At 54.2% G+C, this 57103-nt stretch carries 55 protein-coding genes (2 of these 55 cut by a window edge); 20 read left to right on the top strand and 35 right to left on the bottom strand.

What is annotated here, in order from left to right; translation table 11 throughout:
* Positions 1 to 372, top strand: the 3' portion of a protein-coding gene (rph, locus tag DK872_RS13845) for a ribonuclease PH (RefSeq protein WP_007369487.1). The gene continues 345 nt to the left of window position 1, outside the view; the window shows 372 of its 717 coding nt (coding positions 346–717); its start codon lies off the left edge, out of view; the stop codon is at positions 370 to 372.
* Between the two features lie 150 nt (positions 373 to 522).
* Positions 523 to 1164 carry an orotate phosphoribosyltransferase gene (gene pyrE / locus DK872_RS13840; protein ID WP_007369488.1) on the top strand — a complete coding sequence of 214 codons (642 nt, stop codon included), beginning with the start codon at positions 523 to 525 and terminating at the stop codon, positions 1162 to 1164.
* 181 nt (positions 1165 to 1345) lie between these two features.
* On the opposite strand, the gene slmA is transcribed toward pyrE, so the two are convergent.
* From slmA to coaBC, 3 genes are all read right to left on the bottom strand, one after another.
* Complete coding sequence (slmA, locus tag DK872_RS13835; protein ID WP_074776281.1) at positions 1346 to 1942, bottom strand: nucleoid occlusion factor SlmA; 597 nt, start codon at positions 1940 to 1942, stop codon at positions 1346 to 1348.
* 124 nt (positions 1943 to 2066) lie between these two features.
* A complete protein-coding gene (dut, locus tag DK872_RS13830; protein WP_035886792.1) occupies positions 2067 to 2525 on the bottom strand; it encodes a dUTP diphosphatase in 459 nt (152 codons plus the stop codon).
* Entirely contained in the window at positions 2503 to 3717 is a 1215-nt protein-coding gene (gene coaBC / locus DK872_RS13825) for a bifunctional phosphopantothenoylcysteine decarboxylase/phosphopantothenate--cysteine ligase CoaBC (protein ID WP_161518455.1), read from the bottom strand. Before coaBC ends, dut begins: the two co-directional genes overlap by 23 nt.
* A gap of 171 nt (positions 3718 to 3888) precedes the next feature.
* Here coaBC and radC point away from each other — a divergent pair, with 171 nt between their 5' ends.
* From radC to mutM, 4 genes are all read left to right on the top strand, one after another.
* Positions 3889 to 4557, top strand: coding sequence for a DNA repair protein RadC (gene radC, locus DK872_RS13820; RefSeq protein ID WP_071921701.1), 669 nt, complete (start codon positions 3889 to 3891; stop codon positions 4555 to 4557).
* A 337-nt stretch (positions 4558 to 4894) separates the two neighbouring features.
* The gene (gene rpmB, locus DK872_RS13815) at positions 4895 to 5131 is read left to right on the top strand and encodes a 50S ribosomal protein L28 (protein ID WP_071921700.1); all 237 of its coding nucleotides are present in this window, start codon (positions 4895 to 4897) and stop codon (positions 5129 to 5131) included.
* A 20-nt stretch (positions 5132 to 5151) separates the two neighbouring features.
* Complete coding sequence (gene rpmG / locus DK872_RS13810; protein WP_003024094.1) at positions 5152 to 5319, top strand: 50S ribosomal protein L33; 168 nt, start codon at positions 5152 to 5154, stop codon at positions 5317 to 5319.
* A gap of 75 nt (positions 5320 to 5394) precedes the next feature.
* Positions 5395 to 6204 (top strand): bifunctional DNA-formamidopyrimidine glycosylase/DNA-(apurinic or apyrimidinic site) lyase, encoded by an 810-nt coding sequence (mutM, locus tag DK872_RS13805; protein WP_007369493.1) that lies wholly within the window; start codon positions 5395 to 5397, stop codon positions 6202 to 6204.
* A 97-nt stretch (positions 6205 to 6301) separates the two neighbouring features.
* Here the strand turns inward: mutM and coaD are convergent, their stop codons facing one another.
* The 7 genes from coaD to rfaQ all read right to left on the bottom strand — a co-directional run bounded on the left by coaD (position 6302) and on the right by rfaQ (position 13197).
* A complete protein-coding gene (gene coaD / locus DK872_RS13800; protein ID WP_007369494.1) occupies positions 6302 to 6784 on the bottom strand; it encodes a pantetheine-phosphate adenylyltransferase in 483 nt (160 codons plus the stop codon).
* A 3-nt stretch (positions 6785 to 6787) separates the two neighbouring features.
* The gene (locus DK872_RS13795) at positions 6788 to 7558 is read right to left on the bottom strand and encodes a glycosyltransferase family 2 protein (protein WP_071921699.1); all 771 of its coding nucleotides are present in this window, start codon (positions 7556 to 7558) and stop codon (positions 6788 to 6790) included.
* Positions 7558 to 8832: a lipid IV(A) 3-deoxy-D-manno-octulosonic acid transferase gene (gene waaA, locus DK872_RS13790; protein WP_007369496.1), complete on the bottom strand. Its 1275-nt coding sequence runs from the start codon at positions 8830 to 8832 to the stop codon at positions 7558 to 7560. Before waaA ends, DK872_RS13795 begins: the two co-directional genes overlap by 1 nt.
* Positions 8833 to 8899: 67 nt before the next feature.
* Positions 8900 to 9889, bottom strand: a complete 990-nt coding sequence (locus DK872_RS13785) for a glycosyltransferase (RefSeq protein ID WP_035886791.1) — start codon at positions 9887 to 9889, stop codon at positions 8900 to 8902.
* Between the two features lie 11 nt (positions 9890 to 9900).
* Positions 9901 to 11004 (bottom strand): glycosyltransferase, encoded by a 1104-nt coding sequence (locus DK872_RS13780; RefSeq protein WP_035886790.1) that lies wholly within the window; start codon positions 11002 to 11004, stop codon positions 9901 to 9903.
* A 1-nt stretch (position 11005) separates the two neighbouring features.
* Entirely contained in the window at positions 11006 to 12133 is a 1128-nt protein-coding gene (locus DK872_RS13775) for a glycosyltransferase family 4 protein (RefSeq protein WP_007369499.1), read from the bottom strand.
* Positions 12130 to 13197, bottom strand: coding sequence for a putative lipopolysaccharide heptosyltransferase III (gene rfaQ, locus DK872_RS13770; RefSeq protein WP_035886789.1), 1068 nt, complete (start codon positions 13195 to 13197; stop codon positions 12130 to 12132). The genes DK872_RS13775 and rfaQ overlap by 4 nt, the downstream gene beginning before the upstream one ends.
* A gap of 153 nt (positions 13198 to 13350) precedes the next feature.
* Between rfaQ and DK872_RS13765 the strand changes: the two genes are divergently transcribed.
* Positions 13351 to 14304 (top strand): polysaccharide deacetylase family protein, encoded by a 954-nt coding sequence (locus tag DK872_RS13765; protein ID WP_035886859.1) that lies wholly within the window; start codon positions 13351 to 13353, stop codon positions 14302 to 14304.
* 33 nt (positions 14305 to 14337) lie between these two features.
* Here the strand turns inward: DK872_RS13765 and DK872_RS13760 are convergent, their stop codons facing one another.
* From DK872_RS13760 to rfaD, 6 genes are read right to left on the bottom strand one after another with little or no spacing between them, the layout of a single operon-like run.
* Positions 14338 to 15546 carry an O-antigen ligase gene (locus tag DK872_RS13760; protein WP_035886787.1) on the bottom strand — a complete coding sequence of 403 codons (1209 nt, stop codon included), beginning with the start codon at positions 15544 to 15546 and terminating at the stop codon, positions 14338 to 14340.
* Positions 15534 to 16442, bottom strand: coding sequence for a glycosyltransferase family 2 protein (locus DK872_RS13755; protein WP_035886786.1), 909 nt, complete (start codon positions 16440 to 16442; stop codon positions 15534 to 15536). Before DK872_RS13755 ends, DK872_RS13760 begins: the two co-directional genes overlap by 13 nt.
* Before the next feature lie 4 nt (positions 16443 to 16446).
* A complete protein-coding gene (locus DK872_RS13750; protein ID WP_007369504.1) occupies positions 16447 to 17556 on the bottom strand; it encodes a glycosyltransferase family 9 protein in 1110 nt (369 codons plus the stop codon).
* A gap of 3 nt (positions 17557 to 17559) precedes the next feature.
* Positions 17560 to 18540 (bottom strand): lipopolysaccharide heptosyltransferase RfaC, encoded by a 981-nt coding sequence (gene rfaC / locus DK872_RS13745; RefSeq protein ID WP_161518454.1) that lies wholly within the window; start codon positions 18538 to 18540, stop codon positions 17560 to 17562.
* Positions 18541 to 18543: 3 nt separating this feature from the next.
* A complete protein-coding gene (gene rfaF / locus DK872_RS13740) occupies positions 18544 to 19590 on the bottom strand; it encodes an ADP-heptose--LPS heptosyltransferase RfaF (protein WP_161518453.1) in 1047 nt (348 codons plus the stop codon).
* A 2-nt stretch (positions 19591 to 19592) separates the two neighbouring features.
* On the bottom strand, positions 19593 to 20525 hold the full coding sequence (gene rfaD, locus DK872_RS13735; protein ID WP_007369507.1) for an ADP-glyceromanno-heptose 6-epimerase: 933 nt from the start codon (positions 20523 to 20525) through the stop codon (positions 19593 to 19595).
* Positions 20526 to 20741: 216 nt separating this feature from the next.
* On the opposite strand from rfaD, the gene kbl reads away from it, so the two are divergent.
* From kbl to DK872_RS13720, 3 genes are all read left to right on the top strand, one after another.
* Positions 20742 to 21938: a glycine C-acetyltransferase gene (gene kbl, locus DK872_RS13730; protein WP_035886783.1), complete on the top strand. Its 1197-nt coding sequence runs from the start codon at positions 20742 to 20744 to the stop codon at positions 21936 to 21938.
* A gap of 9 nt (positions 21939 to 21947) precedes the next feature.
* A complete protein-coding gene (gene tdh, locus DK872_RS13725; protein ID WP_007369509.1) occupies positions 21948 to 22973 on the top strand; it encodes an L-threonine 3-dehydrogenase in 1026 nt (341 codons plus the stop codon).
* A gap of 150 nt (positions 22974 to 23123) precedes the next feature.
* Positions 23124 to 23921, top strand: coding sequence for a glycosyltransferase family 2 protein (locus DK872_RS13720; RefSeq protein WP_007369510.1), 798 nt, complete (start codon positions 23124 to 23126; stop codon positions 23919 to 23921).
* Between the two features lie 64 nt (positions 23922 to 23985).
* Here DK872_RS13720 and DK872_RS13715 read toward each other — a convergent pair whose 3' ends face one another.
* From DK872_RS13715 to gpmM, 5 genes are all read right to left on the bottom strand, one after another.
* Complete coding sequence (locus DK872_RS13715; RefSeq protein ID WP_090397974.1) at positions 23986 to 24900, bottom strand: hypothetical protein; 915 nt, start codon at positions 24898 to 24900, stop codon at positions 23986 to 23988.
* On the bottom strand, positions 24893 to 26122 hold the full coding sequence (locus tag DK872_RS13710) for a glycosyltransferase (RefSeq protein ID WP_072440407.1): 1230 nt from the start codon (positions 26120 to 26122) through the stop codon (positions 24893 to 24895). The genes DK872_RS13715 and DK872_RS13710 overlap by 8 nt, the downstream gene beginning before the upstream one ends.
* 80 nt (positions 26123 to 26202) lie before the next feature.
* Positions 26203 to 27141, bottom strand: a complete 939-nt coding sequence (locus DK872_RS13705; protein ID WP_161518452.1) for a divergent polysaccharide deacetylase family protein — start codon at positions 27139 to 27141, stop codon at positions 26203 to 26205.
* Between the two features lie 3 nt (positions 27142 to 27144).
* Positions 27145 to 28410, bottom strand: coding sequence for a murein hydrolase activator EnvC (gene envC, locus DK872_RS13700; RefSeq protein ID WP_007369514.1), 1266 nt, complete (start codon positions 28408 to 28410; stop codon positions 27145 to 27147).
* A gap of 9 nt (positions 28411 to 28419) precedes the next feature.
* Entirely contained in the window at positions 28420 to 29964 is a 1545-nt protein-coding gene (gene gpmM, locus DK872_RS13695; RefSeq protein WP_161518451.1) for a 2,3-bisphosphoglycerate-independent phosphoglycerate mutase, read from the bottom strand.
* A gap of 249 nt (positions 29965 to 30213) precedes the next feature.
* Here gpmM and DK872_RS13690 point away from each other — a divergent pair, with 249 nt between their 5' ends.
* From DK872_RS13690 to cysE, 5 genes are all read left to right on the top strand, one after another.
* The gene (locus DK872_RS13690; protein ID WP_007369516.1) at positions 30214 to 30645 is read left to right on the top strand and encodes a rhodanese-like domain-containing protein; all 432 of its coding nucleotides are present in this window, start codon (positions 30214 to 30216) and stop codon (positions 30643 to 30645) included.
* A gap of 48 nt (positions 30646 to 30693) precedes the next feature.
* The gene (gene grxC / locus DK872_RS13685) at positions 30694 to 30945 is read left to right on the top strand and encodes a glutaredoxin 3 (RefSeq protein ID WP_007369517.1); all 252 of its coding nucleotides are present in this window, start codon (positions 30694 to 30696) and stop codon (positions 30943 to 30945) included.
* 39 nt (positions 30946 to 30984) lie between these two features.
* The gene (gene secB / locus DK872_RS13680; RefSeq protein ID WP_007369518.1) at positions 30985 to 31452 is read left to right on the top strand and encodes a protein-export chaperone SecB; all 468 of its coding nucleotides are present in this window, start codon (positions 30985 to 30987) and stop codon (positions 31450 to 31452) included.
* Positions 31452 to 32471: an NAD(P)H-dependent glycerol-3-phosphate dehydrogenase gene (gene gpsA, locus DK872_RS13675; RefSeq protein ID WP_007369519.1), complete on the top strand. Its 1020-nt coding sequence runs from the start codon at positions 31452 to 31454 to the stop codon at positions 32469 to 32471. Before secB ends, gpsA begins: the two co-directional genes overlap by 1 nt.
* Before the next feature lie 142 nt (positions 32472 to 32613).
* Positions 32614 to 33435, top strand: a complete 822-nt coding sequence (gene cysE, locus DK872_RS13670) for a serine O-acetyltransferase (protein WP_007369520.1) — start codon at positions 32614 to 32616, stop codon at positions 33433 to 33435.
* Positions 33436 to 33621: 186 nt separating this feature from the next.
* Here the strand turns inward: cysE and trmL are convergent, their stop codons facing one another.
* The 8 genes from trmL to DK872_RS13630 all read right to left on the bottom strand — a co-directional run bounded on the left by trmL (position 33622) and on the right by DK872_RS13630 (position 42203).
* A complete protein-coding gene (trmL, locus tag DK872_RS13665; protein ID WP_035886777.1) occupies positions 33622 to 34095 on the bottom strand; it encodes a tRNA (uridine(34)/cytosine(34)/5-carboxymethylaminomethyluridine(34)-2'-O)-methyltransferase TrmL in 474 nt (157 codons plus the stop codon).
* Between the two features lie 36 nt (positions 34096 to 34131).
* Positions 34132 to 35319 carry an FMN-dependent L-lactate dehydrogenase LldD gene (lldD, locus tag DK872_RS13660; RefSeq protein WP_007369522.1) on the bottom strand — a complete coding sequence of 396 codons (1188 nt, stop codon included), beginning with the start codon at positions 35317 to 35319 and terminating at the stop codon, positions 34132 to 34134.
* Positions 35316 to 36092: a transcriptional regulator LldR gene (lldR, locus tag DK872_RS13655; RefSeq protein ID WP_035886775.1), complete on the bottom strand. Its 777-nt coding sequence runs from the start codon at positions 36090 to 36092 to the stop codon at positions 35316 to 35318. Before lldR ends, lldD begins: the two co-directional genes overlap by 4 nt.
* Entirely contained in the window at positions 36089 to 37744 is a 1656-nt protein-coding gene (lldP, locus tag DK872_RS13650; protein ID WP_149288165.1) for an L-lactate permease, read from the bottom strand. Before lldP ends, lldR begins: the two co-directional genes overlap by 4 nt.
* Before the next feature lie 262 nt (positions 37745 to 38006).
* Positions 38007 to 38369, bottom strand: a complete 363-nt coding sequence (locus DK872_RS13645) for a YibL family ribosome-associated protein (protein ID WP_007369525.1) — start codon at positions 38367 to 38369, stop codon at positions 38007 to 38009.
* A gap of 53 nt (positions 38370 to 38422) precedes the next feature.
* Positions 38423 to 39010, bottom strand: coding sequence for a mannitol operon repressor MtlR (gene mtlR / locus DK872_RS13640; protein ID WP_090397976.1), 588 nt, complete (start codon positions 39008 to 39010; stop codon positions 38423 to 38425).
* Entirely contained in the window at positions 39010 to 40173 is a 1164-nt protein-coding gene (gene mtlD, locus DK872_RS13635; protein ID WP_035886773.1) for a mannitol-1-phosphate 5-dehydrogenase, read from the bottom strand. Before mtlD ends, mtlR begins: the two co-directional genes overlap by 1 nt.
* 119 nt (positions 40174 to 40292) lie before the next feature.
* A complete protein-coding gene (locus DK872_RS13630) occupies positions 40293 to 42203 on the bottom strand; it encodes a PTS mannitol transporter subunit IICBA (RefSeq protein WP_079517232.1) in 1911 nt (636 codons plus the stop codon).
* A gap of 515 nt (positions 42204 to 42718) precedes the next feature.
* Here DK872_RS13630 and DK872_RS13625 point away from each other — a divergent pair.
* The 4 genes from DK872_RS13625 (at position 42719) to DK872_RS13610 (ending at position 47237) form a co-directional block, all read left to right on the top strand.
* The gene (locus DK872_RS13625) at positions 42719 to 43327 is read left to right on the top strand and encodes a glutathione S-transferase (protein ID WP_035886772.1); all 609 of its coding nucleotides are present in this window, start codon (positions 42719 to 42721) and stop codon (positions 43325 to 43327) included.
* 92 nt (positions 43328 to 43419) lie between these two features.
* Complete coding sequence (gene selA, locus DK872_RS13620) at positions 43420 to 44796, top strand: L-seryl-tRNA(Sec) selenium transferase (RefSeq protein ID WP_079517233.1); 1377 nt, start codon at positions 43420 to 43422, stop codon at positions 44794 to 44796.
* Positions 44793 to 46637 (top strand): selenocysteine-specific translation elongation factor, encoded by a 1845-nt coding sequence (gene selB / locus DK872_RS13615; RefSeq protein WP_161518450.1) that lies wholly within the window; start codon positions 44793 to 44795, stop codon positions 46635 to 46637. The genes selA and selB overlap by 4 nt, the downstream gene beginning before the upstream one ends.
* Before the next feature lie 126 nt (positions 46638 to 46763).
* Positions 46764 to 47237 carry a 4Fe-4S dicluster domain-containing protein gene (locus tag DK872_RS13610; protein ID WP_144134574.1) on the top strand — a complete coding sequence of 158 codons (474 nt, stop codon included), beginning with the start codon at positions 46764 to 46766 and terminating at the stop codon, positions 47235 to 47237.
* A gap of 777 nt (positions 47238 to 48014) precedes the next feature.
* On the opposite strand, the gene avtA is transcribed toward DK872_RS13610, so the two are convergent.
* Both avtA and DK872_RS13600 read right to left on the bottom strand, forming a co-directional pair.
* Positions 48015 to 49271, bottom strand: coding sequence for a valine--pyruvate transaminase (gene avtA, locus DK872_RS13605; protein ID WP_007369534.1), 1257 nt, complete (start codon positions 49269 to 49271; stop codon positions 48015 to 48017).
* A gap of 149 nt (positions 49272 to 49420) precedes the next feature.
* On the bottom strand, positions 49421 to 51457 hold the full coding sequence (locus DK872_RS13600) for an alpha-amylase (RefSeq protein ID WP_161518449.1): 2037 nt from the start codon (positions 51455 to 51457) through the stop codon (positions 49421 to 49423).
* A gap of 315 nt (positions 51458 to 51772) precedes the next feature.
* Between DK872_RS13600 and DK872_RS13595 the strand changes: the two genes are divergently transcribed.
* On the top strand, positions 51773 to 52600 hold the full coding sequence (locus DK872_RS13595; RefSeq protein ID WP_035886767.1) for a protein bax: 828 nt from the start codon (positions 51773 to 51775) through the stop codon (positions 52598 to 52600).
* 52 nt (positions 52601 to 52652) lie between these two features.
* Here the strand turns inward: DK872_RS13595 and xylR are convergent, their stop codons facing one another.
* From xylR to xylF, 4 genes are all read right to left on the bottom strand, one after another.
* Entirely contained in the window at positions 52653 to 53831 is a 1179-nt protein-coding gene (xylR, locus tag DK872_RS13590; protein ID WP_161518448.1) for a D-xylose utilization transcriptional activator XylR, read from the bottom strand.
* 102 nt (positions 53832 to 53933) lie between these two features.
* Positions 53934 to 55115: a xylose ABC transporter permease XylH gene (xylH, locus tag DK872_RS13585; protein ID WP_035886766.1), complete on the bottom strand. Its 1182-nt coding sequence runs from the start codon at positions 55113 to 55115 to the stop codon at positions 53934 to 53936.
* Positions 55093 to 56634, bottom strand: a complete 1542-nt coding sequence (locus tag DK872_RS13580; protein ID WP_007369539.1) for a xylose ABC transporter ATP-binding protein — start codon at positions 56632 to 56634, stop codon at positions 55093 to 55095. Before DK872_RS13580 ends, xylH begins: the two co-directional genes overlap by 23 nt.
* 86 nt (positions 56635 to 56720) lie before the next feature.
* Positions 56721 to 57103, bottom strand: partial view of a D-xylose ABC transporter substrate-binding protein gene (xylF, locus tag DK872_RS13575; protein ID WP_007369540.1) — the final stretch only. It continues 610 nt past the right edge of the window; the window shows 383 of its 993 coding nt (coding positions 611–993); its start codon lies beyond the right edge, outside the window; the stop codon is at positions 56721 to 56723.

The following is a 57103-nucleotide window of genomic DNA, read 5'->3' as shown; positions in this document are numbered from 1 at the left end:
TGCGACGTGCTCCAGGCCGATGGCGGCACCCGTACCGCGTCTATTACCGGTGCTTGTGTAGCGCTGGCGGATGCGCTGAACAAACTGGTTGCGGCCGGAAAACTGAAAACCAATCCGATGAAAGGCATGGTTGCCGCCGTATCCGTGGGTATCGTTAACGGCGAGGCCGTGTGCGATCTGGAGTATGTGGAAGACTCCGCCGCCGGGACCGATATGAACGTGGTGATGACCGAAGATGGCCGCATGATTGAAGTTCAGGGCACGGCGGAAGGCGAGCCGTTCTCCCATGAAGAGTTATTGACTCTGCTGGCGCTGGCCAGAGGGGGAATCGAATCGATTATCGCGACGCAGAAAGCGGCGCTGGCGAATTAATTATTAAGGGCGACTGAGAGTCGCCCTTTTTTTTGCGCGTCATACTTCACGCAGCCTCTTTGCTAGCGGCAGGCTCTGGTTGCCTTCGCGATGCTGCGCGAACTATTTTGCATAATCTGTAAATTGAAAAGTGAGATGAGGAGCGAATCCATGAAAGCGTATCAGCGTCAGTTTATTGAATTTGCGCTTAATAAGCAGGTACTGAAGTTTGGCGAATTCACGCTGAAATCCGGGCGTAAAAGCCCCTATTTCTTCAACGCCGGGCTGTTTAATACCGGGCGCGATCTGGCTCTGTTAGGCCGTTTTTACGCCGAAGCGTTGGTGGATTCCGGGATTGATTTCGACCTGCTGTTTGGCCCTGCTTATAAAGGTATTCCGATTGCGACTACCACTGCGGTGGCGCTGGCGGAACATCATGAGCGCGATGTGCCGTACTGTTTTAATCGTAAAGAAGCGAAAGATCACGGTGAAGGCGGCAATCTGGTCGGTAGCGCGTTGCAGGGCCGGGTGATGCTGGTGGATGACGTCATTACCGCGGGCACCGCTATCCGCGAGTCGATGGAAATTATCCAGGCCAATGGCGCGACGCTGGCTGGCGTGCTGATTTCGCTGGATCGTCAGGAGCGCGGCCGCGCTGACATCTCTGCGATTCAGGAAGTGGAGCGTGATTACGGCTGCAAAGTGATCTCAATTATCACGCTGAAAGATTTGATTGCGTATCTGGAAGAGAAGCCGGAGATGGCCGATCACCTGGCTGCGGTTCGTGCGTATCGCGAACAGTACGGCGTATAACCGTAGTGCCCGGCAGGCGTTGCCTGCCGGGCGTGTGTCATAACAGTTTTGTGCCCTGCGTGTTCACATAGAGTGAATAAACGGAGGTGCTGGAGGCCATCAACAGTTAACGAATTGCGTTGGTTTTTTCACAGATTGCCGGAAAGTGAGAATGCAGCCACAAAGGCTGCATAAAGAGAGATTATTGTAGTTGCGCGGCGAGCAGCGGCCAGCGGGCGTCAAAGTCGTCGGTTGGGCTGTATTTAAATTCACTGCGCACATAGCGCGACAGCATCCCTTCACAAAACGCCAGCAACTGGCTTGCCAGCAACGTTTCGTCAGTGGCATAGGCCTCGCCTTCACGCATTTTGCGCTCGCGCAGGACCTGGCGCAGCTGCGCCTCAATGCGTTCGAAAAGCTGGTTAATGCGCCCTTGCAAGCGATCCTGCTCAAACATCAGCGCGTGGCCGGTCATGATGCGCGTTAAACCAGGGTTACGTTCACCGAAGCCGAGGATTAGCTGCATAATCAGGCGCAGTCGAGTGGTCGTGTCTTTCTCATCCTTTAAAATCAGGTTGATGCGGGTGATCAGGCTATCCTCGATAAACTCAATCAGGCTATCGAACATGCGCGTTTTACTGGGGAAATGACGGTACAGAGCGGCTTCGGATACGCCAACGGAAGCGGCCAGTTTCGCGGTAGTAATACGCTGGCTTCCATCGCTGGATTCCAGCATCAGCGCCAGAGACTGAAGTATTTCCTCGCGGCGATTCCTTTTCGCAGTTTGTTTTTCTGCCATGTTCTAAAATACCCCTGAAAATAAACACTTGTCAGGCGAGCGACCACACGGCGACCGCAAACAATGTGCGTTTGCGGTGATGTTATCGCGTTATTTCGCCGTGTGATGCGTTAAATAGAGCGGTTTACTGACGCCCGGAATGGCCAAAGCCGCCTTCGCCGCGTTCAGTCGCGTCGAACTCTTCCACCAGATTAAATTCTGCCTGCACAACTGGTACAAACACCATTTGCGCGATGCGTTCGCCCGGAACGATAGTGAAGCTGTCCTGGCCGCGGTTCCAGACGGAAACCATCAGTTGCCCCTGATAATCCGAGTCAATCAGACCAACCAGATTACCCAGCACCACGCCATGCTTATGGCCCAGCCCTGAACGCGGCAGAATAACCGCAGCGAGCGACGGATCGGCAATATGGATTGCCAGACCGGTTGGCAGCAACGTTGTTGCGCCTGGCGCCAGCTCTACGGCGTCGTCGAGACAGGCGCGCAGGTCAAGTCCGGCGGAACCGGAGGTGGCATAAGTCGGTAGCGGAAATTGCTTGCCGACACGCGGGTCCAGAATCTTAACGTCGATTTTTTTCATCATAACGGGTAACTATCTCGTCCAGTAATTGGTGTCCCAGAAGTTCTTTGCGTTCCAGCGGCAGACGTTTGTCGCCCTCCTGCCAGAAAAGATGTAATGCGTTGTTGTCGCTATTAAAGCCTTGATCTGATTGTGAAACATCGTTAGCGCAAATCAGGTCAAGGTTTTTGCGGGCGCGTTTCTGCCGGGCATATTCTTCCACATTATTTGTTTCGGCGGCAAACCCCACGACAAAGGGGCGATGGGCAGAAAGTGCGGCTACACCAGCGACGATATCCGGGTTTTTTACCATTTTTATCGTGATTTCATCGCCTTGTTTTTTAATTTTCTCTTCCGCCACACTGGCCGCGCGGTAATCCGCGACGGCGGCACAGCCGATAAAAATGTGCTGCTGCTGCGCACTACGCTGCACGGCTGCTTCCATCTCCAGCGCGGTGGTGACATCTATGCGTTGCACCAGCGCAGGTGTCGGTAGCGTGACCGGGCCTGCAACCAGCGTGACGTTCGCTCCGCGGCTGACGGCGGCGGCGGCAATGGCGAAGCCCATCTTACCGGAACTGAGATTAGTAATGTAACGCACAGGATCTAACGGCTCACGGGTCGGGCCGGCGGTAATCATGATGTTCAGATGTTGCAGATCTTTGACAGGCGAAAAATACGCGGCTGCCATATCGACGATCGTCAGCGGATCCAGCATGCGGCCAGGGCCGACATCGCCACAGGCCTGACTACCGCTGTCCGGCCCCCACAGCAGCAGACCGCGTGAGGCCAGCACCTGCAAATTATGCTGGGTTGCTGCGGCACGATACATTTGCTGGTTCATCGCTGGTACTACCGCGACAGGCGAAGGGGTGGCGAGGCAAATCGTGGAAACCAGGTCGTTGGCCATTCCGGCGGCGACGCGGGCAATCAAATCGGCGGTGGCGGGCGCCAGAATCACCAGGTCGGCCCATTTACCCAGCTCGATATGGCCCATTGCCGCTTCGGCAGCGGGATCGAGCAGGCTGTCGGAAACCGGATTCCCGGAAACGGCTTGCAGGCTCAGCGGAGTAATGAAGGCTTTGGCGCCTTCGGTCATTACCACGCGAACTTCCGCGCCGCGATCGCGCAGACGGCGCACCAGCTCAGGCGTTTTGTAAGCCGCAATACCGCCGCTTACGCCGAGGACAATTTTTTTACCCGCCAGACTGATCATGATTCTTTCCTGTTGGATTTCACCAGAAGCTGGGCATTTTATCACAATCCTGATGTTGTCGTGCTTTTGCCCGCAGAGCACTTTGCGAGGCGCTACGCAGGCTTTGAAATTGGTTGTCGAAAGAGGGGGGCGTGAAATGGCAACATAAATGTGGGATCGGGAGGAGGTAATATGGACATTGTTTTGACACCCCAGAAGCCGCGCGAAAAGATGCTGCAGTACGGCATTGAGGCACTATCGGATGTGGAATTATTAGCGCTTTTTCTGCGCACCGGAACGCGAGGAAAGTGTGTATTAACCGTTGCCCGCGAACTGCTGAAGCAATTTGGTTCGCTTTATACATTGCTCTCTTCCGAGCTGGAAGATTTTCAGGATGTACACGGAATCGGCGTGGCGAAATATGCGCAGTTAAGAGGCATCGGCGAGCTGGCGCGTCGTTACTATAATGCGCGCCTGCTGGAAGAGAACTCGCTGCTAAGTCCTGATATGACGCGTGAATTCCTGCAGAGTCAGCTAGCGGGAGAAGAGCGCGAGATCTTTATGGTGATCCTGATGGATAACCAGAACCGGATACTGAAGCACTGCCGGTTGTTTAGCGGCACCATTAACCATGTCGAAGTGCATCCGCGGGAAATTCTGCGTGAAGCGTTAAAAGTGAATGCAGCCGCTGTGATCCTCGCGCATAATCACCCTTCAGGTAACGCTGAGCCAAGCAAGGCGGATAAGCAAATCACTGAGCGAGTGATAAAATGCTGCCAGTTCATGGGCATCCGTGTGCTTGATCACTTGGTTGTTGGTCGCGGAGAGTGCGTTTCGTTTGCAGAACGCGGCTGGATTTAAGCCATTTTAGGCGATCCATCGGGATCTTTGTCTGTTCGGGACTTGAGCACACCGCCGACTCAGCGTATACTACGCCACCTTTGAGAATCTCGGGTTTGGCATTTGGGCCTGGCAATCGAGAGTTCACTTAGACACTAAATCATTCAAGTTGCATCAGGGCGGCAAGAGAGTGAATCCCCGTGAGCGTATAAGTACGTGACCTGGATAAGCGAGCGCAGCCAACACAGAGGCAGCCGGAAAGATGACGTGTAGAACTGCGATGACCGGGCTGTAAAGCCTGACGAGGCGCCGATACCCCATACGAAGCTCGAGCTAATTTGATTTTTGGAGAATAGACATGTCCCGAGTCTGCCAAGTTACTGGCAAGCGTCCGGTGACCGGTAACAACCGTTCCCACGCACTGAACGCGACTAAACGCCGTTTCCTGCCGAACCTGCACTCTCACCGTTTCTGGGTTGAGAGCGAGAAGCGTTTTGTCACCCTGCGTGTATCTGCTAAAGGTATGCGTGTAATTGATAAGAAAGGCATCGATACAGTTCTGTTTGAACTGCGTGCCCGTGGCGAAAAGTACTAAGTACTTAGAGGATATAAATCATGGCTAAAGGTATTCGTGAGAAAATCAAGCTGGTTTCTTCCGCTGGTACTGGTCACTTCTACACCACCACGAAGAACAAACGTACTAAGCCGGAAAAACTGGAACTGAAAAAATTCGATCCAGTTGTCCGTCAGCACGTGCTGTACAAAGAAGCTAAAATCAAATAATTTTAGTTTTCTTGCACAAAAACCCCGCACTGTCGGGGTTTTTGCATTTCTGATAACCCGCAAGCCGGAGATGAGATGCCTGAATTACCCGAAGTAGAAACCAGCCGCCGGGGTATCGAACCGCACCTGGTTGGCGAAACCATTCTTCATGCGGTGGTACGCAACGGGCGATTACGCTGGCCGGTTTCCGATGAGATCCACGCCCTGAGCGATAAACCGGTGCTGAGTGTTCAGCGCCGCGCGAAATATCTGCTGCTGGAGCTGCCGGATGGCTGGATCATCATCCATCTGGGTATGTCCGGCAGCTTACGCATCCTTCCCCATGAGCTTCCGGCTGAAAAGCATGACCATGTTGATCTGGTGATGAGCAACGGCAAAGTGCTGCGCTACACCGATCCTCGCCGCTTTGGCGCATGGCTGTGGACCAAAGAGCTGGAAGGCCACAATGTGCTGGCACACCTTGGCCCTGAACCGTTAAGCGAAGCCTTTAATACCGATTATTTGCAGCAGAAGTGCGCGAAGAAAAAGACGGCCATCAAACCCTGGCTGATGGATAACAAGCTGGTGGTCGGCGTAGGAAACATCTACGCCAGCGAATCGCTGTTCGCCGCCGGGATCCATCCCGATCGCCTGGCCTCTTCGCTGTCGCGCCAGGAGTGTGAAATCCTGGTGAGGGTGATCAAAGCCGTGCTGTTGCGATCCATTGAACAGGGCGGAACCACGCTGAAAGATTTCCTGCAAAGCGACGGGAAACCCGGCTATTTTGCGCAGGAGTTACAGGTGTACGGGCGGGAAGGGGAACCTTGTCGCGTCTGCGGTACGCCGATTATGGCCGCGAAGCACGCACAGCGCTCAACGTTTTACTGTCGCCGCTGCCAGAAATAAGCGCATTTTTGCTGGATGGCGGCTGCGGGATGCTGTTGTGCTTTGCTAAATAGCGGTCAGGCACAGCGGTGTTGCAGGTCTGATAAGCGAAGCGCCATCAGGCACTAAGCTTCTCCAGCAACGCTTGATGCACGTTCGGCGGCAGGAAGTGAGCGACATCGCCCTGATGGCGCGCCACTTCTTTCACCAGCGATGAAGAGATAAACGACCACTCTTTCGACGGCATCAGAAACACGCTTTCCAGTTCCGGCATCAGATGGCGGTTCATATGCGCCAGTTGCATTTCGTACTCGAAATCTGCGACGGCACGCAGACCGCGGATCAGAATATTTGCCTGCTGCGCGCGGGCAAAGTTCGCCATCAAATCACTGAATCCCACCACTGTCACATTTGATAAATGTGCTGTTGCCGATTGCGCCAGCGCTACGCGTTCTTCAAGGTTGAACATCGGCTTCTTACTTGGGCTGGCGGCAATGGCCAGTACAACCTCAGTAAACATGGTCGCAGCGCGGGTCACGATATCGATGTGGCCATTGGTGATCGGATCGAAAGTACCGGGATAAATCGCTTTTGTACTCATCGCTTATTCTTTCTCTGAATAACCGTGGTTCAGCGCCCACAGCTCGGTGTATTTATTAAACGTATACTGCGCGTTAACCACCGCCAGTAGCCAGCCCTGTTTGCCATCGAGCACGCCGCCGCGCAGCAGCAACGTTTTTGCGAATGCGCCCAAAGTATGAGCGAAAATCCCCGGCAGCGAGGTTTTTTTCCCATGCTGATGACGTTCCTGCGCCCACGCCGTGGCGTAATTGAGCTGCTTGCGCTGGAAACTGGCGAAATCACGGCAGGTCAGATGCAGTAAATCACCGCTCAGGGCGATAGTCTGCGCCTGTGGCGCATCGAGTGACTCATGAACGCGGTTATTGTTGTACTGGTAACGTTCGCGTTCGTACAGGCGCGTGACGCGATCCGGATACCAGCCGCTGTGGCGCATAAAACGCCCGAGAAAATAATTGCGACGAGCAATGCTATAAACCGCGCCGGGCTGCGGCGCAGCCAGCGCCTGACGCAGTTGTTCTGCCAGCTCAGGGGTTACGCGCTCGTCGGTATCAATCATCAGAATATAGTCGCCGCTGGCATAACGCTGGGCAATTTGACGCTGAATACCATAACCCTGCCAGTCGGTATGGCTGAAGACTTTAGCACCGGCGCGGCTGGCAATGCCGGGGGTATCATCGCTGCTGCCGGAATCCAGCAGCACGATTTCATCCGCCCAGGCTATGGACGCAAGGCAATCGGGCAGCAGATCCGCCGCATCTTTGGCGATCATCACCACCGACAAACGTCTGGACATTAATGGCTCCGCTGAGGCAAATACGGTTGCAGGAGTTGCAGCAGACGCGCCAGCGCGCCCTGGTTCTGGTGCAGAACCTCAACGGCATGGCGACCGTACCATAAACGGTAGTCTTCATCCGTCAGCAGTGTGGAAACTTCTTTCACCAGCGAATCGGCATCGGTCACAGTGATCAGCCCTTCCGCTTCCTGCAAACGTGCGCAAATGTCTTTGAAGTTAAAGGTATACGGCCCCATCAGCACAGGAATGGCATGGGCAGCGGGTTCCAGAGGATTATGACCGCCGCGTTCAACCAGGCTGCCGCCGACGAAAGCAAGGTCGGCAATGCCGTACAGCAGCATCAGTTCGCCCATGGTATCGCCAATGACCACCTGGGTGCTGCCGGACGGGATCTCGCCCGAGCTGCGCAGGATGTAGCTGAACCCGGCTTTTTGCGTCATGTTGCGCGCATCCGGAAAACGCTCAGGATGGCGAGGAACCAGGATCAGCAGCAAATCGGGGAAGGTTTCCAGCAGCTTGCGGTGCGCCTGTAAAATGATGGTTTCTTCACCTTCATGCGTACTGGTGGCAATCCATACTTTACGGCGCGGCGCCCACTGGCGGCGCAGCGTCACGGCGCGCGCGGCAAGTTCCGGCGTCACAGAAATATCGAACTTCAGGCTACCGGTGACGGTAAGCTGATTACGTTTCAGGCCCAGTTGCAGGAAACGGTCGCCATCTTCCTGGTTTTGCGCGGCAATTAAGGTGATTTTGCTGAGCAAACGACGCATCGCTTTACCCAACCGGGAATAGCCTTTCGCCGAGCGCTCGGAAAGGCGCGCGTTAGCAATTACCAGCGGAATTTTCCGGGCACGAAGGGCGGAAATCATATTCGGCCATAGCTCGGTCTCCATTACGATCACCAGCTTCGGGCGCACGGTATTCAGGAAACGGTTCATGGCGCACGGCAGATCGTAGGGCAAATAAACGTGATGAACGTCTTTACCAAACGCGGACATCACGCGTTCCGAGCCGGTTGGTGTCATGGTGGTGACGGTGATCGGTAATGCAGGGTAGCGATGGCGCAGCGCACGTACCAGCGGGATCGCCGCCAGGGTTTCGCCTACGGAGACGGAATGCAGCAAAATACCGTCCGGCTTCACTTTGTTACGACAAAATCCATAGCGTTCAGCCCAGCGCTTACGGTAAGCAGGGGCTTTGCGGCTGCGAAGTAATAATCGCAACCACACCAGAGGCTGTATTAAGTAAAGCAGGGTGGTATACAACAATTCCAAGCGACTATCCGTTTTTTTAAGATTCGGCGGGCAAATTCTAAGCATTTAGGGCAGCTAAAGCTATACCTTATGCCAGATACCTTTTGAGACGGAAGTAGCGGCGGCCAAGGCGCCAGCGCAAACGTGGACTTTTTGCACTTTTCCAGATGAGCTTCCAGATGCCTTTTTCGAAAAACTCGCGAATGATCATCGCCTTCTTGCTTTCATCCTTCATGTTATCAAAGGTATGGATGATGCCGAGCCCTTCTTTGGCTATCTGCCAGTAACATGCCGGTATATTTTTCACTTTATCCGCATAGCGCTGGTTAATTGCGTCCAGCATTTGCAGGATTTTCATGTAGTGGCGCGCCGAGCGAATCAGCGTGTCGTCAGTGTCCGGCATGTGCGAAACAGACGCTGAGTGGATGTAGTAATCGTAAAATTGCTCGCTGGTATATTGCACGCGCTCGGCAGCGAGCAGAACTTCCGTTGTCCAGGGAATATCCTGGTGGCGAAGACCCGGTTCGAAATGAAAGTTATTCTGAAGAATGAAATCGTGGCGATAGATATTCAGCCAGGTGACATGCAGGAATTTACGCGAATCCAGGGCCTGTTTAAGCCATGCCGGGCCGGTCATGACGCCCGTTGACTGTAACTTTTCAGGCGGAAAAATCGGACGGGTGGGTTTTTTGTCGTTTTCCCAGACATAGTTACCGTTACAGGTCGCAACATCCAGATTCCCTGTGTTGGCCATGTCAAGCAGGCGCTGATACATACCGGGTTTGAAAACGTCATCAATGTCCGGAAAAGAGATGTATTTTCCCTTTGCGCAGGCAAGCCCGGAATTGCGGGCAACCGATACACCCTGGTTTTCTTGCTCAATAACCTGTAACTGCGGTAGTCGATCGCGCCATTGTTCCACGATCTGCATCGATCCATCCGTAGAACCATCATTGACAATGATCACTTCCATGCTGTCGATTTTTTGTGCGACGAGGCAAGTGAAAAACTGGTCGAGGAACGCTTCGCCGTTATAGACGGCAACCACCACGCTTAACATAGGCGCTGAAATTTGCATAAGAAACCTGATTACTTATTATTTTCCGCCAGAGCAAGATACTGCTGGCAAATCGCGTTGATACCGTAAGATGAAATTTTCTCGCCATCTATTCCCTGGGAATTATTGGCATACATATCGGATAACGTTTTTGCCAGCGACTCGTCGCTCAGGCCGCTAAGGCCGCGAGCAAGTGGCCCTGTCAAAATCTCCGCCGGCCCACCCGGGCAGTTAGTGCTCACCGGTGGCGTCTGGCAGATAATCGCCTCGACCAGAACATTACCAAATCCTTCGCAGTCCGAGCTTAACACTAAGAGGCGAGCACCCTTGATCCAGGGATAGGGGTTAGGTACAAATGAACGAAACACAACCCTGTCAGCGATTCCAAGACTGCCTGCAAGCGCCTTTAACTGGGCGATTTTTGCATCTGAGCCGTTACCCATCATCACTAAAGGCGCCTCGATTTTGCTAAGCGCATAAGCGCGCAGCAAGCGGTCGTGCCTTTTGTGTTCGTGGAAACGCCCAACGTGAATCAGGTAATCCTGCCCCTGCATTTCAAACGGCTGTTCGGCCAGTTGCTGGATAGCTTCAATATCGAAGGGGTTATGGATAACTGCGCTGCGACGCAGAGGGATTGCCAGCGTGTCGGAAAGATCGTGCAGCACGGCTGACGAGACGGCCACCACATTGCGGTTTTCGTAGGTGTGCCGAATCTTCAGATGCTTAAACCAGCGGGAAAATCCACGGCGGTGGCAAAGATAAGAAAATGAGAACATGCCGTGAATACAAAACCAGACTTTGTCGCGATCAAGCGCGCGGCTGTGGGCAACAATACGGTCGGTTTTATGCAGATGGGAAAAAACAATATCAAACTTTCCGCTACGTTCTGCCGTAGTAATCGCTTCATCTAACAGCTTTGCCCGACGCGGGATCTCTGTCAGCTTGCGCCAGGGTTTTTTGCATTTATCCTGAATTACCTGGAAATCCACACCTTCGGGAATGGGGTAATCGCACACTTTACGCAGTGAGAAAAGCGAGACCTGGTGTCCCATTTCCACTAAGCCGCTGGAGAGCGTGAGGACGGTTTTTTCTGCGCCTCCACCGGGTAAGCCATCAATAATCATCAGGATGCGCATATTAATCCAGAATATTTTGATAAAGCGAAATTAGCTGGCTTGACAGCTTTCCTGGGGTTGAGTCCTTAACCTTATCGCGGGCTTTCCTGCCCATGTCATTACTCTTTTCCAGTGATGGAATGGCCATCACAGCCTCTCTTAACTTGCCGATATCAAGGGCATCACAGAAGAAACCATTACTTCCTTGCTCTATAAATTCCGCTCCACCGCAGCTATCCGAAGTGATGACGGGTAAACCGCATGCCATCGCTTCCAGAATGACGTTTGGGAAAGGATCATACAACGTTGGTAGCAACAGGCCATCGGAAAGTTGATAAAAAGGCAGCGTCTCTTTTTGCATACCCATAAACCGGATCTGTTCTTTACAGCCCAGTGACTGGGCAAGCGCCTGATAACGCTTTTCTGCTTTATCCTGGCCTATGACAATCAGATAAGCCGTAGTTCCTGCTATCGCCTCAATCGCCGCAGCGAGGCCTTTTCGTTCAAAACCCGAGCCAACAAAGCAAAAAACAGTTGCAGCAGCAGGAAGCCCATACTGCTGGCGCAACGCTGCACGCTGCGCGCTCTCAGCCGGAATGAAACGGCTGGAATCTATTGAATTATAAATGACGTGAATCTTTTTTGCGTCAACGGAAAAGTCTTCGATGATTTCTCGCTTAATCATCTCCGCATTGCAGATGACTGCTTTCAGCTCTGGCGACTGATACATTTCGCGTTCGGCGCGCATAACATAGCGGTGATAGCGGTCATGCATCAGCATTTTTGCACGCCAACCGGGAAGAATACGCGAACGCTGCCGGAGCCAACGTTGATGCACGCCGTCGCCGGCGCGATAGATATCGCAACCCGCAATACGCTCGTGACTCTGAACGATATCAAATTGCTGCTCCTGCCATAGCGCGCGCGCAGCGTTAGCAAAGCCCCGTTCCCGGCTAATACGTCCCCATTTGGCGGGATTGCAAATATGAATGTGCCAGTCGTCCTGGCGCTCCCCTTGCCATTCGCGGGTGATGACGTTTAATTCCAGATCCTGATTACCAAGCGCCATGAGCGCACGGGAAACAAAGCGCTCCGCACCGCCATCAGGACGATATTTTTGACGAACAATAGCCAGCCGATGACGTTTCATGCCAGATACCTCTTCGCTGCATCGACAACCGCATCAACGGGGATAGCGTCGAGATAACGTTCACTGGTTTTAGTATCAACGGCGTCAGGGTCGGGGAGTGGCCCAAAATTACCCGCCCAGATAACTTCGCCATTAACTTGCCAGGGCGACCAGAAAGTGAGTTTTGACGGGCCGAAAAGCGCAACGCAGGGTGTTTGCAACGCTGCGGCCATGTGCATGGGTACAGAATCAACACCAATAAACAGATCGGCATGGTCGATAAGCGACGCAAGCTGGCGCAGCGAGAGCTGGCCTGCCAGCGAGATAACGCCGTCCTGCGGCGATGCGCTGAGGATCCTGTCGACCATCGACAGCTCTTTTTTATCCGGTCCGGCCGTCAACACAATGGTATGGCCTTCCTGTCGCAGCGCCGTGATAGTTTGCGCCATTTTGTTTTCATCCCAGCACTTGAAGAACCAGCGTGATGTTGGCTGAATAACGATATAGCGATCGCTGACGCCTTGTGCTGTCAGCTGTTGCCGGGCGAAATTCCAGTCATCCGCGCTGTAACTCATCGTCACCGTTGAGACGGGAGGAACCGATAAAGGAGAAAGAATAGATAAATTCTGCTCAACGGTGTGCAGCGCATTGTGGTTTGCAACGGAAACCAGTTCGGTATGACAAAAGCGCCAAAAGGCGTTTTTACGTTTATTGAAGCCGAAGCCGAGACGAACCGGTGCGCCGGTAAAGCGAGTAACGATAGCGCTGCGCCATTGATCGGCAAGGTTTATCACCAGATGATATTGGCGGGCCCTGAGTGCGCACAGTAACTGCCACTCTTTTTGCAAATGTTTGAGCGTACCAAGTTGCTTCCATTTGCGATCGATACCGTAAATCGTATTAATCGCCGGGTGCGCTGCCAGCATATCGCGTGTTTCTTCGTACAGCAGGACATCAATCTGTGCATCCGGCAAGCCCCGGCGAAGCGAGTTTATCACCGGAGTGGTCAGCAACATGTCGCCATGATGACGAAGTTTAATCAATAAAATGCGTAAATCAGGCGTATTCAGTATGTTATTCATCATCGTCTTATCGGCAACAACCTGCCTGCAATTCTAATAGACCTGCTGTTGTCTTGCACTCTTTCTCCATGCCGTCAGGATTTTATCTCTAAGGGTTTACTCATTGTGATGAGAGTGCGTAACATAGCGCTGACCTTTATTTTACCTGGGCTAAATATGGATAAACCGGCGTTTATCATCACGATTGATACAGAGGGTGATAACCTCTGGCAAAATCGCCGCGAGATCAAAACGGAGAACGCGCGGTATCTGGCACGTTTTCAATCATTGTGTGAGCGTTTCGGGTTTAAACCTGTCTGGCTAACCAATTATGAAATGGCAACCGATCCAGCGTTTGTTGAGTTCGCGAAAGACGTCATCGCCCGGGGGGAAGGGGAGGTTGGGATGCACCTGCATGCATGGAATAGCCCCCCGGATCATGATTTAACGGGCGATGACTGGCGCTGGCAGCCCTATCTGATTGAGTATCCCTCGGCAGTATTGCGTGAAAAAGTCTGTTTTATGACGCAGTTACTTGAGGATACATTCAGCACCAAAATGTTGAGCCATCGCGCCGGACGCTGGGCGTTCGACAGCCGCTACGCGAAATTGCTTATCGAACTGGGCTACCAGGTAGACTGTTCGGTTACACCTCGTGTTAACTGGCGTAATGCGAAAGGCGCGCCGCAGGGTTCTGGCGGTACGGATTACCAGCATTTCCCGCAGCATGCCTATTTCATTGATGTTGATGATATTTCTAAGCCCGGAACCAGTTCACTGCTTGAGGTTCCGATGAGTATTCAATATAAGCATCCCGCGTGGCTCAACGTGATTAAGCAGAGCTACGATCGGTTGCGCGGTAAATACCGTTCGCCTTCGGTGAACTGGTTACGCCCTTCCGGCGGAAATACAGCACAGATGATTGATGTTGCGCAAAAATGTCTGGCGCAAGGGAATGGATACGTCGAGTTTATGCTGCATTCATCGGAATTTATGCCGGGTGGCAGCCCAACCTTTAAGGATGAGGCCGCGATTGAGGGGCTGTACCGGGATCTTGAAGAGCTGTTTGAGTGGCTGGCTACCAGAACACAGGGTATGACGCTGGCCGGGTTTTATCAGCAGCAGAAATAAAAAATGCCCGATTTATCGGGCATTTTTTTATCGTCACGCTTCCCTTCGCGAAAAGGATGTGGCCAGCGCAAAGATGGCCATAAAGAATAGCACCGCCTCGGAACTCAGAAGTATGACGTCAGTCATTCCGTACAGTAGTAAAAGCAGCACTGTCACCAGCAGCAGTCCGTTATTATTGCGGATGGCGTAAGAAATCACCGAAATAAAGAAGAATAAGAGCAGCAGCAGCCCCGGGATACCCTGAAGCGAATACTTCTCGATAAATTCATTGTGCAAATGAATCCTGATGTATTCAAGTGAGGCCGCAAGATGCGGATGCCCATCGTTGACATAATTTTGCGACCAGATTTCACGGCTCTCGATGGACTGCCCTAATGGGTGTGCAAGGCCGTTTTGTACGCCAATAATCCACATGGAGAAGCGAGCGCCGAGTGAAGTACTATCCTGACCTTTCTGATAATCCTCAATCTCCGATTGCGTTTGTGCAATCTTAGGCTCAATCAGCGGCTTATAGCTTACGAGAAAAATACCTGCCACGATGCAGCAAAAAATCACCATGGATTTAAGATGGAATTTACGGAAATGGTAAAGTGTCAGCACAATGGCCAGAATTAAATACAGCCCCATAGCCGCTCGCGTACCGGTCAGTAGAATAATGAACCAGGAAAGCAAAATAGTGACGCCAGCCAGCACGTAGAGTTTTACACTTTGCTGCAAATAGAGGCTATAAACGAAGGCCAACGAAAGAACGGAATACACATAGGCGGACACGGTCGCGCGATTAATTGCCATCATAACGCGATCCACGCCCTGTGAGGCTTGCCACAGGCCGTAAGCCGTTGCCAGCGTATAACCCGTAGCTGTGGCGATCAGGAAATATTTCTGGAAGTTCTCTTTGGTTACGTAGTACTTAAATCGATCAATATAGAAAACTAACAAGCTTGCCAGCATCAGCTTCTTGCTGGCGCCAAGGTAGTCGCTATATCTGTTAATGCCTTCCGTCTGGTATTCATAAATGAAGTACCACGCCAGATTTAACACGCCGATAAGTAAAATTGGCAGTGCGATACTAAAAGGACGAAGGGAAATTCGTTTGTACTCAAAAAGTAAGCCAATAATACTGGCGTATACGGCAATATAAAAGCATTGTCTCTGCATGCCTGAATTGACAAGGGCAAGTGCCACCGAGGCAAATGCTAAAACAAGTGTTAACAGATAAAGCCGTAATCTTACTTTTTCCATAGTGCCTCAATGACCCTTTTTTTATAGCTGAAACGAACATCGCTGGACAGATAAAATGAAAGCGAATAAAGCTCACTGACGCGCTGCCTGACTATGAGCAACTGTTTATCAGTAAGATATTTCTTATGATTGCTGTAAATATCAAACCAGTGGCAATTAACCAGGTGCCGGAATTTCCGTGGAAAGGTTTTTTCCATCTGTAACGTACACTCAATAAGCGGCGCAATTTTGCTGGCGCTCAGGGTACTGGAGAGGCTGTCGTTACGTTTAATGTAATAATAATATCCCTGGCGCTGATAAAATATTTTTTTAGCCTGCATCAACATCCCGGGAAATACAGCAAAATCTTCGTAACAAATCATTGAAGGAATGGGATTACTGTTATAGAGCTCCCGACGGATAAACTGCCCAATAAGATGCGCCTGAAAATCCTTATGGAGTAGAAAACGTCGCACAGCATCATGTGTTGATAACGGTATCGGATTAAAACCCTGCCACGAGGTGGAAATTTTGCTGGTATCGCGGATCTCAAGCAAACGTGTCAACAGCATATCTGGCTGCTGTGCTTTGAGGAAATTTACTGCATCACGCAGACTATTGGGTTTTAGCTGGTCATCACTATCGAGCATTGTGATGTATTCACCCGAGGCCAGAGAAACGGCACTATTACGAACCTGGCCGACATTGCGGTAGTTTACCTGACGGCTAATAACGTGCGGTAATTTATCCTTCCACGCATCAATAATGGTTTGCGTTGCATCTTCTGAGCTGTCGTTAAAAATAATAATTTCGAGCTCTTGAGCGCAGGTATCGATTGCTGCCAGCAGGCTTTCAAGGGTCGCGGTAAGTGTTTTTTCAGCGTTATGTGCTGCGATGATGACGCTAAGAAAAGCCATAGAATCAGTTACCTTGTGCGTCGCTAACATTTAGTAATGCGCTGGCTTTGGGTAATTCACGAATGAATTGTTCAATCTGATCAAGCGAGGTATCGGTAACGGCAAATAATTCCTCACGATCTTGCGAAAAATAATATTGTGTTTCAAAAACATAAGAGCAAATATTCTTGTCATCACCAATCAAAAGTGTCTTGCCTAAGGGGCGTTGTTCGTAATGGCAACACGGCCCGAATAGCATAACGACCGGAACATTAACCGCATCGGCGATATAAATATTCCCCGAATCCGAAGCGATATAGCAGTCCATTTTGGATATAGCCCAGGGCAATTCTTCAAGTGAGACTTTACCTATCATATTAACGAAATTGGGGAAGTTGCCGTAGGCTGCGGTAATGTCATCCATCCACGACTGCTCATTCGGCGTTCCAAACACGTAAAACACGCAGGGTAGCGTTGCCAGGCAATCAACAATCCGTTTCCAGATAACCGGCGGAACCGTTTTGGCTTTGTTACCTGCGGAAATACTGATACCGATACGAATGACGCCGGGTTTATCGAGGATCTCCGGATAGACGGCAGGCCTGAAGAGCGGTTTTGTCGCATGCTTGGGAGACATCTCCCAGGACAGTGAACGGTCAGCCAGCTGCAGATAATTGGTTACGGACAACGTCTTTTTTCCATGATCGACGATACCATCTGCCGTTGCATAGAAGACCCCGTGATACCACTTGCGCGCGTAAGTACTGAGAAACTGCTTATTACTGGCATTACAAACAGCGGCAAAGAACAGGTTTGCGCTATTCGGTTGCAGCAGATAAACATTGTCGTAGCGGTTCATGATATGACAGGCGAAACTGAGTTTTTGCCACAGATTGCGTTTGCGCTGCTCAATAAAAAAAGCCGTTTCAATGGTCTCATCATGCTGTGCCAGCATGCTGACGCTTCGGCTCATCAGTACGTCACTTTTCTGCAGGTACGCCAGTAAGGGTGTCACGTTAATAAAATCGCCGATTTTAGCCGTTTGAATGACCAGATTGCGCCCGGTTTTCTTACGGAATAACTTGCGGATGATTTTCACCGGCAGTAATAAAATCAGCAGAAAAATATAACTCATTGATTAGGCATCTCTGTCGCGCAGTGGCTGGTGGTTCTGAAGAAACGTGAAAATCTCATCCGCTGTTATATCTCCCATCCGCCCGGTTGGGCTTACCACCTGATGCTGATTTTTGCCGTATCCGCCAATTAGCCCCGGATCGGTTGGGCCAAACAGCGTGATATTGGGGCGATCGAGCGCAGCCGTTAAATGGCTCAGCCCCGTATCGACGGAAACGACAGTCTGCGCGCCGGCAAGTTGCGCCGCAACCTGCGCCAGCGAAAGTTTAGGCAAAACTTCAACATGATCAAAGCCCGCAGCCATGCGTTCCGCTCGTTGGCGTTCATGTTCCGCACCCCATGGGAGTTTAATATGGATGCCGGTTGGTTGCATTAATTCGAGCAGTTCACGCCAGCGGCTTTCCGGCCAGTGTTTATCATCGCGGGTGGTGGCGTGCAAAAAGATGGCGTACGGCGGATGCGCCGTATCGGCAACGGCAAAATGGCGCGCAATCGCATAATCGCCCTGGGTTTGCGGTTTTGCGTAACCGAGGCTTTTTGCAAACAGCTCGCGGATACGTTCCACCGCATGTTGCTGTTTTGCGATGTGGTGGCGAAGATTGTAAAACAGGCTTGCCAGCGGCTCGCGGGCGCTGCTCCAGTCCAGCCCGTGTTTTACTCCGCGCGCCAGCCGGGTAACCAGCGCGGCGCTTTTCACCAGGCCCTGCGCATCAATAATGGCATCGTAACGTTCGGCCTGCACGGCTTCGCGGAAGGCTTTGCGCTCTGCCACAATGGGCGCGGAAAACCAGGCTTTACGCCAGCGGCGGATTGCCACCGGAATAACGCGATCAACGGCGGCATGCCAGGAGGGGATCTGGGCAAATCCCTCTTCGACCACCCAGTCAAAGCGGACCCCAGGAATCGCCTGCATGGCATCTGTCAGCGCGGGCAAGGTATGCAGCACATCGCCCATTGAGGAGGTTTTCACGATCAATACCCGCATCGGTTATCCTTCCGCATCCAGCAGCAATGCATTTAACTCTTCCAGTACGCGTTGCGGCGTAATATCGATCAGGCTCTGGTGATAGCCTTCGGCAGCATCGCCTTTACGCACTTTGTGATAGCCGGAAATCAAACGGATGACGCGCGCTTTATGCGACAGCGGCGGGGTAAAATCCGGGCTGCTTGGGCCGTACAGCGCCACCAGCGGACGGTTGAGCGCGGCGGCGACGTGCATCAAACCGGAGTCGTTGGAGACGACCGCTTTGCAGGCGGCGATCAACACCACGGCTTGTTCCAGCTGGGTTTCCCCGGCCAGATTGCGGCACCAGGCTTGTTGCTCGACATTCAGCGCGACGAGGATCTCGTTGCCAGCTTCATGGTCTTTCGCGGAACCGAACAGCACCACCTGATAACCTTCGTCAATCAACTGCTTTGCCAGTTCCGCATAGTGATAGTGCGGCCAGCGCTTGGCCGGGCCGAACTCCGCGCCGGGGCAGAAGCCAATCATCGGGCGCTCTGCTGAGATGGCAAATGCGGCGCAGGCTTGTGTTTTTTCCCCGTCATTGACCTGCAACTGCGGCCACAGTAGCGGCTGCGGCAGATCTTTCGCCGAGGCCATGACGCCTTTGTCATAGGCCAGCGCTACGTAGCGTTCGACCATCAGCGGCCAGGCTTGCTTATCCAGTACCCGCGCATCGTTCAGCAGCCCATAACGCATCTCGCCGCGCCAGCCGGTACGATGAGGGATTCTGGCAAAGAAGGGGACCAGCGCCGATTTAAAGGAGTTTGGCAGGACGTATGCCCGGTCATAGCGTTTTTCCCGCAGGCTATGGCCCAGCTTGCGGCGCTCGCCAATTTCCAGCGCGCCGTGGCCCAATGGCATCGGGATCGCTTCGTTGACTTCCGGCATGCGTGATAAAAGAGGACGGCACCACGCGGGTGCCATCACATCGATTATCGCCTGGGGAAAGCGCGCTTTGAGCGTGCGATAGAGACTTTGCGACATCATCATGTCGCCCACCCATGACGGGCCAATGACCAAAATTTTCATACTTACGCGTCGCGGTTCAGCCAGGCCATATACTCGGTGACGCCTTCGGCAACGGTTTTAAATGGCTTGTCATAGCCCGCTTTGCGCAGGTTAGTAAGATCCGCCTGGGTAAACGCCTGGTAGCGGCCTTTCAGTTTCTCGGGGAACGGAATGTACTCAATAGAACCTTTCTTATGGTAAGCCAGCGTCGCATCCGCAACCGCCTGGAAAGATTCTGCGCGGCCAGTGCCGAGGTTATAAATACCGGAAACGCCGTTTTCCCAGAACCACAGATTCACGGCAGCCACATCGCCAACGTAGACGAAGTCGCGCTTAAAGTTATCGCTACCTTCGAACAGTTTCGGGCTTTCACCGTTGTTCAGTTGGGTATTGAGATGGAAAGCCACGCTTGCCATGCTGCCTTTGTGGCCTTCACGCGGACCATAAACGTTGAAATAGCGGAAACCGACAACCGGTGAATTCGCTTCCGGCAGAATGCTGCGCACATATTCGTCAAACAGCATTTTTGAGTAGCCGTAAACGTTCAGCGGTTTTTCATACTCGCGGGATTCAATGAAGTCGGAGGTACGACCGCCGTACGTGGCTGCGGAAGAGGCATACAGGAAGGGGATTTCACGTTCCAGGCAGTAATGCAGCAGCTCTTTAGAGTACTGATAGTTGTTATCCATCATGTACTTGCCGTCCCACTCTGTCGTGGAGGAGCACGCACCTTCGTGGAATACCGCGTCAATGTCGCCGAACTCTTCCCCGGCCATAATCTGGATCAGGAAATCTTCTTTATCCATGTAGTCGGCGATGTGCAGGTCAACCAGATTGACAAACTTGGTGCCGTCTTTCAGGTTGTCCACCACCAGAATATCAGTGATGCCTTTATCATTCAGGGCTTTAACAATGTTACTGCCGATAAAACCCGCGCCGCCGGTAACGATGATCATAACTGTACCTTTGAAAAGTGGAGCGTTGAGACAATCTCAGACACTAATAATTCTTATCATACCATCACATTGTCGCCCCTTCAGCCATTCCCCCAGAGAAGGGCTTAGCGATGCGTGATTTATGCTACAAATTACATAATGGGTGATGCGTCATCTCGTATCACTGCATAGCTTTCGGTAAGATGTGCCGAAATTTGCCCAGTCTGGAGAATTGCGATGCGTGGGGATTTTTATCAACAGTTAACGAATGACCTGGAAACCGCCAGGGCGGAAGGGTTGTTTAAAGAAGAACGCATTATCACGTCGGCTCAACAGGCTGATATCACCGTGGCGAATGGTAGCCACGTCATTAACTTCTGCGCCAATAACTACCTCGGTCTGGCCAACCATCCCGAACTGATTGCCGCCGCGAAAGCGGGAATGGACAGCCATGGTTTCGGCATGGCGTCGGTACGCTTTATTTGCGGTACTCAGGACAGCCACAAAGTGCTGGAGCAGAAGCTGGCCGAGTTTCTCGGCATGGAAGATTCCATTCTCTACTCCTCCTGCTTCGACGCCAACGGCGGGCTGTTTGAAACGCTGCTCGGCGCGGAAGATGCCATTATTTCCGATGCGCTGAACCACGCATCGATCATCGACGGTGTGCGTTTGTGTAAAGCGAAGCGCTATCGCTATGCCAATAACGATATGCAGGAGCTGGAAGCTCGTCTGAAAGAGGCGCGTGAAGCGGGCGCTCGCCACGTGCTGATTGCCACCGATGGCGTGTTCTCAATGGACGGTGTGATCGCGAATCTGAAAGGCGTTTGCGATCTGGCAGATAAATATGACGCGCTGGTGATGGTGGATGACTCTCACGCAGTTGGTTTTGTCGGCGCGAACGGTCGCGGTACGCACGAGTACTGTGATGTCATGGGGCGCGTGGACATCATCACCGGTACGCTCGGCAAAGCGCTGGGCGGCGCATCCGGCGGTTACACTGCCGCGCGCAAAGAGGTGGTGGAGTGGCTGCGTCAGCGTTCCCGCCCTTATCTGTTCTCCAACTCGCTGGCGCCGGCGATTGTTGCTGCCTCCATTAAAGTGCTGGAGATGCTGGCATCCGGCGCGGAGTTGCGTGACCGTTTGTGGGCCAACGCTCGCCTGTTCCGCGAAAAAATGACCGCTGCAGGCTTTACGCTGGCGGGCGCCGATCACGCCATTATCCCGGTGATGTTGGGCGATGCCGTCGTGGCGCAAAACTTTGCCCGCGAGCTGCAAAAAGAGGGCATTTACGTCACCGGTTTCTTCTACCCGGTGGTGCCAAAAGGCCAGGCGCGTATCCGCACGCAGATGTCTGCGGCGCACAGCACTGAGCAAATTGAACGTGCGGTGGCGGCGTTTATCCGCATTGGTAAACAACTGGGTGTGATTGCCTGAGGGCCTGACATGAAAGCGTTATCCAAACTGAAAGCGGAAGAAGGCCTCTGGATGACCGACGTCCCGGAACCGGAAGTCGGCCATAACGATCTGCTGATTAAAATTCGTAAAACCGCGATTTGCGGCACCGACGTGCATATTTACAACTGGGATGACTGGTCGAAAAAAACCATTCCCGTGCCGATGGTGGTTGGCCACGAATATGTCGGCGAAGTGGTGGGGATCGGTCAGGAAGTGAAAGGCTTCAAGATTGGCGATCGCGTCTCCGGTGAAGGTCATATTACCTGCGGCCATTGCCGTAACTGCCGCGCCGGGCGTACGCATCTGTGCCGCAACACCATTGGCGTCGGCGTAAACCGTCCGGGTTGTTTTGCTGAGTATCTGGTGATCCCGGCGTTTAACGCGTTTAAAATTCCGGACAATATCTCTGACGATCTGGCCTCTATTTTTGATCCGTTTGGCAACGCCGTGCATACCGCGCTCTCTTTCGATCTGGTGGGGGAAGATGTGCTGGTCTCCGGCGCCGGTCCGATTGGCATCATGGCGGCGGCCGTGGCGAAGCATGTCGGCGCCCGCCATGTGGTGATCACCGATGTGAATGAGTATCGCCTGGAACTGGCTCGCAAAATGGGCGTTACCCGCGCCGTGAACGTAGCCAAAGAGAGCCTGGCCGATGTGATGGCAGAGCTGGGCATGACCGAAGGGTTCGATGTGGGCCTCGAGATGTCCGGCGCGCCACCGGCATTCCGTACGATGCTCGATACCATGAACCACGGCGGGCGCATCGCAATGCTCGGTATTCCGCCTTCGGATATGTCGATCGACTGGAACAAAGTCATCTTCAAAGGACTGTTTATCAAAGGGATTTACGGCCGTGAAATGTTTGAGACCTGGTACAAGATGGCGGCGTTGATTCAGTCTGGTCTGGATCTTTCACCGATTATCACTCACCGTTTCGGCGTTGACGACTTCCAACAGGGCTTCGATGCCATGCGCTCGGGTCAATCCGGCAAGGTGATTCTGAGCTGGGAATAAATAAAAAAGACGCCTGCGGGCGTCTTTTTTTACAACAAAGTTCACCTCCTGACGCGCAATTCTGTGTAACCGCAACATTTCACCTGGTCGATAATGCTAACTCGGCTACGCTGTTGATGATTGGTTTAACTTTCATTGCGGGTGAGCGATATGTTCAAAATATCGGTCTGTTTGCTGACATTTAATTCGGCGCGCCTGTTACGGGAAGTCTTGCCGCCGCTCATTATCATTGCAGATGATTTCGTTGTTGTGGATTCCGGTAGTACGGATGCAACGCTGGAAATATGCCGGGAATACGGAATAGATGTTCATCACCGTCCCTTCGATATACACGGACAGCAAATGAACTATGCCATTAGTATTGCCGCTCACGACTGGGTTCTGTGCATGGACAGCGATGAAATACTCGATGAGCAGGTCGTTAACTATATCCTTAAATTAAAAGCGGGTGAGGAACCCACGCCTGAGCGGGCGTGGCAACTGCCCCGTTACTGGTATGTGTTGGGAAAAGAAGTGCGTACGCTCTATCCCATTTCTTCACCGGATTTTCCGGTACGTTTATTTAACCGCCAGCGTGCACGCTTTAACGATCGTCCGGTTGACGATCAGGTCATCGGAGAGATGACCTGCGAAAAAATACCAGGCCGGGTACGTCATGATACGTTTCATACACTGCACGAGATGTTTAATAAGCTAAATAGCTACACCTCGCGGTTGGTTAAATATCGTGATATTCGGCCTTCTGTTTTGCGGGGAATTATTAGCGCTATCGGGGCTTTTTTTAAATGGTATCTGTTTAGCGGCGCATGGCGTGAAGGGAAAGTGGGCGCTGCCACCGGGCTGTATGCCACGCTCTACAGCTTTATGAAATATTTCAAAGCCTGGTATGCCCACAAGGAAGAGAAATTCTCTGCAACGACGGAAGATCATGAGAAAAGAACAACTTAAGGCAGCCACTCCGCCCAGAGCCGTGAAGCACATTTCAACAATAAAAGGGGCCGCGGCCCCTTTGTCATTTCTGTAACTTCTCTTGATCGGTCAGGTAGCGCACTTTACGCGTATAGTCCTGACCTTTGAAAAGCAATTTATTATCTGTCGAGTCGAGATATTTTTGCCATTCGGAGAGCGGAAAACCACCATGGGCGCCAATAACCTCTTTGGGAATAACCGCTTCCTGACCGCCGATTTTCTTGGAAACCGGCCAGTTCATCCAGTCACCCAAATTAATCGTCTTTAGGTCCAGCAAATCCAGTAACGCTGCGAGCGGCAGCTGATCGGTTGGCGGCTGGCTATCGTCCATCAGTTCCCAGGTATCCTGGAACAACGTCAGCCAAAGCGGACAAATACGCCGCCAGGTTTTTTTTGTTGCCGCAAGAAAAGCGCCGTTAACGTGATCCACTAAATACGGGCGCACGGTCTCTTTATAGTAGGCAGGAACCTTTTCTGTGGGCGCGCCGTCCAGCTTGGCAATCATTTTTCCCTGCCGGAAGCTGGAATATATATGCATATCCGTCATACGGATTTCAGGCATTTTGAGTAAATTCAGATCGGAATCGATCATCAAAATACCTTCTCCTTTGGCCTGCAAAGGCGCATTCAGCTTAATCAGGCGGCTCAGGTAAATTTGTTTGTAGCGATATTGCTCTTCACGTTTCGGCAGATCGAGCGTCACGACGCGCGTTTTAGCGGGCAACTGACCAAATGCGGATGCCGGCTGATCGCTGACAATGACAATTTCCGTTATCTCTGGCGCATAACGTTCGGCAAAGGTTGCCGATAACAGCGCTTCCTCAATGTAATCCGCGCCTGTACAGGGAATGACGACGGAATCCACCGCAACACGTTTCTCATTCGGAGAAAGCGTCGCATAAGGAATATTGTGGCGGCCGGTAATATGGCGGTATCGGGAGTTGAGAAATTTAAACATGACGCTCTCGTTCTGAAGAAGGGGTTTCTAGCACGGCTTCAACACCAGCCACGTAATGCTCAATGGCGTAATGACGGCATACGTTTTCGTAGGCTCTGGTGACCAGCTGTGAGCGCAGCGTTTCGCTTGCCCATACCTGCTCCAGATGTGATGAAAGCAGGCCGATATCACTCCACGGAAACAATAATCCTGTTACCTGATCTTCGATAAGCTCGGCCGTACCAGTCACGGCGGATCCAATAACGGGAATTTTTAACAGCATGGCTTCCAGAACAACGCGCGGTAGACCCTCGCTTTGCGATGCCAGAATAAAGGCATCGAAAGTGGAAAGGTAGTCAAAAGGCTGGTTCTGAAAACCGGTAAACACGATCCGTTCCGCAATCCCCAGTGATTTTGCCTGATTAAGCAACGCACCGCGTTCCACGCCTTCGCCAACAATGATCATCTTCCATTTAGCCTGCGGGTTGCGCTGGCTAAATGCGCTTAATGCGCTGAGAGTATGATGGTTCGCTTTGCGCGGGATCAGCGAGCCGATACTGCCAAAAATAAACGTTTCATCATCCAGCCCCAACTGTTGGCGCATTGCGCGGCGGTCCGGCATTTTCTGATGGATATCAATCGCGTTATTTACCGTCGTACAGAGCTCCGGCTTAACGCCATGCTGAAGCAAAACGCGTTCAACGCCGTGGGATACGGCAATGATCTGCGTGGCATAGCGGTTCACCAGGGCCACCAAAGGTTCATTCAGCACTGGCTCGATACGGCAGTGTTGAATCAGGCGCACTGGCAGCCTCGCCGCGGCAAGGTAGCCTTCTTCGTTGGAGCCCGGCTGGTTGTTCATGTACAGCGTATCGTAGCCGCCCTGTTTCAATAAGCTCTCAATACTGTGGACATTCGGCTGGATACGCCACAGCCGATCGATATAACGGGTATAAGATTTACGTGCAGTTCTGGAAAAAAAGAGTAACCCGCGGCCCGTTTCTTTGGCGAGTTTTGCCCACCAGGGCTGCCTGCGTTGCGGGATGACAATAAGCGGAATGCCGATGCTGTGTAAAACCTGCTCGATAGTTTGTCCCTGGGCGCGGCTGTAATTATTGTAAAAACAGCACGTAATATCGAACTTCTGGCGATCGATACGCTTCAGAAGTTCGAGCATGCTGTTTGTACCACCACCCCACTCTTTACCCGTATCAAGCAGGAGAATCTTATGTCGTTGCGGCATTTCTTAACCTTTTGGCTTGCACAATAGTGATGCTTAAAACACAGGCACCGTGTGCTGAATCTCAGTTAACCGGCGCGAAATTATTGTTTTTGACCCCAGCCGCGCCACTGGTTTTGCATATAGTGAACCAACGAACTGTCGAGAATGCTTTCACCCACCACGCTAAAGAAGCGGCTGGCATAAACCGGCTGCGGTTTTTGCTTCGTTTTACACTGTTTAACACCGCGGAACGGGTTACGTGGTGGCGGAGTGATGCCGCCGGGCGCTGTGGTATTTGGTGTTGAGGTATCGATCTGCGGCTCATTCAGCAGGCTGCTCGGGCGCACCAGCGTGATATCCGCAGGCAGGCTGGACAGCGCCTGTTGCAGGACGCGGACGGTCGCCGGATGCGGATGACCGATAGCAATGGCGGAACCGTTGCGGCGAGCCAGCTCAACGGCGCGGTTAAACTGACGACGAATATCGCCTTCGTTTTGCGTATCGTCGAGAAACACTTTGCGTTTCAACACCTTCACGCCGGTTCCCGTCGCTGCGCGCATCGCCTGGCTGTTGCCAATGGTCATGCTGTCGAGAAAGTAGAGGTTATAGCGCTCCAGCGCCTGCATCACTTTCTGCATGCCGAACAGGCTCGACGTCATGGCGCTGCCCATGTGGTTATTCAGCCCCACGGCGTAGGGCACTTTGCTGACGGCATCGCTGATAATACGTTCAATCTCCGCGCTGCTCATTTCCGGACGCAGCGTGTCCTTTTCCAGCGGTTGTTTGCTGAGCGGCGCCATCGGCAGGTGAATCAGCACTTCATGGCCGCTGTTATGGGCTTTGGTCGCCATTTCCCGCGCATGTGTGGCGTTGGGCAATACCGCAACGGAAATCGCCTGTGGCATCGCCAGCACCTGATTTTCAGTCTGAGGACGATAACCAAAGTCATCGATAACGATAGCCAGTTTTCCAGCGAGAACCGGCGCAGAAAAAACCAGCGCAACGGCGAGAGAAAGCGCAAGATGACGAAACTGAAGCAAAACTTATCTTCCCAACCACGGCTGTGGATTGACCGCCTGACCCTGACGGCGAATTTCGAAATAGAGTGAAGGCCGGCCCTGACCGCCACTGCTGCCTACGAGGGCTATCGGTTGGCCTGCGCGCACCTGCGTGCCGACGCTGACCAGCGCGCTCTGGTTATAACCGTAGAGGCTCATGTCGCCTTTACCGTGCTCAACCACGACCACCAGGCCGTAACCCTGTAGCCAGTCGGCCAGGATCACACGTCCATCGGCGATCGCTTTAACTTCGCTGCCTTCAGACGCACCGATAACAATCCCTTTCCACCGTAGCTCACCCTGCAACTGTTCGCCATAACGATGCAACAACGGACCGCGAACCGGCCAGATTGCCTGGCCCGATGGCGAGCCTAACCCGCCGGTACGGGACATCAGCGAGCGTTCGCTTTCGGTGGGTTTGTAGGTGGTGCCTTTGCTGCTGGCTTCTTTCTGGCGATCGCGCACGGCCTGCGCTTCACGCGCTTCACGATCGGCGCGCGCTTTGGCTGCCGCTTCCGCACGGGCTAAGCGGTCACGCAAGCGGGATTCGTTGGCGCGCATCTCGCTGAGCTGCTGTTGTCCTTCCTGGATAGAGGATTCCAGCCCGGAAAGGGTTTTCTGCCGCTCATTACGGGCTTGTTCAAGCTTGGCCTGCTGCGCTTTTTGCTCGTAAAGCAGGGTTTGTTGCTGGCTCTGTTTCTCTTCCAGCTCGGTTTTCTGCGTCGCCACTTCTTCACGCGTTTGCTTCAACTGGGCGATCGTTTCCTGGCGTGCCTTGTTGAGATAGCCGAAGTAAGCCTGTAAACGCTGGCCGCGCTGGCTCTCTTCACCGCTTAAAAGCAACTGAATGCCCGTGTGCGGCCCTTGGCGGAACGCGGCATCAAGTTGCGCTGCCAGATTGCGTTCCTGCGCCGCGCGCTGGCGTTCCAGTTTGGCGATTGAGGCATTCATCTCATCGATTTGGCGGTTGAGTTGCGCAAGTGTGTTCTGGGTTTCCCGCAGCTGGCGGGCGGCGGCGGAAATAGCCTGTTCCTGCGCTTTAAGCTGGGCAAGAAGGCCGGAGCGTTGCTGTTGTTGCTGGCGTACCGCGCGCTCTTTCTCGGCGATATCGGCCTGAATGGATTTGAGCTGGTCGCGGTCATCCGCATGGGCGGAAACGGCGCACAGCAATGCGCCAGCGCTGAGTGCGCTGGCGCAGAGAAGGGGCCGGAACCTGCCCCATGTAATTGAAAAAATCGCCTTTCCCCTCATGGGGAGCGATTATTCCACGATGAACAGCGGCTTACCAGTCATCTCTTGCGGGATTTCCATGCCCATCAGCGTCAGCATGGTCGGTGCGATATCGGAAAGTTTTCCGCCTGCAACAGCCTTCACTGACTTATCGCCAACGTAGATCAGCGGCACTGGCAGGTTGGTGTGCGCGGTATGCGCCTGGCCGGTTGCCGGGTCGCGCATCTGTTCTGCGTTACCGTGATCGGCGGTGATCAGCAATTGACCGCCCACAGCTTCGACCGCTTTGGTCACTTCCGCCACGCAATGATCCAGCGCTTCAACTGCGGCAACTGCTGCATCGAATACGCCGGTATGACCAACCATATCACCGTTCGGGTAGTTACAGATGATGGTGTCGTATTTGCCGCTGGCGATCGCCGCAACCAGTTTTTCGGTCAGCTCGGCGGAGCTCATCTCCGGCTGCAAATCGTAAGTCGCCACTTTTGGCGAGTTGATCAGAATACGGTCTTCGCCCGGGAACGGCTCTTCAACACCGCCGTTAAAGAAGAAGGTCACATGCGCATATTTTTCTGTTTCAGAGATGCGTAACTGCGTTTTGTTGTGCTTCGCCATCCACTCGCCAAGCGTGTTAGCGAGAGAGGCTGGTGGGTAAGCCACGGCGGTTTTGATGTCTGCGGCATATTCCGTCAGCATCACGAAATCCACATTAACCACTTTCTTACGTGCGAAGCCGTCGAAATCCGCGTTGACGAAAGCGCGGGTAATCTCACGCGCGCGGTCAGCACGGAAGTTCATGAAAATCAGCGCATCGCCATCCTGCATCGAGGCATCAGCCTGACCCGCAGCACGGATCACGGTCGCTTTGACGAATTCATCGTTTTCATCGCGGGCGTAAGCCGCTTGCAGGCCAGCCACCGCGCTGTCGACAGTAAACTCGCCTTTCGCTTGCGTCATCAGATCATATGCCTGCTCTACGCGATCCCAGCGGTTGTCGCGATCCATGGCGTAGTAACGGCCGATGATTGAAGCGACGCGGCCTTTGCCCAGCGCGGCAAACTTGTCTTCGAATTTTTTCAGTGAAGATTCCGCGCTGCGCGGCGGCGTATCGCGACCGTCGAGGAACGCATGCAGGTAGATTTTGTCAGCGCCGCGCTCTGCGGCCAGTTCTACCATCGCCATAATATGGTCTTCGTGGCTGTGCACGCCGCCAGCGGAAAGCAGGCCCATAATGTGCACGGCTTTACCGGCTGCTACGGCTTTATCCACCGCGCCGCTCAGCACCGGGTTGCTGAAAAAGGTACGTTCTTTAATTTCAACGTCCAGACGGGTCAGATCCTGATAAACAATGCGACCCGCGCCGAGGTTGACGTGGCCGACTTCGGAGTTCCCCATCTGGCGATCCGGCAGACCGACTTCGAGGCCTGACGCATCAATCAGGGTGTGCGGACGTTTTGCCCACAGCTGGTCCATTACCGGGGTCTTTGCGTTGAAAATAGCGTTATCCTGCTGGTCTTCGCGGTAGCCGTAGCCATCCAGAATCACCAGTACCATAGGTTTTTTAGAAACCGACATTGCGACACCCTCTTGCTCAGAAGACAAAAAAATTTTGCGTAATTTTACTACAGCTGAATCGATAAAATAGCCGCAGAAGATCAAAGAAAGCGGCTGCCTGTGGAGCTGATTTACGGGTGTTTCTTTCTTTTTTTCGTAACACTCCGCAGAAAATGCATTCCATCGCGCTCGCTGGCTGTATTTGCCACACTGCGCAGGTATACTCCTTTCCTGGTTTTTTAATCACTAAGTCGGGAGCTGTTACCCCAGATGCAAGAAATTATGCAATTTATTAGCCGCAACCCCATACTGTGTATCGCCTGGATTGCGTTATTCGGGGCTGTATTATTCACTACTTTCAAAGGCCTGGCGTCGAAAGTAAAAGTGATTTCTCGCGGCGAAGCCACACGCCTGATCAACAAAGAAGAGGCTGTCGTTGTGGATTTGCGTCAGCGTGATGATTTCCGAAAAGGGCACATTGCAGGCTCAGTTAATTTGCTGCCAAACGAGATCAAAGCCAATAATGTAGGTGAGCTTGAGAAACACAAAAGCGCGCCAATTATCGTTGTTGACGGTAGTGGCATGCAGGCGCAGGCGCCGGCAAATGAGCTGGTGAAAGCGGGCTTCGAGAAAGTCTTTGTGCTGAAAGATGGCATCTCTGGCTGGATCGGTGAGAATCTGCCACTGGTTCGCGGTAAATAATTGCTCCGGCGAGCTGCGGCTCGCAGGGGAGATCAGGAGACTAAAGTCATGGCCAATATTGAGATCTACACGAAAGCAACCTGCCCGTTCTGCCATCGCGCAAAAGCGCTGCTGAGCAGCAAAGGCGTCGCTTTTGCTGAGCTGCCTATCGATGGCGACATGGTAAAACGTGAAGAGATGATTCAACGTAGTGGCCGTACAACGGTTCCGCAGATTTTTATTGATGCACAGCACATTGGCGGCTGTGACGATTTATATGCGCTGGATGCGCGTGGCGGGCTGGATCCGCTTTTACGTTAATGCTTTTAAAGCACTACAACACTTAAGGGTTATTCACTCATGTCTGAACAAAACAACACCGAAATGACTTTCCAGATTCAGCGTATTTATACGAAAGATATCTCTTTCGAAGCGCCGAATGCACCGCACGTCTTCCAGAAAGAGTGGCAGCCGGAAGTGAAACTGGATCTCGACACAGCCTCCACGCAGCTGGCTGAAGGCGTTTATGAAGTCGTATTGCGCGTTACTGTCACGGCTTCTCTTGGTGAAGAAACCGGCTTCCTGTGCGAAGTGCAGCAGGGCGGTATCTTCTCTATCGACGGTATCGAAGGAACGCAGATGGCGCATTGCCTGGGTGCATACTGCCCGAACATTCTGTTCCCGTATGCCCGTGAATGCATCACCAGCCTGGTATCCCGCGGTACATTCCCGCAACTGAACCTTGCGCCGGTTAACTTTGATGCGCTGTTCATGAACTACCTGCAACAGCAGACTGGCGAAGGTGCTGAACAACATCAGGATGCCTGATGAACGCACTTAATGCTGCAATGACTGTGATCGGTGCCGGCTCTTACGGCACCGCTCTTGCCATCACGCTGGCAAGAAATGGCCACCAGGTTGTGCTGTGGGGTCATGACCCGAAACATATCGCGACCCTGCAACACGATCGTTGCAATGCCGCATTTCTTCCCGATGTGCCTTTTCCTGATTCGCTGCAATTAGAAAGCGACCTTGCGCGTGCGCTGGCCGCCAGCCGCAATATTCTGGTGGTCGTACCCAGCCATGTGTTTGGCGATGTGCTGTCACAGATAAAGCCGCTGATGCGCGATGATGCACGCATTGTGTGGGCAACGAAAGGTCTGGAAGCGGAAACCGGACGACTGCTACAGGACGTGGCGCGTGAAGTTTTAGGTTCGGCGATCCCGCTGGCGGTAATCTCCGGTCCGACATTTGCCAAAGAACTGGCGGCAGGTTTGCCGACGGCTATCTCGCTGGCTTCTACCGATCCGCAATTTTCTGAAGATCTTCAGCAACTTCTCCACTGCGGCAAAAGCTTCCGTGTTTACAGCAACCCGGATTTCATCGGCGTGCAGCTTGGCGGCGCGGTGAAAAACGTGATTGCGATCGGCGCGGGAATGTCTGATGGCATTGGTTTTGGCGCGAATGCTCGTACGGCGCTGATTACTCGCGGTCTGACGGAAATGTCGCGTCTTGGCGCGGCGCTGGGGGCCGATCCGTCCACCTTTATGGGCATGGCGGGTTTAGGCGATCTGGTGCTGACCTGTACCGACAACCAGTCGCGCAACCGTCGCTTCGGCATGATGCTTGGCCAGGGAATGGATGTGCAAAGCGCACAGGACAAAATTGGCCAGGTGGTGGAAGGTTATCGCAATACCAAAGAAGTTCGCGCTCTGGCGCACCGGTTTGGCGTTGAAATGCCAATAACCGAGGAAATTTATCAGGTATTGTATTGCGGAAAGAATGCACGCGAGGCAGCATTGACACTATTGGGTCGTGCTCGCAAAGACGAACGCAGCAATCACTAAATACACTTCTTCTTGTTGCCTCTTTGTTGGCTAAGCCTGTGTCCCCGGTGGCTTGTATAAGTACCAGGGCGCACGGGCTTACTGCTTTGACGCATCCTGAATACTTTTGTTTATTGAAACGCAGATATTCCTGGAGTAAGCAATGCCGTGTGAAGAACTGGATCTGGTCTGGAATAATATCAAAGCCGAAGCCCGGGCGCTGGCGGAGTGTGAGCCGATGCTTGCCAGTTTTTATCATGCAACGCTACTCAAGCACGAGAATCTGGGCAGCGCCCTGAGTTATATGCTGGCGAACAAACTGGCTTCGCCGATTATGCCGGCGATTGCCATCCGTGAAGTGGTGGAAGAAGCCTACGCTGCCGACCCGGAAATGATCGCCTCCGCCGCCTGCGATATTCAGGCCGTGCGCACGCGCGACCCGGCGGTGGATAAATACTCCACGCCGCTGCTCTATCTGAAAGGTTTTCACGCCTTACAGGCCTATCGCATTGGTCATTGGCTGTGGTCACAGGGCCGTCAGGCGCTGGCAATTTTCCTGCAAAATCAGGTGTCGGTGAGCTTCCAGGTGGATATTCACCCGGCGGCGAAAATCGGTCGTGGCATTATGCTCGATCACGCCACCGGTATTGTGGTTGGTGAAACCGCCGTCATTGAAGACGACGTCTCGATTCTCCAGTCGGTTACTCTCGGCGGTACCGGGAAAACCAGCGGCGATCGCCATCCGAAGATCCGCGAAGGGGTGATGATTGGTGCCGGAGCGAAAATTCTCGGTAATATTGAAGTCGGACGCGGCGCGAAAATCGGTGCCGGTTCGGTGGTGCTACAACCCGTGCCGCCGCACACCACTGCGGCCGGGGTTCCGGCGCGCATCGTGGGCAAACCCGAAAGCGATAAACCGTCGATGGATATGGATCAGCATTTTAATGGGATCAACCACGGGTTCGAGTACGGCGACGGCATCTAATTTTCCGGCTATTTTACTCGCCAGTTTGAACCAGGGCAGTGCTCAAAATCCTCACGTACATTGTGTACGCTCCGATTTTTCCGCGCTGTCCGTGTTCTGTCTGCCCTCGCCAATAACGCCAGAAAAATTGACGCGTTAACACCAACTTCCAGGTCGGATAAGGCATTGCCGCTATCCGACAATCCGTTAACTCCGCAGCACCGCGCCGGGATAGCCCAGCTGGCGCCAGGCTTCATACACCACCACGGATACGGCATTTGACAGGTTCATGCTGCGGCTGTCCGGCATCATCGGAATACGGATTTTTTGCTGTGGCGGCAGCGCATCAAGGATCGTGGCGGGCAGGCCGCGCGTTTCCGGGCCAAACATCAGATAATCCCCGTCCTGAAAACTAACCGCGCTGTGTGCAGGGGTACCTTTAGTGGTGAGCGCAAACAGGCGCTGCGGCTGCTGAGTTTCGACAAACGCAGCGTAATCCGCGTGGCGCTTCACGGCAGCGAACTCATGATAATCCAGCCCCGCGCGGCGCAGACGTTTATCGTCCCAGGTAAAACCCATCGGTTCGATAATGTGCAGGCTGAAACCGGTATTGGCGCACAGGCGAATAATGTTCCCGGTATTGGGTGGGATTTCTGGTTCAAATAATACGATGTTTAACATACTGCCCCCTTAATAGCGGGGGCAGGATAGCACTCTCTAAGCCGCATCGCCATGCGTCAGCGGCGCCAGCGCGGCGGGTAGCTGGTGGAGCGTTTGTACCAGCGATTCTTTGCTGATTTCGCGAATCGATTTCGCGCCGGTCAGCGTCATTGCCACTTTCATTTCTTTCTCGATCAGATCCAGCAAGTTCGCCACGCCCTTGCGGCCATGCGTTGCCAGCGCATACAGATACGCGCGGCCCAGCAGCACGGAATCGGCACCGAGTGCAATCATACGCACTACATCAAGACCGTTGCGAATACCGCTGTCAGCCAGAATGGTGATATCGCCTTTTACCGCATCGGCAATCGCTGGTAATGCACGGGCGGAAGAGAGTACGCCATCCAGCTGGCGGCCACCGTGGTTGGAAACCACAATGCCATCAGCGCCGAAACGCACCGCATCGCGGGCATCTTCCGGATCGAGGATCCCTTTGATCACCATCGGGCCGTCCCAGAATTCGCGGATCCACTCCAGGTCTTTCCAGGAAATGGAGGGATCGAAGTTCTTCGCCAGCCAGCCAATATAGTCTTCCAGCCCGGTCGGTTTGCCGAGATAGGCGGAAATATTACCCAAATCATGCGGACGGCCATTTACCCCCACATCCCACGCCCATTGTGGATGCAATACCGATTGCACATAGCGGCGCAGGGCGGCATTGGGGCCGCTCATTCCGGAATGGGCATCGCGGTAGCGCGCGCCCGGCGTCGGCATATCCACGGTGAAGACCAGCGTCGAGCAGCCTGCGGCTTTTGCCCGCTCCAGCGCGTTACGCATAAAACCGCGATCGCGCAGCACATAGAGCTGGAACCACATCGGGCGTTTGATGGTTGGTGCCACTTCTTCAATCGGGCACACCGAAACGGTGGAGAGTGTGAATGGAATGCCTTTCGCATCGGCAGCGCCTGCGGCCTGCACTTCGCCACGACGGGCATACATACCGCACAGCCCGACCGGTCCCAGCGCCACCGGCATACTGAGCTTCTCATTGAATAGCGTGGTGTCGAGGCTGAGCGTGGACATATCCTTCAACACCCGCTGGCGCAGCGCCACCTGTGACAAATCTTCCACGTTGCGGCGCAGGGTATATTCGGCATATGCGCCACCGTCGATATAGTGAAACAGGAACGGCGGCAAAATGCGTTTTGCCGCTGCGCGATAGTCGCTGGCTGCGGAAATAATCATGCTTTTTTCTCCCTTGAATGCGAATTCTGCTCGTCGGGCAGGCGGGTGATGCGCGCCTGGCGGGCCTGATCTTCATCAAATTGTCGGATAGTGGTATGCACAAAACCGAGGTGCGCCATCATCGCCTGACGCGCGCCATCAGCATCGCCCGCGAAAATGGCGTCCATCACCGCGCGGTGCTGTTCGGTCAGACGGGCAAAAACGGGCGGCACGAGATACATGCGCTGGCGGCTCTGTTTTACCGAGGATTGCAGCAGGTCGAAGAAGCCGCGCATCGTTTGCAGCAGCACCACATTATGCGAGGCTTCTGCAATGGCGAGATGGAAACGCACATCCGCCTGCGACGCGAGATCGGGGTCATCCGACTGCGAGGCGTCAAAGCACAGGGCAATCTTCTCTTTATCCGCTTCGGTGGCGCGCATGGCGGCATGCCATGCGGTGCTGGCTTCAATGGCGTGACGGGCTTCGAGGATATCAAAGCTGTAATCGGGGTCATCGCTGAGCAGCGTTTTCAGCGGCTGAACAATATTCTGTTCTGACCAGGTTTCGTGCTGCCAGCGTACAAAAGTACCGCCGCCGCGACGGCTCAGCAGCACGCCTTCGCTGACCAGTTTCGCAAGGGCTTCACGCAACGAATTGCGCGAAACCCCAAGCTGTACGGCCAGCTGGCGTTCGGCGGGCAGTTTCATGCCCGCTTCCAGTTGTTGTTCAGCAATCAGCGCCCGAACGCGGTCTGCAACCTCGTCAGCCAGGCGTCGGGGTAAGACCGTCATGGGATCATCCAGGTCAGTACATAAGCCTGAAGTGTGGTGATCACACCCACCATGCAGGTGAAAATCAGGCTGTGTTTAACGGTAAAGCGGAACAGGTCCGACTCTTTGCCAACCAGTCCGACCGCCGCACAAGCAATGGCGATCGACTGCGGCGAGATCATTTTGCCGGTGACACCGCCGGTGGTGTTGGCTGCGACCATCAGCACATCCGAGACGCCGATCTGCTGAGCGGCGGTCGCTTGCAGCGCGGCAAACAGCGCATTCGATGACGTGTCGGAACCGGTGAGAAATACCCCCAGCCAGCCGAGGAATGGCGAGAAGAAGGTGAAGGCGCTGCCGGTATGTGCCAGCGCGAGTGCCAGCGTCGACGACAGCCCGGAATAGTTCGAGATAAAGGCGAAGGCCAGCACCATACCGATCGAGTAAATCGGCAGCGCCAGATCTTTCAGCGTACTGACAAAGGTGCTGACCGCCTCTTTTGGTTTCATGCGCAGCCAGACAATTGACAGGATCGCCGCGAACAGAATGGCGGTGCCGGTGGCAGAGAACCAGTCGAATTTATACACCGCGGCATACGGCGTGGCGGCACTGACAACCGGCGGCATGCGGGCAACCAGCTTGTCGAGATGCGGCACGGAAATATTGAATACCCAGTCATACAGCGCGCCGCCTGGTGCAAACAGCGCTTTGAACGGCGGTACGCTCCACAGCGTGACGGTTGCTGTCAGGAACAGGAACGGCGACCAGGCGCGCAGAACCTGCCCGGCACTGTAGTGCGTGCGTTTTAAATCGAGATCAACCTGCGCCGCACTCATATCGCCAAAGCGGAAGATGCGCACCGGCCGCCAGCGTTTCAGGAACAGCGTCAGGCACACCAGCGAAACCAGCGACGAAATGATATCCGGCAGTTCCGGGCCGATAAAGTTGGAGCTCAGATATTGGGCAACAGCAAACGAGCCGCCCGCCACCAGCACCGCAGGCCAGGTCTCTTTCACGCCGCGCCAGCCATCCATAATCGCCATGATCCAGAACAGCACGATAATGGTCAGGAACGGCAACTGGCGGCCTACCATCTGGCCAATCTCAAAGCTCTCCAGCCCGGTGACCTGGCCTGCGACCAGAATCGGAATACCCATCGCGCCAAACGCCACGGGCGCAGTATTCACAATCAGGCATAAACCGGCGGCATACAGTGGATTAAAGCCCAGCCCGACCAGCAATGCGGCGGTGATTGCCACCGGCGCGCCGAACCCGGCCGCCCCTTCGAGAAACGCGCCAAACGAGAAGCCAACAATTAACATTTGCAGGCGCTGGTCGGGCGTAATCGAGAGGATTGATGAGCGGATAATGTCGAACTGCCCGGTTTTCACCGAGATCTTGTAGACAAATACTGCCGCCACGATGATCCACGCAATCGGCCACAGGCCATAGAAGAAGCCGTAAACCACCGAGGCAAGGGCGTGATCCACGGGCATATGGTAAAACAGCAGCGCCACCGCAAGGGCGATGGCGACCGTCCAGCTCGCGGCCACATAGCCTTTGAGCTTGAGTTTTATCAGAGCAAAAAAGAAAAACAGGATCGGTAGCGATGCGATCAGACTTGATAGCCAGAGGTTCCCGGCCGGGTCGTAATTCTGTTGCCAGAGGCTCATGCAGGTGTCTCCCGAGAACCACAACAAAGCCGGTACGCGGTAAGTCTGTGCTTAACGCTGCGTCACAAGTTTTGTAAAAGTGGTCCTGCCAATGCGATGGTGTAGGGTTGGTGATAACGAATGGTTATCCAAATGTTGCATTTGGGCAATGGCTATGTGACGGGATTTGATGGAACTGTGAAGCAGGGAGAGAATCAAAGTGAAATTGGTAGGGCCAATTCAGATCGCCCCCGCGCTCAGCACGCGACAAGGGCGATACCGATTAGAATTCGCTTTTGGCAAAGCCAGTCATCACGTCGAGACCCATTTCGCGGCCCAGCGCCGTCATCGGGTGCACAACCACCAGCCCACGAACGCTTTTTTTCAGCTTACCGAGATCGGCCTGCTCTTTTTTGCTGATGGCGCGGCTGAACGGCATTTTCAGTAGCTTTTGCGCTTCTTTGCTCAGCTTCTGATTGTGCTGCTCGCGTAGGCGGGCAATTTCCGTCTCCAGCGTGGATTTCTCTTTTTCCAGTTCGGCGTATTTTTCTGCCGCATCGACTAAAGAGAGGTCAGCCTGCTGGTGGTGAATTGCATCGAGGCGGTCGCTCAGGCGCTTGATTTCGTTCTTTTCAACGTCTTTCATGGTGCTCAGTTTTGTTGGGGGAAAATGCAAGGATACAACATTTGCGGCGGCGCTTACTTATGGAATGCCTTTTTTAAGCTGATGCGGGAGATGAGCTCAGTCAATGAAAGCACCATGGTAGAGCGCACCACTTGCTGGTAGCGCTGTTTCTGCATGGCAAACAGATCGGCATCGCTGGTATCAAATTGCGGGGTTGGCGGCAGGGCGGCCACGCAATGCAGTTCGCCGAACGGACCGAGAATTTCATCGTCGGTAAAGGCGTATTCCGTACCGTCGTGATTCAGCTCTTCACGCAGCGCCATCAGGAGCTCCGCGTCTTCATACTCCGCACGGGAAATCACGCCCAGGCCGTAAATCAGCTTCAGCCGTACGGATAAATTGCCCAGCGGTCCATCTCCGTCAAGCAGCGGCTCTACAGCATATTTCACCGCGTAGTCATCTTTGCGAAATACCTGCAACACCAGAATATTGATGGCTTCATTGAGCAGTTCAACGGCAGCAATCAAAAAGCTTCGTACGGTTTTGCCCGCATTCAGACGCTCGAGTACACGGTTTTCGAAAGCCTGCGTTTGTTCCATTATTGCCTGCATATCTGACAATTTCGTTAACTGGCGCGGGGATTCCCGCGCCAAAACCGGCATCATGCCTTTGCGTTATATGCGTCGATGGCTTCGGTAACGACCGGGCTGTTAGCATCCAGGCCAGAAATTTGCGCCAGCGCAGCCTGCGGGCCTTTCTCTTCGATAAGCTGGGCCAGCTCCTGCGCCTGCGGATCCTGCTCACTGCGGTAGTGCATCGCAGCGGCGATACCTTTCACCAGGTTTGCGTGCGGCAGGTTGTACTCCAGCGTACCGAGCAGCGGTTTAATCAGACGGTCGCCGGCGCTCAGTTTACGCAGCGGCTGACGGCCAACGCGTTCCACATCGTCTTTCAGCCACGGGTTTTCAAAACGACCGAGGATTTTCTGAATGTACGCAGCGTGCTTTTCGGGATCGAAGCCATAACGCTTGATCAGTACCGCGCCGCTCTCTTCCATTGCGCCTTTCACTACGGCGCGGATAGCGTCGTCGAGGATGGCATCGCGAATGGTCTGATGGCCGGTCTGTTTTCCAAGGTACGCGGTTATAGCATGCCCGGTATTCAGCGTGAAGAGCTTGCGCTCAACAAATGCCATCAGGTTATCGGTTAACTCCATGCCAGGAATGGCTGGCAGCGCGCCTTTGAACTGGGTTTTATCAACAATCCACTCGCTGAAGGTTTCCACTGTCACTTCCAGCGGATCGTTGGTGGCGGATTCCGCTGGCGGAACGATGCGGTCAACGGCCGAGTCGACAAAACCGACATGCTCTTCCACCCACGCTTTATCGGCATCGGCCAGTGCGGCGATCACATGGCCTTTCAGTTGGGTGGTGCCGCGTACCATGTTTTCACAGGCAATGATATTCAGCGGCGTGTTGATGCCCTGCGCTTTGCGCTTCGCCAGACCTTTGGCAATCGCCGGGGCGATACGCTCCAGAACAACCGGTCCCACGGCAGTGGTAACCAGGTCGACGTGCGCTATCAGGTCAATCACTTCATCACCGATGCTGCTGACAGCGTTGACGCCGGAAACGGTATCAATCTGCTGTTTTTCTCCCACAACGTGAACCTGATAGCTATGACGGGCATTCAGGGCGTCGAGCACCACCTGATTCACATCGGCGAATGTCAGTTCAATCCCCGCGTCGGCAAGCAGTTTGCCGATGAAGCCACGTCCGATATTACCTGCGCCAAAATGTAATGCTTTCATAGAATTAACCTTCATAAATGTTTTACCCGAGAGGGCCTGGGTGAAGGAACATATACCGTTCTCCTCACCCTGACCCTCTCCCCGAAGGGAGAGGACAAAAGCCCGGTAAGCATTTTGCTACCGGGCTTTGGGGATTACTTGTTCAGCAACGCCAGCACTTCTTCAACGCTGGAAGTCTGAGCCAGACGTTCAATGACCGTCTCATCGTCCAGTGCGTTCGTCAGGCTGGTGATCACCTGGATATGCTCGTTGTTACGTGCGGCGATACCGATGACCAGACGGGCGATGTCATCTTCTTCTTCGCCGAAACGTACACCTTGCGGATACTGGCAGAACACCACGCCGGTTTTCAGTACGCGGTCTTTGGCTTCCACCGTACCGTGCGGAACGGCGATCGACTCACCCAGATAGGTCGGGGTTAGTTTTTCACGATCCAGCATTGCTTGCACGTATTCCGGCTCAACATAGCCGCCTTTCACCAGTTGCTCACCGGCAAAACGAATCGCTTCTTCTTTGGTGCTCGCGCTGAGACCAAGGAAGATATTCTCTGCGCCCAGCTTGAACAGGTTGCTGTTGGCCTCATCAAAGCTGTCTTTCAGGCTGGTCGTCACCTTTGCTTCGTTGTCCGTGTGGCGCTGCGCGGCGACCAGACGTTCAGTCAGGCTGGTGTACAGGCCGCTGTCGAGGAAGTTGGTCAGCGAAATATGCTGCGCCTGCGGTACCTGACGCATTGCACGCTCGGTCAGATCGCGGTGCGTGATCACCAGGTCGACATCCGGCGGCAGGCTGTTAATTGCGCTGTTGGTCACTGAGATGTTGGTCAGGCCAGCATCCTGCACTTTCTTACGCAGTACGCCTGCGCCCATGGCGCTGGAACCCATACCGGCATCACAGGCCACGATGATTTTACGTACGTGGCTCAGGTCGTTGGTGACATCGCCAGCCGACAGCGGAGTTGCGCCTTTGGACTCAGCTTTCATGTCCTGTACGCGACGGGTAGCGGCTTCAATATCTTCATCTTCTTCTTTCACTTTGCTGGTTTTCAGCAGGATAGAAGAGATAACGAAGGAGACGACCAGCGCAGCCAGAATTGCCGTGATGTTAGCGAAGTAGGCACCTTTCGGCGTCATCGCCAGCACTGCCAGGATGGAACCCGGAGAAGCCGGAGAAACCAGACCGCCGTTCAGCACGCTCAGCGTAAACACGCCAGTCATACCGCCGAGGATCACCGCCAGCAGCAGACGCGGGTTCATCAGCACATACGGGAAGTAAATTTCGTGGATACCACCCAGGAAGTGGATGATTGCCGCGCCGCCCGCAGACTGTTTCGCGCTGCCGCGACCGAAGAACATATATGCCATCAGCACGCCCATACCCGGACCCGGGTTTGCTTCAATCAGGAAGAAGATGGACTTGCCGAGTTCGTGAGACTGCTGAATACCCAGCGGCGAGAAGATACCGTGGTTGATGGCGTTGTTGAGGAACAGGATTTTCGCCGGTTCAACAAAGATGGACGCCAGCGGCAGCATGTCATGCACAACCATGAAGTTAACGCCCGCAGCCAACGCTTTGGACAGCACTTCAACGGCCGGGCCGATGCCCAGGAACGCCAGAATGGCGAGGATCATACCGATGATGCCAGCGGAGAAGTTATTCACCAGCATTTCGAAACCGGATTTGATCTTGCCGTCTACAGCGGCGTCAAATTTCTTGATGCAGTAGCCGCCCAGCGGGCCGGCAATCATCGCGCCGAGGAACATCGGCATATCCGCACCGACGATAACCCCCATTGTGGTGATAGCACCCACCACGCCGCCGCGATCGCCGCCAACCAGACGACCACCGGTGAAACCGATGAGCAGCGGCAGCAAATACGTAATCATGGGGCCGACGAGTTTCGCCAGCGTCTCGTTTGGTAACCACCCTGTAGGAATAAACAATGCGGTAATGATACCCCACGCGATAAACGCGCCGATGTTGGGCATCACCATATTGCTGAGAAAGCGACCAAAGCTTTGCACCTTGATCTTGATATCGGATGACATAAAACACCCCTTCTTATGTTTACTATCGCACAGGCCGGAAGCCCGAGGTTTTGTTGTTAACGTGGCGGCAGAGGTAGCCGGACCTGGGTTATCTGTGAGGCGAAATCTCGCACCGAATTGCGTAACTGTCCAGACGATGGCCTTTAACGTGATGTTGATCACGCTAATGAGGGGGATACCCTGCCACTTAGAGTGATGTTCATCACAAAAAATCAGTGTAAAAAAAGAACAAAGGATAAAAACTGAACGATTAAGGGGGGTAAATGTGATCCTGTTCACAATTGATGGGCGCGACTTTGTTATTTATTTGTGACCTAAATCACAAGATATTTTTGTCAGGAGTTTTCCGAGTGTGATCGCCAGCAAACTGTATTTTTTACACTCAGGACAACCTGTAACTTCCTTTCACGTCGTCTGGCGAGGCTTAATCTAGTATCGGAAGTTTTCACATTGATGAAACAATTTACGACGACTAGTACATAATTAGGTTTTTGTTGGCAAAAAAGGACCCAAAAATGAAACTTATCGGCAGCTACACCAGCCCTTTTGTCCGCAAAATCTCCGTGATGCTGCTGGAAAAGGGGATCACCTTTGAATTTATCAACGAGCAGCCTTACAACGCGGTCAACGGCGTGGCGCAATACAACCCGCTCGGTAAGGTCCCCGCGCTGATTACGGATGAGGGTGAAGTCTGGTTCGACTCGCCGATCATCGCGCAATACATTGAGTTACTGGCTATCGCACCGGCGTTATTGCCGACGGAGCCTGTGGCTGCGCTAAAAATTCGCCAGCTGGAAGCGCTGGCCGACGGCATTATGGATGCTGCGCTGGTCTCGGTGCGTGAACTGGCGCGCCCGGTTGAGCAGCAATCGCAAAGCGAGCTGCTGCGCCAGCGGGAGAAAGTTTCGCAGGGCCTGGATACGCTGGAACGCTACCTGCAAGAGGGAACGCTCAGCGTGGATACGCTGAACCTGGCGACCATTGCCATCGCCTGCGCGATTGGTTATCTCAACTTCCGCCATGTCTCGCCGGGCTGGTGCGTGAATCGCCCGCTGCTGGTGAAGCTGGTCGAGAACCTCTTCCAGCGTGAGAGTTTCGCCCGTACGGAGCCGCCAAGGGCCTGATAAGCATGGTGTCGGCCTGAGCAAAGTCGCTGTACAATCCCCTCACGTCAATCCCCCTGACGGGAGGGGGCAACTCATAGCCAGGCCTTTTCATGACAACTCTTTACAGCCAGATCCCATCGACCGATCGCCTGTTACGTGACGAGGCGTTCGCCACTTTATTAACGCTTTTCGGCCATAGCCGCGTAACGCAGATGCTGCACCAGCTACAGGATGAAGCGCGTGAGCAAATCCGTCAGCAGCAGACATTACCCGACTGGTGCGATGCCTGGGCCAGTGAAACGCAAAAGCGGCTGGAACAGAGCAACGCCAGGGCGCTGCGCCCGGTGTTTAATCTGAGCGGCACCGTGCTGCATACCAACTTAGGCCGCGCGGTGCAGCCGCAGGCAGCGGTCGATGCCGTTGCGGCGGTAATGGGTTCTGCGGTGACGCTGGAATACGATCTCGACGGCGCCGGGCGGGGGCATCGCGATCGCGCGCTGGCGGATTTACTCTGCCAGCTAACCGGCGCGGAAGACGCCTGCATCGTCAATAACAACGCTGCTGCCGTGTTGCTGATGCTGGCAGCCACGGCGGCGGGGCGTGAAGTGGTGGTGTCGCGCGGCGAGCTGGTGGAGATTGGCGGCGCGTTCCGCATTCCGGACGTGATGCGCCAGGCGGGCTGCGTGCTGCATGAAGTGGGAACCACTAACCGCACGCATGCTAAAGATTACCGCCAGGCGATCAACGACAACACGGCGCTGCTGATGAAGGTGCATACCAGCAATTATCATATTGACGGTTTTACCGCTGCGGTGGACGAAGCGGAGCTGGTGACCCTTGCCGAAGCGGCTGGTCTGCCGGTGATTGTCGATCTGGGTAGCGGCTCGCTGGTGGATTTAACCTGTTACGGCCTGCCAAAAGAGCCGATGCCGCAGGCGCTGATCGCCGCAGGCGTCAGCCTGGTGAGCTTCTCCGGTGATAAGCTGCTCGGCGGCCCGCAAGCGGGGATTATCGTCGGTAAAAAAGCGCTGATTGCGCAGTTGCAGCAGCACCCGCTGAAACGGGCGCTGCGGGCGGACAAAATGACGCTGGCGGCGCTGGAAGCTACGCTGCGTCTCTATCTGCACCCGGAAAAGTTACCGCAGAGCCTGCCGACGCTACGTTATCTGACGCGCCCGGAGCCGGAGATCCGCGAGCAGGCGTTGCGGCTGTGCGCGGCGCTGAATGCGCGATATAGCGAGTTCGACCTGCGTGTCGAAGCCTGTTTGTCACAGATTGGCAGCGGCTCTTTGCCGGTCGATCGCCTGCCTGGCGCAGCCGTGACCTTTACGCCGCGTAATGGCAGCGGGCGTCGGCTGGAAGCGCTGGCGGCGCAGTGGCGGGCGTTGCCGCAGCCGGTGATTGGCCGCATTTACGATGGTCGCTTGTGGCTGGACTGCCGCTGTCTTGATGATGAATCCCGCTTGCTGGAGATGTTGCTGAAATGATTATTGCCACTGCCGGGCATGTTGACCACGGCAAAACAACTCTGATCGAGGCGCTGACCGGCGTGAATGCCGATCGTTTGCCGGAAGAGAAAAAACGCGGCATGACTATCGATCTGGGCTACGCCTACTGGCCGCAGCCGGACGGGCGCGTACCGGGGTTTATTGATGTGCCGGGGCACGAAAAATTCCTCTCGAACATGCTGGCGGGCGTCGGCGGCATCGATCATGCGCTGCTGGTGGTTGCCTGCGATGATGGTGTGATGGCGCAGACTCGCGAGCATCTGGCCATTTTGCAGCTCACCGGTAACCCGGCGCTGACCGTGGCGCTAACGAAGGCCGATCGCGTGGATGGCGCACGAATTGAGCAGGTGCGCGCAGAAGTACAAGAAACGCTGAAAGCCTTTGGTTATCCGCAGGCAACCCTGTTTATCACTGCCGCAACAGAGATGCGTGGCATCGCTGAATTACGTGCGCATCTGTTGCAGTTGCCGGAGCGCGCGCACCCGGAAAATCAACGTTTTCGTCTTGCGCTGGATCGCGCGTTTACCGTCAAAGGTGCCGGGCTGGTGGTGACCGGTACAGCGCTCTCTGGCGATGTGCGCGTGGGCGATACGTTGTGGCTGACCGGAGTGAATAAACCGATGCGCGTGCGCGGCCTGCATGCGCAGAATCAGCCGGTTGATCATGCTCATGCCGGGCAGCGTATTGCGCTCAATATTGCCGGAGACGCGGAAAAAGAGGCGCTCAGCCGCGGTGACTGGTTGCTGTCACAGCAACCGCCGGAGCCAACGGAGCGGGTGATTGTCGCGCTGCAAACGCACACGCCGCTGACCCAGTGGCAGCCGGTGCATATCCACCATGCCGCCAGCCATGTTACCGGCCGCGTTTCGCTGCTGGAAAACGGTCTCGCCGAGCTGGTGCTGGATACGCCGCTGTGGCTGGCCGATAACGATCGGCTGGTGCTGCGTGATATCTCTGCGCGCAGTACGCTGGCCGGAGCGCGCGTGGTAACACTCAACTCACCGCGCCGCGGCAAACGTAAAACCGAGTATCTGCAATGGATCGCGGAGCTGGCGCAGGCGGGCGATGATGCGCAGGCGCTGCTGGCGCATTTATCGCGCGGCGCTGTTGATCTGACGGCGTTTGGCTGGGCGCGGCAGCTCAGCGCGCGCGGGCTGGAAGCGCTGCTGGATAACCCCGGTTTTATTCGCGCTGGTAATAACCTGTTGAATGCGCCGGTAGCGGCGCGCTGGCAGCGGAAGCTGCTGGAGACGTTGGCAATCTACCATGAGCAGCACCGCGAAGAGCCAGGCCCTGGGCGCGAGCGTCTGCGGCGCATGGCGTTGCCGATGGAAGATGAAGCGCTGGTGCTCACCCTTATCGAACGGATGCGCGAGGCGGGCGACATTCACAGCCATCATGGCTGGCTGCATCTGCCGGATCATAAAACTGGCTTCAGCGATGAACAGGAGCATCTGTGGCAAAAGGTGGCTCCGCTGTTTGGTGACGAACCATGGTGGGTGCGCGATCTGGCACGCGAAACCGCAAGCGACGAACAGGTGATGCGCGGCGTGCTGCGACAGGCGGCTCAGCAGGGGCTCATTACGGCGATCGTGAAAGATCGTTATTACCGTAACGATCGGATTGTCACTTTTGCCAGCATGATCCGCGATCTGGATCAGGCGCGCGGTTCCACCAGCGCCGCCGATTTCCGCGATACGCTGAACGTGGGACGCAAACTGGCGATTCAGATTCTGGAATATTTTGACCGCATTGGTTTTACCCGCCGACGCGGCAATGACCATATCCTGCGCGACAAAGCCCTTTTCCTGAAGGAATAAACCCCAGGCAGAGCGCCAGAAATGTTCATGCAAATGACAAATCTGGCGCCTTTCCCCTCTGCGATCAAAGCGCAGCAGCGACGCTTTCGGCACTCTTGGCTTTTTTAACGCCTGCTGGAGTGGAAAATGAACCGTTTTATTATCGCCGATTCGGCAAAATGCATTGGCTGTCGCACCTGCGAAGTGGCCTGCGTGGTGTCGCACCAGGATAATCAGGACTGCTCAACCCTCTCGGCCTCTACCTTTTCTGCCCGCATTCGGGTGGTTAAAACCGGTACATTTTCCACGGCAGTAACCTGCCATCACTGCGAAGATGCGCCCTGTGCAAATGTCTGCCCGGTTGGTGCGATTCATCGCGCCGACGGTGCGGTACGGGTGGAACAATCCCGCTGTATCGGCTGTAAAAGCTGCATGATCGCCTGCCCGTTTGGCGCGATGCAGGTGACGCGAATTGACGCGAGGGCGCAGGCGCTGAAGTGCGATCTGTGCCAGCACCGCGAAACCGGGCCCGCCTGTGTGGAAGCCTGCCCGACCAGCGCTCTCAGCTGTGTGAACCCGTCGCAACTGCGCGAGTATCGTCTGCGAAGCCAGTTAGCGTAAGTCGTTAAAGTTCTACGTCAGCGTGTTGGCGCGCGTTCGCCAGGAGCGGGCTGCGGCACAATAAGCGTTTCATCACGCAATCCCTTTTCAATCAGTGCGCTGAACGGCGATGACAAGTATTGCTGTGAAGACGTGCCCCCTTGCGGGGGCACAAAAATTTTTACTGCTGGGTTGGTTTTTATCTGCCGCCGACGATACCACTCATACCGCTGAGAGGCTTCGAGGTGGTGCTTCCCCGGTGCTGGTGGAATTGCTGATAGTTGAGCCTGTATGACCGTATTCGGGGGGGATTGATGTTCGCCAGCAGCCCGGAGGCCTTGGCAGAAACACCGTCGTCGCCGCAATTGCGCTGAGGTGGCGAATGTTATTAGTTGCCATGCTGATACTCCGCTCAATTAACACGCCGGACGACGCATGAATTAAGTGTAAATCGCATTTATAGACCAGCAACGTTGGCGCATTAATATTTTGCAAAAAAATGAAAAATATGATTATTCCTAAAGTGCCAGTTTTTTCCTTTTGTATGTGATTTAAAATCAATTAGTTAGGTTTGTGACTTTAATTTAATTCATACTTAACAAAGATTTGCGTTTTTAGATTTTATTAAAAATAGATATATCCTTGACAATTATTTTGATTAACAGAAAGCAAGTTTAGTTTTTATTTATGGAATATATCCATGTAAAAACAAATCTCTGTTTAATTAAAATTAACCTTTGTGTGGTTATCTGGCAGGCATAAAAAAGCCATCCTGATGATGGCTTTTTTTAATTCTTTTCAGGCCTCGTTTTCTTGCCAGGCTTTTTCAACCTCTTCGGCGAGAATTTTTACCCCGGCTTCGATAAGCGCCAGTTCCGGCACATAGTTCATGCGCATGCACTGGTGCGTGTGCGGCCAGGGTTTATCCAGCCCCGGGAAGAAGTAATCGCCCGGCACCATCAGCACGCCGCGTTTTTTCAGGCGCTGATAAAGTAATTCGGTACTGATAGGCAGATCCTTGAACCACAGCCAGAGGAAAATCGCCCCTTCCGGTTTATGGATCAGACAGCGCTCTTCGGGCAGGTAGCGGCGCAGAACGGCGATGGTTTCCTGAACTCGCTGGTAATAGAACGGTTTGATCACGTTTTCAGAGAGGCGCAGCAGATCTTTGCGCTTAATCATCTCGCACATCATTGCCGGGCCGATGCCGCCAGGCGCAAGGCTGATGATGCCGTTCATGTTGCGAATGGCGGAGATAATTTTGTCGTTGGCAATGATAATTCCGCAGCGGCTGCCTGGCAGGCCCAGCTTCGACAGGCTCATGCACAGGATAATATTCGGGTTCCACAGCGGACGCGCTTCGCTAAAGATGATGCCCGGGAAAGGTACGCCGTAAGCGTTATCGATCACCAGCGGAATGTTGTGCTGATTCGCCAGCACATCGAGTTTCATTAACTCTTCGTCGGTGATCACGTTGCCGGTAGGGTTGGTTGGCCGCGAGACGCAAATCATCCCGGTCTCTTCGCCGATATGCAGATGTTCGAAATCGACATGGTATTTAAACTGGCCATCAGGCAGCAGTTCAATATTGGGTCGCGCCGAAACAAACATCTCCTCTTCCAGCCCGGAATCCGCATAGCCGATGTACTCCGGCGCCAGCGGAAATAATACTTTTCTGGTACTTCCATCGGCACGACGGCCTGCAAACAGATTGAACAAGTAGAAAAACGCGCTCTGGCTGCCATTTGTCAGTGCAATATTCTGCGGTTCAATATCCCAACCCAGCTCTTCGCGCAGCATCGCGGCCAGCGCCGTCAGCAGCTCGGTTTTGCCTTGCGGACCGTCATAATTGCACAGCGCATCAATCGCTTTGCCGTTTTCTACCATCCCGGCAAGCAGGTTATGGAAGTAATCGGTCATGGCCGGGATTTGTGCCGGGTTACCGCCGCCGAGCATGATAGCGCCAGGGGTGCGTAAACCGTCGTTGAGATCCTCCATCAGGCGCGTAATGCCTGCATGGCGGGTAAATTTGTCGCCGAAAAGTGAAAATGTCATCGCTACTGCTCTGTCGGGCTACTGTTCAAAGTGGCTAACCATAACGCTCCGCAGAGCAGTGTGCAAATTGCCGCGTCGTGACGATTTTCGCTGTTTATACTAACTCTGTATTTTTTGTCAGCATAATATGCTGATATTTGCCTTATGGCTCAGCGCGTGGCCGCACCCGCCCAGACAACCATGACTTTGTCTTCTCCTTGCTCGCGTACGAACCCGTATCCTTGCGGCAATGTCAGCGTGGTTTGTTTTCCTGCGCCCAGTGCCGGATGGCGCGCGCGGAACTGGCCAAGCGTTTGCCAGTGGCGCACGCTTTGCGCGGCTTTGCCGTCAAGATCCTGCCAGTTCATGTCCGATCGCGTGCCTTGCAGCGGATCGGATCCCGTGGGGCCAAACGGACGGGCGGATTCATCACCGTAGAAGATCTGCACCGCGCCTGGCGCAAGCAATAACAGCTCTGCCGATTGCTGACCGCCTTCGCGGAACAGGCGGGTATCATGCGAGGAGAGATAACTCAGGGCGTTAAAGCTTTGCAGTTTGTCCGCCATTTGCTGCCAGACAGTATCCATATTCGCCAGGCACGGCACGGCGCTGGCGGCCTGCTCCTGATAATCAAAATTGATCATCGCGTCGAAACCGTGGTCGTAGTAAGCGCTGCGCATGACGCCGTGGCCCCAGGATTCGCCGGTCATCCAGAATGGCGCATCATCAATTTTCTTCTGCGGGTTGGCTTTTTTCCACTCGGCCAGCGCCTCTGTCGCCTGGGTTTTCAGTTGCTGCCAGGCCGCCAGCTCAACGTGTTTGGCAGTATCAACGCGAAAACCGTCGATACCATAATCACGCACCCACTGGCTGAGCCAGTGAGTCAGATAATCGCGCGGCGTGTAACCGGCAATCTCCCGCGCGTGGGTGTCCGGTTTATGTTGGTAGAAGACGGGCAAGCCGGATGGCGTGGTCGATTCTGTTTTCAGGTCAGGCAAGAACGCCAGCGACATGGTCAGATCGTCAAAGCCGGGGTTGTCATAATCGCCAATATCGGTGCGGATCCAGTTTTTGCCCCACCAGTTTTGCCACGCCGTTTTATCGCTGAAGTTGATGTAATCATTGAAACTGTGCCAGGTCTGGCCAGCGGCGGGCTTCCAGTCTGTCCAGTGCTCGCCGAGGATTTTGCGCCGTTCATCCTCTTTCAGATAAAGCGCGCCAAACTGATACGTCTGCATATCCGCAAGTGTGGCGTAGCCGGTGTGGTTCATCACCACGTCAAACAACACGCGGATGCCGCGTCGGTGCGCTTCATCTACCAGCGTGCGCAAATCCTCTTCGCGGCCCATATTGGCATCCAGGCGCGTCCAGTCTTGCGTGTAGTAGCCGTGGTAAGCGTAATGGGGAAAATCGCCTTTCGTGCCGCCGCCTACCCAGCCGTGGATCTGCTCCAGCGGTGAGCTTATCCATAACGCGTTCACGCCCAGTTGCTGCAAATAATCAAGTTTGCTGGTTAGCCCTTTCAGATCGCCGCCGTGGAAGGTGCCGATCTCCTGCATGCCATCTTTGTGTCGCCCGTAGCTGTTGTCGTTTGACGGGTCGCCATTCACATAACGGTCAGTTAAAACAAAATAAACGGTGGCGTTATGCCACTGGAAAGGCGCGGGACCATTGGTTTCCGCACGTTCTAACAACAGCAACCCGTCACTCTCTGCCGCAGGCTGAAGGGTAATTTTGCCGTTGCGGACGGTGGTGATTTGCTGGCTGTAGAAATCGCGCACCTGGCTGCCTTCCGGGAACGTTGCGCCGACGTCTATCGTCAGTGGCTTATCGCTGCGTACCGGGCACTGGCGCGCCACGTTTGCGCGGGCGTCGGTATTCTCGCTTTTCACGCTCAGTAACAGAGTGGGCGTGCCGGAACGGGTATCGAGCTGCAACTGGTAATCGCCGTCGCGGAAAATGCGCCACTGCGGTGGGCTGCCTGTGCAGGGAACCAGGGATAACATCTGGTTGAGCTTCACCCCTTCAGCAGGCTGCCAGCATTGCTGCCCCTCCTGCAATGTGAGTGGATAAGCCCCTTTTTTCAGCGTCGCCTGGCTGCGCCACAGACCGGTACCATCGTTGGTTAAGGCGGGAAAACGGCTGGCGGACCAGTCGGCGAAGGCGAAGCAGGGTATAAAAAGCAGTGAAAGCGCGGCGTGTTTCATCTGATGTCCCGTTAACGGCGGTTTCTTTCAGTTTGCCATGCCGAAAACAGGGCCGACTCATCCTGTGCGCGTTATCGCCAGGGAGGAGAGCAACGGGTGAGTGATAAGCCACACAGAACGTCACGGATTTGCGATAACCACCACATTTATCACTCTCTGTCCATTTTCTACACAATTTCCTGGTGACATGGTTTCGGAATTGGATTATTTCTGTACGTGCTCTTGTAAGCTATTTTTGGTATGATTTGAGATTCAGCTCTCAAATTTATGCAAAAAAGAAGGTGTTGGAATGTTCATATCCGACCAGGAGACCTAATGATATCGATACCCATGCGACGACCTGGGGCTACGATACTCATGTTTTTCACCCTTATATTTTCGGGTGGGGTGCTGGCAAAGACGCACACAGAAACAGCGAGTCACAAAGCCCACGTCACTAAGGCAAACGTAAAGAAGCAGGCAAGCAGTAAACAAGAGTATTCTCGCAATAGTGTAAATAGCAGTTCACTTCCTGATTTGCGAAAATACCCTTCCGGAACCCCAAGGAAAAAAGCGTTTCTCCGGACAGTAATGCCTTATATCACCAGTAAAAACTCAGCGATTACCGCTGAGCGTAACTGGCTGCAAAAGAAACAGTACGACAGCCAATGGTCGCCTGCTGAACGCACGCGCCTGAAGGATATTGCCAAACGCTACAAAGTGAGCTGGTCCGGGAATACGCGCCGTATCCCCTGGAACACGCTGCTGGAGCGCGTTGACATTATTCCTGACAGCATGGTCGCCACCATGGCGGCGGCGGAAAGCGGTTGGGGCACCTCCAAACTGGCGCGTACCAACAACAATCTGTTTGGTATGAAGTGTGCCAAAGGTGCCTGTAAAAATGGCCCGGGTAAGGTGAAAGGCTATTCCCACTTTGAATCCTTGCAGGAGTCGGTGGATGCCTACGTCACCAATCTGAACACGCATGCTGCTTATGCGTCGTTCCGTAAATCCCGCGCACAGTTACGCAAGGCCGATCAGGAAGTGACGGCTTCAAACATGATTCATAAGCTGAAGGGTTACTCGACCCGCGGTGCGAGTTACAACAACTATCTGTTTGCCATGTATCAGGACAATCAGCAGTTAATCGCCGCACACATGTAACTGTTTTCGCTGCTAAAACGCCTTCCCTGTGGAAGGCGTTTTTCTTTGCGCGTTATATCAGCACTTCGCTGTAGCGGTCGCGGTAGTCTTTCGGCGTGCTGTTGTACTCTTTGCGGAAGACGGAATAGAAATATTGCAACGACGGGTAGCCGCACATTTGTGAAATCTCGTTGATCGAGAGTGACGTTGAAATCAGCAGGCTGCGCGCTTTTTCCAGTTTCTCCGCGTGGATCACCGCGTGGATAGTTTCCCCCACTTCCTCTTTAAAGCGCTTCTCCAGATTGGAACGTGAAATACCAACAGCATCCAGCACCTGATCGACCTTGATCCCCTTGCAGGCATGATTACGGATGTAGTGCATCGCCTGGATGACCGCCGGATCGTTCAGCGACCGGTAATCAGTCGAACGTCGTTCCACCACCCGCACCGGCGGCACCAGTAGTCGCTGAAGCGGCAGGGTTTCGCTATCCAGCAGACGATGCAGTAATTTTGCCGCCTGATAGCCCATCTGCCGCGTACCCTGCGCCACCGACGAGAGCGCGACGCGTGAGAGATAACGGGTCAGCTCTTCATTATCGATGCCAATGACGCACAACTTTTCCGGCACCGGAATATGCAGATGGTCGCACACTTGCAGCACGTGGCGGGCGCGGGCGTCGGTAACGGCAATGATGCCGGTTTGCGGCGGGAGCGTTTGTAGCCAGTCGGCGAGCCGGTTCTGTGCGTGCTGCCAGTTTTCTGGCGCGGTGGTCAGCCCCTGATAGACCACACCGCGGTATTTCTCCTGCGCGACAAGCCGGCAAAAAGCATATTCACGTTCAGCAGCCCAGCGTTTACCGCTGGAAACGGGCAGGCCGTAAAAAGCAAAACGGTGTACACCTTTCTCTTTCAAATGCAGGAATGCGCTCTCAACCAGCGCGTGATTGTCGGTGGCGATGTAATGGACCGCAGGGTAGCTTTCCGGCGTGTGATAGGAGCCGCCAACGCCGACGATCGGAACGTCAACATCGGCCAGTACCTGTTCTATTTCCGGGTCGTCGTAATCGGCAATAACACCGTCGCCAACCCACTCTTTAATATTTTCAATGCGCGCGCGGAAATCTTCCTCGATAAAGATGTCCCACTCGGATTGCGACGCCTGCAAATACTCGCCGACGCCCTCGACAACCTGGCGGTCATAGGCTTTATTCGCATTAAATAACAGCGTGATGCGATGGCGTTTTTCAAACATGTCTCTATGATTCCTGGCTTTCGACCTGTTCTGATTATCATATTCAGGACACTGCCGGATAAAAAAGATCCGGCAGTGTGATCGCGCCTGTATTCACTCCTTTCAGGCCCGGCGTTTGGTCGCGGAATCCATCCACACCGCCAGCAGTAAAATCGCACCTTTGACGATGTATTGCCAGAAGGTGGGCACATCCATCATGCTCATGCCGTTATCCAGCGAAGCCATAATAAACGCTCCCATTACGGCACCCGCAACGCTACCGATCCCGCCTGCGAGGCTGGTGCCGCCAATGACACAAGCAGCAATGGCGTCCAGCTCGGCGATATTCCCGGCCGAAGGCGAACCCGCGCCGAGGCGTGAACTGAGGATTAACCCGGCGATAGCCACCATCAAACCATTGATGGCGAATACCGCCAGCTTGGTTCGCTCAACGTTGATACCGGAAAGCCGGGCAGCTTCCAGATTGCCGCCGATGGCGTAAATCCGGCGGCCAAACGCGGTTCGCGTAGCCATAAACATCCCGGCCAGCAGCAGAAATGCCAGCAGCAGCACGGGTGTAGGAACACCGCGATAATCATTGAGCAGCCAGATAGCACCCAGCACAATCACTGCGATAAGCGCCTGACGGCCAATCGCGCTGGTGGAGGCGGGTGTTGCGAGGCCGAGCGACTGGCGGCGCAACCGCCCGCGCCATTGCCAGAGCACAAACACCACCATGCCCAGAACGCCGACGCCGAAACCGACGCCGTCTGGCAGGTAGCTCTGGCCGATTTGCGACATCGCCGCGCTGGTAGGAGAAACAGTGGTGCCGTTGGTGATGCCGATTAACACGCCGCGAAACGCCAGCATACCGGCGAGAGTGACGATGAATGACGGTACCTTGCGGTAGGCCACCCACCAGCCGTTCCATGCGCCCAGCAGCAGGCCTAGCACCAGCGTTACTGCCACTGTGAGCGGCAGCGGCCAGCCAAGCCAGACATCAAAAATCGCCGCTGCGCCGCCGAGCAGACCCATCATTGAGCCAACGGAAAGGTCAATTTCAGCGGAAATAATGACGAACACCATGCCGACCGCCAGAATGCCGGTGATGGCGGTCTGGCGTAGCAGGTTAGAAATATTGCGTGCGCTCAGGTAAGCACCATCGGTCATACCGGTGAAAAACAGCATGATCACCACGATGGCCGCGATCATGACAAAGACCTGTAAGTTGAGGGATTTCAGACCGGAAAATACGCCCGGTGAGACCGTGGATAGCTTCATTTCAGACGGGTTGCTTTTCGACATGATGTTCGCTCCTCAGTGCCGCTTCCATGACCTGCTCTTGGGTCAGATTACGATTGATAAGATCGGCTTTCAGCTTGCCTTCATGCATCACCAGCACCCGGTCACTTAAGCCCAGTACTTCGGGTAGCTCGGATGAGATAACGATGACGGCAATCCCTTGCTGCACCAGTTGGTTAATGAGTTTGTAGATTTCGTATTTCGCGCCGATATCAATACCGCGCGTCGGTTCGTCGAGGATTAAAATGCGCGGGTTAAGCAGCAGGCAGCGGGCTAAAATCGCCTTTTGCTGATTGCCGCCGCTGAGGCGACCGATGGCAAGTGCTGGCGATGAGGTTTTCACTTTCAGCCGCTGCAGAGACTGTAAAATGCAGGCTTGTTCTGCGGCATCGTCCAGGCTGCTGAGCACGCCGGTAAACTGATCCAGCGCCGCAAGGGTAATATTTTTTCCCACCGCCATAACCGGCACGATGCCGTCTTTTTTGCGATCTTCCGGCACCATTGCAATGCCGTGCGCGATGGCCTGCTGGCAGTTGTGGATCTCCACCTGCTTGCCATCAAGGTAAATCGCGCCCTCCCAGCGGCCAGGCCACACACCGAACAGGCACTGCACGGCTTCGGTTCTGCCTGCGCCGACTAACCCGGCAATACCGAGGATTTCGCCGCGTTTCAGGCTGAAGGAGACGTCGTTGACGCGTTTAATATGGCGATTAACCGGGTGCCAGGCGGTCAGATGTTCAACGCGCAGGATCTCCGTGCCGGTAGTATGTGGCTCACTGGGATAAAGCGCCGTAAGCTCGCGGCCGACCATCATGGTGATGATGTCATCTTCACTCATGCCCGTCGCATCGCGGGTGCCGATATGTTTGCCATCGCGAATGACGCAAATCATGTCAGATATCGCTTTGACTTCATTGAGTTTGTGGGAAATGTAGATACAGGCGATATCATGGTTACGCAGGTCGCGGATGATATCCAGCAGCACCGCGGTTTCCTGTTCGGTAAGCGAGGCCGTCGGTTCATCCAGAATAAGCAGCCGCACCTGCTTATTCAGCGCCTTGGCAATTTCCACCAGTTGCTGTTGCCCCAGCCCTAAATCGCCCACCCGGGTGTCCGGTGAAATGGCCAGGCTCACCTGGTTAAGGAGTTTTTCGCAGCGCAGTGTCATCAGGTCGTAATCCATCACGCCATTACGGGTGATTTCCGCGCCGAGGAAGATATTTTCCAGCACCGTCAGGTGCTTCACCAGCGCCAGTTCCTGGTGAATGATGGCGATACCTTTACGTTCGGTGTCGCGGATATGGCTGGCCTGCAAGGTTTCGCCGGCAAACACGATCTCCCCGTCGTAGCTGCCCGCCGGGTAGATCCCGCACAGAACTTTCATCAGTGTTGATTTACCGGAACCATTCTCGCCGCACAGTGATAACACTTCGCCGGCATTCAGTCGCAGGCTGACATTATCAATGGCTTTCACAGCACCAAAGGCTTTGGTGATGTTTTTCATTTCGAGTAAATAAGGCATAGCTGCTCCACGTCATTTGCTGGTCTGACAACGCCTGAAAGAGGAGGCGGAGGGCGCGCCCGCAATGGAGAGGCGCGCCGAACGTGCTAGAGCTGGTTTTTCTGATGGAAACCATCTTTGATGACGGTGGCGTCGATATTGTCTTTCGTCACCTCAATAGGCGTCAGCAAGCGGGACGGAACATCCTTCAGACCGTTGTTGAGCGTGGTATCTGCTTTCGGCTGCTGGCCGTTGCCCAGTTCAACGGCAATTTCCGCCGCGGTGTTGGCAAGCTGTGTAATCGGCTTGTAGACGGTCATGGTCTGGCTGCCGTTAATCAGCCGTTTTACCCCGGCGAGATCCGCATCCTGGCCTGAGATGGCGACTTTCCCTGCCAGCCCCTGGGCGCTAAGCGCCTGGATTGCGCCGCCAGCGGTGGCATCATTTGAGGCGACGACAGCATCAATCTTGTTGTTGTTAGCGGTGAGCG

The sequence above is a fragment of the Kosakonia sp. MH5 genome, from assembly GCF_009935945.1.
Classification (GTDB): domain Bacteria; phylum Pseudomonadota; class Gammaproteobacteria; order Enterobacterales; family Enterobacteriaceae; genus Kosakonia; species Kosakonia radicincitans.
The sequence above is the reverse complement of the archived record's forward strand: the minus strand, read 5'-3'. Positions and strand labels throughout refer to the sequence as shown.

Bases quoted from the DNA above. Each gene is read 5' to 3' on its own strand.
- coaD (WP_007369494.1), bottom strand. From the start codon at position 6,784: ATGAGTACAAAAGCGATTTATCCCGGTACTTTCGATCCGATCACCAAT.
- lldR (WP_035886775.1), bottom strand. From the start codon at position 36,092: ATGACGGTCTTACCCCGACGCCTGGCTGACGAGGTTGCAGACCGCGTT.
- envC (WP_007369514.1), bottom strand. From the start codon at position 28,410: ATGAGGGGAAAGGCGATTTTTTCAATTACATGGGGCAGGTTCCGGCCC.
- cysE (WP_007369520.1), top strand. From the start codon at position 32,614: ATGCCGTGTGAAGAACTGGATCTGGTCTGGAATAATATCAAAGCCGAA.
- DK872_RS13750 (WP_007369504.1), bottom strand. From the start codon at position 17,556: ATGAGTTATATTTTTCTGCTGATTTTATTACTGCCGGTGAAAATCATC.
- rfaD (WP_007369507.1), bottom strand. From the start codon at position 20,525: ATGATCATCGTTACCGGCGGCGCGGGTTTTATCGGCAGTAACATTGTT.
- rfaQ (WP_035886789.1), bottom strand. From the start codon at position 13,197: ATGATGAATAACATACTGAATACGCCTGATTTACGCATTTTATTGATT.
- xylR (WP_161518448.1), bottom strand. From the start codon at position 53,831: ATGTTTGAAAAACGCCATCGCATCACGCTGTTATTTAATGCGAATAAA.
- gpmM (WP_161518451.1), bottom strand. From the start codon at position 29,964: ATGTCGGTTTCTAAAAAACCTATGGTACTGGTGATTCTGGATGGCTAC.
- DK872_RS13625 (WP_035886772.1), top strand. From the start codon at position 42,719: ATGAAACTTATCGGCAGCTACACCAGCCCTTTTGTCCGCAAAATCTCC.
- DK872_RS13580 (WP_007369539.1), bottom strand. From the start codon at position 56,634: ATGCCTTATTTACTCGAAATGAAAAACATCACCAAAGCCTTTGGTGCT.
- gpsA (WP_007369519.1), top strand. From the start codon at position 31,452: ATGAACGCACTTAATGCTGCAATGACTGTGATCGGTGCCGGCTCTTAC.
- mutM (WP_007369493.1), top strand. From the start codon at position 5,395: ATGCCTGAATTACCCGAAGTAGAAACCAGCCGCCGGGGTATCGAACCG.
- lldD (WP_007369522.1), bottom strand. From the start codon at position 35,319: ATGATTATTTCCGCAGCCAGCGACTATCGCGCAGCGGCAAAACGCATT.
- rpmB (WP_071921700.1), top strand. From the start codon at position 4,895: ATGTCCCGAGTCTGCCAAGTTACTGGCAAGCGTCCGGTGACCGGTAAC.
- avtA (WP_007369534.1), bottom strand. From the start codon at position 49,271: ATGACATTTTCACTTTTCGGCGACAAATTTACCCGCCATGCAGGCATT.
- mtlR (WP_090397976.1), bottom strand. From the start codon at position 39,010: ATGCCGGTTTTGGCGCGGGAATCCCCGCGCCAGTTAACGAAATTGTCA.
- DK872_RS13610 (WP_144134574.1), top strand. From the start codon at position 46,764: ATGAACCGTTTTATTATCGCCGATTCGGCAAAATGCATTGGCTGTCGC.
- secB (WP_007369518.1), top strand. From the start codon at position 30,985: ATGTCTGAACAAAACAACACCGAAATGACTTTCCAGATTCAGCGTATT.
- rpmG (WP_003024094.1), top strand. From the start codon at position 5,152: ATGGCTAAAGGTATTCGTGAGAAAATCAAGCTGGTTTCTTCCGCTGGT.
- dut (WP_035886792.1), bottom strand. From the start codon at position 2,525: ATGATGAAAAAAATCGACGTTAAGATTCTGGACCCGCGTGTCGGCAAG.
- DK872_RS13760 (WP_035886787.1), bottom strand. From the start codon at position 15,546: ATGGAAAAAGTAAGATTACGGCTTTATCTGTTAACACTTGTTTTAGCA.
- DK872_RS13600 (WP_161518449.1), bottom strand. From the start codon at position 51,457: ATGAAACACGCCGCGCTTTCACTGCTTTTTATACCCTGCTTCGCCTTC.
- rfaC (WP_161518454.1), bottom strand. From the start codon at position 18,540: ATGCGGGTATTGATCGTGAAAACCTCCTCAATGGGCGATGTGCTGCAT.
- pyrE (WP_007369488.1), top strand. From the start codon at position 523: ATGAAAGCGTATCAGCGTCAGTTTATTGAATTTGCGCTTAATAAGCAG.
- tdh (WP_007369509.1), top strand. From the start codon at position 21,948: ATGAAAGCGTTATCCAAACTGAAAGCGGAAGAAGGCCTCTGGATGACC.
- DK872_RS13775 (WP_007369499.1), bottom strand. From the start codon at position 12,133: ATGAAACGTCATCGGCTGGCTATTGTTCGTCAAAAATATCGTCCTGAT.
- DK872_RS13785 (WP_035886791.1), bottom strand. From the start codon at position 9,889: ATGCAAATTTCAGCGCCTATGTTAAGCGTGGTGGTTGCCGTCTATAAC.
- grxC (WP_007369517.1), top strand. From the start codon at position 30,694: ATGGCCAATATTGAGATCTACACGAAAGCAACCTGCCCGTTCTGCCAT.
- DK872_RS13710 (WP_072440407.1), bottom strand. From the start codon at position 26,122: ATGCCGCAACGACATAAGATTCTCCTGCTTGATACGGGTAAAGAGTGG.
- selB (WP_161518450.1), top strand. From the start codon at position 44,793: ATGATTATTGCCACTGCCGGGCATGTTGACCACGGCAAAACAACTCTG.
- mtlD (WP_035886773.1), bottom strand. From the start codon at position 40,173: ATGAAGGTTAATTCTATGAAAGCATTACATTTTGGCGCAGGTAATATC.
- DK872_RS13780 (WP_035886790.1), bottom strand. From the start codon at position 11,004: ATGCGCATCCTGATGATTATTGATGGCTTACCCGGTGGAGGCGCAGAA.
- lldP (WP_149288165.1), bottom strand. From the start codon at position 37,744: ATGAGCCTCTGGCAACAGAATTACGACCCGGCCGGGAACCTCTGGCTA.
- DK872_RS13630 (WP_079517232.1), bottom strand. From the start codon at position 42,203: ATGTCATCCGATATCAAGATCAAGGTGCAAAGCTTTGGTCGCTTTCTC.
- DK872_RS13645 (WP_007369525.1), bottom strand. From the start codon at position 38,369: ATGAAAGACGTTGAAAAGAACGAAATCAAGCGCCTGAGCGACCGCCTC.
- DK872_RS13720 (WP_007369510.1), top strand. From the start codon at position 23,124: ATGTTCAAAATATCGGTCTGTTTGCTGACATTTAATTCGGCGCGCCTG.
- selA (WP_079517233.1), top strand. From the start codon at position 43,420: ATGACAACTCTTTACAGCCAGATCCCATCGACCGATCGCCTGTTACGT.
- DK872_RS13595 (WP_035886767.1), top strand. From the start codon at position 51,773: ATGATATCGATACCCATGCGACGACCTGGGGCTACGATACTCATGTTT.
- radC (WP_071921701.1), top strand. From the start codon at position 3,889: ATGGACATTGTTTTGACACCCCAGAAGCCGCGCGAAAAGATGCTGCAG.
- kbl (WP_035886783.1), top strand. From the start codon at position 20,742: ATGCGTGGGGATTTTTATCAACAGTTAACGAATGACCTGGAAACCGCC.
- trmL (WP_035886777.1), bottom strand. From the start codon at position 34,095: ATGTTAAACATCGTATTATTTGAACCAGAAATCCCACCCAATACCGGG.
- DK872_RS13765 (WP_035886859.1), top strand. From the start codon at position 13,351: ATGGATAAACCGGCGTTTATCATCACGATTGATACAGAGGGTGATAAC.
- DK872_RS13715 (WP_090397974.1), bottom strand. From the start codon at position 24,900: ATGTTTAAATTTCTCAACTCCCGATACCGCCATATTACCGGCCGCCAC.
- slmA (WP_074776281.1), bottom strand. From the start codon at position 1,942: ATGGCAGAAAAACAAACTGCGAAAAGGAATCGCCGCGAGGAAATACTT.
- DK872_RS13690 (WP_007369516.1), top strand. From the start codon at position 30,214: ATGCAAGAAATTATGCAATTTATTAGCCGCAACCCCATACTGTGTATC.
- xylH (WP_035886766.1), bottom strand. From the start codon at position 55,115: ATGTCGAAAAGCAACCCGTCTGAAATGAAGCTATCCACGGTCTCACCG.
- DK872_RS13755 (WP_035886786.1), bottom strand. From the start codon at position 16,442: ATGGCTTTTCTTAGCGTCATCATCGCAGCACATAACGCTGAAAAAACA.
- rfaF (WP_161518453.1), bottom strand. From the start codon at position 19,590: ATGAAAATTTTGGTCATTGGCCCGTCATGGGTGGGCGACATGATGATG.
- coaBC (WP_161518455.1), bottom strand. From the start codon at position 3,717: ATGATCAGTCTGGCGGGTAAAAAAATTGTCCTCGGCGTAAGCGGCGGT.
- DK872_RS13795 (WP_071921699.1), bottom strand. From the start codon at position 7,558: ATGTCCAGACGTTTGTCGGTGGTGATGATCGCCAAAGATGCGGCGGAT.